This window comes from Rhodococcus sp. JCM 9793, assembly GCF_055380405.1.
This window is the reverse complement of sequence record NZ_AP043721.1, coordinates 2,695,541-2,751,342: the sequence shown is the minus strand read 5'-3', so window position 1 is coordinate 2,751,342 and position 55,802 is coordinate 2,695,541. Positions and strand designations below refer to the sequence as shown.

57 protein-coding genes and 1 riboswitch (2 of these 58 running past the window's edge) are annotated in these 55,802 nt (G+C 66.0%); of the genes, 26 read left to right on the top strand and 31 right to left on the bottom strand.

What is annotated here, in order from left to right; genetic code table 11:
* Positions 1 to 1,672, bottom strand: the 5' portion of a protein-coding gene (gene glpD / locus ACZ46K_RS14755; protein ID WP_464748965.1) for a glycerol-3-phosphate dehydrogenase. The gene continues 59 nt to the left of window position 1, outside the view; only the first 1,672 of its 1,731 coding nucleotides appear in the window; its start codon is at positions 1,670 to 1,672; its stop codon lies beyond the left edge, outside the window.
* A 102-nt stretch (positions 1,673 to 1,774) separates the two neighbouring features.
* Here glpD and glpK point away from each other — a divergent pair, with 102 nt between their 5' ends.
* The gene (gene glpK / locus ACZ46K_RS14750; RefSeq protein ID WP_464748963.1) at positions 1,775 to 3,289 is read left to right on the top strand and encodes a glycerol kinase GlpK; all 1,515 of its coding nucleotides are present in this window, start codon (positions 1,775 to 1,777) and stop codon (positions 3,287 to 3,289) included.
* A gap of 30 nt (positions 3,290 to 3,319) precedes the next feature.
* Here glpK and ACZ46K_RS14745 read toward each other — a convergent pair whose 3' ends face one another.
* The 4 genes from ACZ46K_RS14745 to ACZ46K_RS14730 form a co-directional block, all read right to left on the bottom strand.
* Positions 3,320 to 4,909, bottom strand: a complete 1,590-nt coding sequence (locus ACZ46K_RS14745) for an ABC transporter substrate-binding protein (RefSeq protein WP_464748961.1) — start codon at positions 4,907 to 4,909, stop codon at positions 3,320 to 3,322.
* 71 nt (positions 4,910 to 4,980) lie between these two features.
* A complete protein-coding gene (locus ACZ46K_RS14740; protein WP_054809812.1) occupies positions 4,981 to 5,802 on the bottom strand; it encodes a MerR family transcriptional regulator in 822 nt (273 codons plus the stop codon).
* The gene (locus ACZ46K_RS14735; RefSeq protein WP_464748959.1) at positions 5,799 to 6,218 is read right to left on the bottom strand and encodes a VOC family protein; all 420 of its coding nucleotides are present in this window, start codon (positions 6,216 to 6,218) and stop codon (positions 5,799 to 5,801) included. Before ACZ46K_RS14735 ends, ACZ46K_RS14740 begins: the two co-directional genes overlap by 4 nt.
* A 71-nt stretch (positions 6,219 to 6,289) precedes the next feature.
* Positions 6,290 to 7,687 (bottom strand): NAD(P)H-quinone dehydrogenase, encoded by a 1,398-nt coding sequence (locus ACZ46K_RS14730; protein ID WP_054805337.1) that lies wholly within the window; start codon positions 7,685 to 7,687, stop codon positions 6,290 to 6,292.
* 195 nt (positions 7,688 to 7,882) lie between these two features.
* On the opposite strand from ACZ46K_RS14730, the gene ACZ46K_RS14725 reads away from it, so the two are divergent.
* Positions 7,883 to 8,353, top strand: coding sequence for a gamma-glutamylcyclotransferase (locus ACZ46K_RS14725; protein WP_464748957.1), 471 nt, complete (start codon positions 7,883 to 7,885; stop codon positions 8,351 to 8,353).
* 314 nt (positions 8,354 to 8,667) lie between these two features.
* Here the strand turns inward: ACZ46K_RS14725 and ACZ46K_RS14720 are convergent, their stop codons facing one another.
* Together ACZ46K_RS14720 and ACZ46K_RS14715 are read right to left on the bottom strand one after the other, a co-directional pair.
* Complete coding sequence (locus ACZ46K_RS14720; RefSeq protein WP_054805338.1) at positions 8,668 to 9,606, bottom strand: TauD/TfdA dioxygenase family protein; 939 nt, start codon at positions 9,604 to 9,606, stop codon at positions 8,668 to 8,670.
* Positions 9,607 to 9,713: 107 nt separating this feature from the next.
* Positions 9,714 to 10,574, bottom strand: coding sequence for an IclR family transcriptional regulator (locus ACZ46K_RS14715; RefSeq protein WP_464748954.1), 861 nt, complete (start codon positions 10,572 to 10,574; stop codon positions 9,714 to 9,716).
* Between the two features lie 138 nt (positions 10,575 to 10,712).
* Here ACZ46K_RS14715 and ACZ46K_RS14710 point away from each other — a divergent pair, with 138 nt between their 5' ends.
* From ACZ46K_RS14710 to ACZ46K_RS14680, 7 genes are read left to right on the top strand one after another with little or no spacing between them, the layout of a single operon-like run.
* Positions 10,713 to 12,380 (top strand): ABC transporter substrate-binding protein, encoded by a 1,668-nt coding sequence (locus ACZ46K_RS14710; protein WP_054805339.1) that lies wholly within the window; start codon positions 10,713 to 10,715, stop codon positions 12,378 to 12,380.
* Positions 12,380 to 13,390 (top strand): ABC transporter permease, encoded by a 1,011-nt coding sequence (locus ACZ46K_RS14705; protein ID WP_054805340.1) that lies wholly within the window; start codon positions 12,380 to 12,382, stop codon positions 13,388 to 13,390. Before ACZ46K_RS14710 ends, ACZ46K_RS14705 begins: the two co-directional genes overlap by 1 nt.
* The gene (locus ACZ46K_RS14700; RefSeq protein WP_464748950.1) at positions 13,387 to 15,081 is read left to right on the top strand and encodes a dipeptide/oligopeptide/nickel ABC transporter permease/ATP-binding protein; all 1,695 of its coding nucleotides are present in this window, start codon (positions 13,387 to 13,389) and stop codon (positions 15,079 to 15,081) included. The genes ACZ46K_RS14705 and ACZ46K_RS14700 overlap by 4 nt, the downstream gene beginning before the upstream one ends.
* Complete coding sequence (locus ACZ46K_RS14695; protein ID WP_464748948.1) at positions 15,078 to 15,839, top strand: ABC transporter ATP-binding protein; 762 nt, start codon at positions 15,078 to 15,080, stop codon at positions 15,837 to 15,839. The genes ACZ46K_RS14700 and ACZ46K_RS14695 overlap by 4 nt, the downstream gene beginning before the upstream one ends.
* A gap of 19 nt (positions 15,840 to 15,858) precedes the next feature.
* Positions 15,859 to 16,365, top strand: coding sequence for a hypothetical protein (locus ACZ46K_RS14690; RefSeq protein ID WP_054805341.1), 507 nt, complete (start codon positions 15,859 to 15,861; stop codon positions 16,363 to 16,365).
* Between the two features lie 23 nt (positions 16,366 to 16,388).
* Positions 16,389 to 16,796: a hypothetical protein gene (locus ACZ46K_RS14685; protein WP_054805342.1), complete on the top strand. Its 408-nt coding sequence runs from the start codon at positions 16,389 to 16,391 to the stop codon at positions 16,794 to 16,796.
* Positions 16,797 to 16,854: 58 nt separating this feature from the next.
* On the top strand, positions 16,855 to 17,067 hold the full coding sequence (locus tag ACZ46K_RS14680) for a DUF4287 domain-containing protein (protein ID WP_054805350.1): 213 nt from the start codon (positions 16,855 to 16,857) through the stop codon (positions 17,065 to 17,067).
* Positions 17,068 to 17,128: 61 nt separating this feature from the next.
* On the opposite strand, the gene ACZ46K_RS14675 is transcribed toward ACZ46K_RS14680, so the two are convergent.
* From ACZ46K_RS14675 to ACZ46K_RS14640, 8 genes are all read right to left on the bottom strand, one after another.
* Positions 17,129 to 17,803 carry a hypothetical protein gene (locus ACZ46K_RS14675; RefSeq protein WP_054809815.1) on the bottom strand — a complete coding sequence of 225 codons (675 nt, stop codon included), beginning with the start codon at positions 17,801 to 17,803 and terminating at the stop codon, positions 17,129 to 17,131.
* The gene (locus tag ACZ46K_RS14670; RefSeq protein ID WP_464748946.1) at positions 17,800 to 18,444 is read right to left on the bottom strand and encodes a hypothetical protein; all 645 of its coding nucleotides are present in this window, start codon (positions 18,442 to 18,444) and stop codon (positions 17,800 to 17,802) included. The genes ACZ46K_RS14675 and ACZ46K_RS14670 overlap by 4 nt, the downstream gene beginning before the upstream one ends.
* Before the next feature lie 79 nt (positions 18,445 to 18,523).
* On the bottom strand, positions 18,524 to 19,732 hold the full coding sequence (locus tag ACZ46K_RS14665; protein WP_464748944.1) for a glycosyltransferase 87 family protein: 1,209 nt from the start codon (positions 19,730 to 19,732) through the stop codon (positions 18,524 to 18,526).
* Positions 19,733 to 19,818: 86 nt separating this feature from the next.
* Positions 19,819 to 20,475 (bottom strand): response regulator, encoded by a 657-nt coding sequence (locus tag ACZ46K_RS14660; RefSeq protein ID WP_054805346.1) that lies wholly within the window; start codon positions 20,473 to 20,475, stop codon positions 19,819 to 19,821.
* A complete protein-coding gene (locus ACZ46K_RS14655; protein WP_464748942.1) occupies positions 20,472 to 21,761 on the bottom strand; it encodes a sensor histidine kinase in 1,290 nt (429 codons plus the stop codon). Before ACZ46K_RS14655 ends, ACZ46K_RS14660 begins: the two co-directional genes overlap by 4 nt.
* Positions 21,762 to 21,850: 89 nt before the next feature.
* Positions 21,851 to 23,011 (bottom strand): M20 family metallopeptidase, encoded by a 1,161-nt coding sequence (locus ACZ46K_RS14650; protein ID WP_054805348.1) that lies wholly within the window; start codon positions 23,009 to 23,011, stop codon positions 21,851 to 21,853.
* Complete coding sequence (locus ACZ46K_RS14645; RefSeq protein WP_464748939.1) at positions 23,008 to 24,168, bottom strand: M20 family metallopeptidase; 1,161 nt, start codon at positions 24,166 to 24,168, stop codon at positions 23,008 to 23,010. The genes ACZ46K_RS14650 and ACZ46K_RS14645 overlap by 4 nt, the downstream gene beginning before the upstream one ends.
* Positions 24,169 to 24,230: 62 nt before the next feature.
* Positions 24,231 to 24,929: an enoyl-CoA hydratase/isomerase family protein gene (locus tag ACZ46K_RS14640; protein ID WP_464748937.1), complete on the bottom strand. Its 699-nt coding sequence runs from the start codon at positions 24,927 to 24,929 to the stop codon at positions 24,231 to 24,233.
* A gap of 65 nt (positions 24,930 to 24,994) precedes the next feature.
* On the opposite strand from ACZ46K_RS14640, the gene ACZ46K_RS14635 reads away from it, so the two are divergent.
* Both ACZ46K_RS14635 and ACZ46K_RS14630 read left to right on the top strand, forming a co-directional pair.
* Positions 24,995 to 25,792, top strand: a complete 798-nt coding sequence (locus ACZ46K_RS14635; RefSeq protein ID WP_464748935.1) for a purine-nucleoside phosphorylase — start codon at positions 24,995 to 24,997, stop codon at positions 25,790 to 25,792.
* Entirely contained in the window at positions 25,789 to 27,285 is a 1,497-nt protein-coding gene (locus ACZ46K_RS14630; RefSeq protein WP_464748933.1) for a phospho-sugar mutase, read from the top strand. Before ACZ46K_RS14635 ends, ACZ46K_RS14630 begins: the two co-directional genes overlap by 4 nt.
* 8 nt (positions 27,286 to 27,293) lie before the next feature.
* Here ACZ46K_RS14630 and ACZ46K_RS14625 read toward each other — a convergent pair whose 3' ends face one another.
* On the bottom strand, positions 27,294 to 27,989 hold the full coding sequence (locus ACZ46K_RS14625; RefSeq protein ID WP_054807722.1) for an MspA family porin: 696 nt from the start codon (positions 27,987 to 27,989) through the stop codon (positions 27,294 to 27,296).
* A 178-nt stretch (positions 27,990 to 28,167) separates the two neighbouring features.
* Positions 28,168 to 28,791: a uracil phosphoribosyltransferase gene (gene upp, locus ACZ46K_RS14620; RefSeq protein ID WP_054807721.1), complete on the bottom strand. Its 624-nt coding sequence runs from the start codon at positions 28,789 to 28,791 to the stop codon at positions 28,168 to 28,170.
* Positions 28,792 to 28,881: 90 nt separating this feature from the next.
* On the opposite strand from upp, the gene ACZ46K_RS14615 reads away from it, so the two are divergent.
* The 5 genes from ACZ46K_RS14615 (at position 28,882) to ACZ46K_RS14595 (ending at position 32,321) form a co-directional block, all read left to right on the top strand.
* Positions 28,882 to 29,241 (top strand): type VII secretion target, encoded by a 360-nt coding sequence (locus tag ACZ46K_RS14615; protein ID WP_464748930.1) that lies wholly within the window; start codon positions 28,882 to 28,884, stop codon positions 29,239 to 29,241.
* Positions 29,241 to 30,257 carry a C40 family peptidase gene (locus tag ACZ46K_RS14610; RefSeq protein WP_464748928.1) on the top strand — a complete coding sequence of 339 codons (1,017 nt, stop codon included), beginning with the start codon at positions 29,241 to 29,243 and terminating at the stop codon, positions 30,255 to 30,257. Before ACZ46K_RS14615 ends, ACZ46K_RS14610 begins: the two co-directional genes overlap by 1 nt.
* 78 nt (positions 30,258 to 30,335) lie before the next feature.
* Positions 30,336 to 30,671: a hypothetical protein gene (locus tag ACZ46K_RS14605; RefSeq protein WP_464748926.1), complete on the top strand. Its 336-nt coding sequence runs from the start codon at positions 30,336 to 30,338 to the stop codon at positions 30,669 to 30,671.
* A gap of 66 nt (positions 30,672 to 30,737) precedes the next feature.
* On the top strand, positions 30,738 to 31,037 hold the full coding sequence (locus ACZ46K_RS14600; protein ID WP_464748924.1) for a YbaB/EbfC family nucleoid-associated protein: 300 nt from the start codon (positions 30,738 to 30,740) through the stop codon (positions 31,035 to 31,037).
* Between the two features lie 57 nt (positions 31,038 to 31,094).
* Positions 31,095 to 32,321: a primosomal protein gene (locus ACZ46K_RS14595; RefSeq protein ID WP_464748922.1), complete on the top strand. Its 1,227-nt coding sequence runs from the start codon at positions 31,095 to 31,097 to the stop codon at positions 32,319 to 32,321.
* Between the two features lie 43 nt (positions 32,322 to 32,364).
* Here the strand turns inward: ACZ46K_RS14595 and ACZ46K_RS14590 are convergent, their stop codons facing one another.
* The 3 genes from ACZ46K_RS14590 to ACZ46K_RS14580 are packed head-to-tail and all read right to left on the bottom strand — an operon-like array spanning position 32,365 to position 35,167.
* Positions 32,365 to 33,453 carry an adenosine deaminase gene (locus tag ACZ46K_RS14590; RefSeq protein WP_054806614.1) on the bottom strand — a complete coding sequence of 363 codons (1,089 nt, stop codon included), beginning with the start codon at positions 33,451 to 33,453 and terminating at the stop codon, positions 32,365 to 32,367.
* Between the two features lie 18 nt (positions 33,454 to 33,471).
* Positions 33,472 to 34,755: a thymidine phosphorylase gene (locus tag ACZ46K_RS14585; RefSeq protein ID WP_464748920.1), complete on the bottom strand. Its 1,284-nt coding sequence runs from the start codon at positions 34,753 to 34,755 to the stop codon at positions 33,472 to 33,474.
* Positions 34,748 to 35,167: a cytidine deaminase gene (locus tag ACZ46K_RS14580; RefSeq protein WP_464748918.1), complete on the bottom strand. Its 420-nt coding sequence runs from the start codon at positions 35,165 to 35,167 to the stop codon at positions 34,748 to 34,750. Before ACZ46K_RS14580 ends, ACZ46K_RS14585 begins: the two co-directional genes overlap by 8 nt.
* A 253-nt stretch (positions 35,168 to 35,420) precedes the next feature.
* Between ACZ46K_RS14580 and sdhC the strand changes: the two genes are divergently transcribed.
* Genes sdhC through ACZ46K_RS14560 form a run of 4 tightly spaced genes read left to right on the top strand, consistent with a single transcriptional unit; the run spans position 35,421 to position 38,816 of the window.
* On the top strand, positions 35,421 to 35,828 hold the full coding sequence (gene sdhC / locus ACZ46K_RS14575; RefSeq protein WP_464748916.1) for a succinate dehydrogenase, cytochrome b556 subunit: 408 nt from the start codon (positions 35,421 to 35,423) through the stop codon (positions 35,826 to 35,828).
* 1 nt (position 35,829) lies between these two features.
* Positions 35,830 to 36,270, top strand: a complete 441-nt coding sequence (locus ACZ46K_RS14570) for a succinate dehydrogenase hydrophobic membrane anchor subunit (RefSeq protein ID WP_054806613.1) — start codon at positions 35,830 to 35,832, stop codon at positions 36,268 to 36,270.
* Between the two features lie 15 nt (positions 36,271 to 36,285).
* The gene (sdhA, locus tag ACZ46K_RS14565) at positions 36,286 to 38,037 is read left to right on the top strand and encodes a succinate dehydrogenase flavoprotein subunit (protein WP_464748914.1); all 1,752 of its coding nucleotides are present in this window, start codon (positions 36,286 to 36,288) and stop codon (positions 38,035 to 38,037) included.
* On the top strand, positions 38,037 to 38,816 hold the full coding sequence (locus ACZ46K_RS14560; protein ID WP_054810517.1) for a succinate dehydrogenase iron-sulfur subunit: 780 nt from the start codon (positions 38,037 to 38,039) through the stop codon (positions 38,814 to 38,816). Before sdhA ends, ACZ46K_RS14560 begins: the two co-directional genes overlap by 1 nt.
* Before the next feature lie 78 nt (positions 38,817 to 38,894).
* Here ACZ46K_RS14560 and yhjD read toward each other — a convergent pair whose 3' ends face one another.
* From yhjD to ACZ46K_RS14540, 4 genes are all read right to left on the bottom strand, one after another.
* Positions 38,895 to 39,929, bottom strand: a complete 1,035-nt coding sequence (gene yhjD / locus ACZ46K_RS14555; RefSeq protein ID WP_464748912.1) for an inner membrane protein YhjD — start codon at positions 39,927 to 39,929, stop codon at positions 38,895 to 38,897.
* Positions 39,930 to 39,947: 18 nt separating this feature from the next.
* On the bottom strand, positions 39,948 to 40,997 hold the full coding sequence (trpS, locus tag ACZ46K_RS14550; protein WP_054806615.1) for a tryptophan--tRNA ligase: 1,050 nt from the start codon (positions 40,995 to 40,997) through the stop codon (positions 39,948 to 39,950).
* An 84-nt stretch (positions 40,998 to 41,081) separates the two neighbouring features.
* The gene (locus tag ACZ46K_RS14545) at positions 41,082 to 41,882 is read right to left on the bottom strand and encodes an exodeoxyribonuclease III (RefSeq protein ID WP_464748910.1); all 801 of its coding nucleotides are present in this window, start codon (positions 41,880 to 41,882) and stop codon (positions 41,082 to 41,084) included.
* A 109-nt stretch (positions 41,883 to 41,991) separates the two neighbouring features.
* On the bottom strand, positions 41,992 to 43,215 hold the full coding sequence (locus ACZ46K_RS14540; RefSeq protein ID WP_054807611.1) for an NADP-dependent isocitrate dehydrogenase: 1,224 nt from the start codon (positions 43,213 to 43,215) through the stop codon (positions 41,992 to 41,994).
* Positions 43,216 to 43,491: 276 nt separating this feature from the next.
* A riboswitch (SAM riboswitch) is annotated at positions 43,492 to 43,606 on the top strand.
* A 110-nt stretch (positions 43,607 to 43,716) separates the two neighbouring features.
* On the opposite strand from ACZ46K_RS14540, the gene metX reads away from it, so the two are divergent.
* On the top strand, positions 43,717 to 44,844 hold the full coding sequence (gene metX, locus ACZ46K_RS14535) for a homoserine O-acetyltransferase MetX (RefSeq protein ID WP_464748908.1): 1,128 nt from the start codon (positions 43,717 to 43,719) through the stop codon (positions 44,842 to 44,844).
* 52 nt (positions 44,845 to 44,896) lie between these two features.
* On the opposite strand, the gene ACZ46K_RS14530 is transcribed toward metX, so the two are convergent.
* Complete coding sequence (locus ACZ46K_RS14530; protein WP_464748906.1) at positions 44,897 to 45,364, bottom strand: MarR family winged helix-turn-helix transcriptional regulator; 468 nt, start codon at positions 45,362 to 45,364, stop codon at positions 44,897 to 44,899.
* Between the two features lie 164 nt (positions 45,365 to 45,528).
* Here ACZ46K_RS14530 and ACZ46K_RS14525 point away from each other — a divergent pair, with 164 nt between their 5' ends.
* Positions 45,529 to 47,001: an MFS transporter gene (locus ACZ46K_RS14525; RefSeq protein ID WP_464748904.1), complete on the top strand. Its 1,473-nt coding sequence runs from the start codon at positions 45,529 to 45,531 to the stop codon at positions 46,999 to 47,001.
* 61 nt (positions 47,002 to 47,062) lie between these two features.
* Here ACZ46K_RS14525 and ACZ46K_RS14520 read toward each other — a convergent pair whose 3' ends face one another.
* On the bottom strand, positions 47,063 to 47,347 hold the full coding sequence (locus tag ACZ46K_RS14520; RefSeq protein ID WP_054807912.1) for a DUF3017 domain-containing protein: 285 nt from the start codon (positions 47,345 to 47,347) through the stop codon (positions 47,063 to 47,065).
* Positions 47,348 to 47,358: 11 nt separating this feature from the next.
* On the bottom strand, positions 47,359 to 48,213 hold the full coding sequence (locus ACZ46K_RS14515; RefSeq protein ID WP_464748902.1) for a bifunctional methylenetetrahydrofolate dehydrogenase/methenyltetrahydrofolate cyclohydrolase: 855 nt from the start codon (positions 48,211 to 48,213) through the stop codon (positions 47,359 to 47,361).
* 86 nt (positions 48,214 to 48,299) lie between these two features.
* Between ACZ46K_RS14515 and ACZ46K_RS14510 the strand changes: the two genes are divergently transcribed.
* Positions 48,300 to 48,764 (top strand): TrmH family RNA methyltransferase, encoded by a 465-nt coding sequence (locus ACZ46K_RS14510; RefSeq protein ID WP_054805785.1) that lies wholly within the window; start codon positions 48,300 to 48,302, stop codon positions 48,762 to 48,764.
* 17 nt (positions 48,765 to 48,781) lie between these two features.
* Here the strand turns inward: ACZ46K_RS14510 and ACZ46K_RS14505 are convergent, their stop codons facing one another.
* From ACZ46K_RS14505 to ACZ46K_RS14490, 4 genes are all read right to left on the bottom strand, one after another.
* The gene (locus ACZ46K_RS14505; protein ID WP_054805784.1) at positions 48,782 to 49,573 is read right to left on the bottom strand and encodes a DUF3298 domain-containing protein; all 792 of its coding nucleotides are present in this window, start codon (positions 49,571 to 49,573) and stop codon (positions 48,782 to 48,784) included.
* Positions 49,574 to 49,708: 135 nt separating this feature from the next.
* Positions 49,709 to 50,017, bottom strand: a complete 309-nt coding sequence (locus ACZ46K_RS14500; protein WP_054805781.1) for a rhodanese-like domain-containing protein — start codon at positions 50,015 to 50,017, stop codon at positions 49,709 to 49,711.
* Positions 50,010 to 50,888: a DUF4349 domain-containing protein gene (locus ACZ46K_RS14495; protein WP_464748900.1), complete on the bottom strand. Its 879-nt coding sequence runs from the start codon at positions 50,886 to 50,888 to the stop codon at positions 50,010 to 50,012. The genes ACZ46K_RS14500 and ACZ46K_RS14495 overlap by 8 nt, the downstream gene beginning before the upstream one ends.
* A gap of 11 nt (positions 50,889 to 50,899) precedes the next feature.
* A complete protein-coding gene (locus ACZ46K_RS14490) occupies positions 50,900 to 54,151 on the bottom strand; it encodes an error-prone DNA polymerase (protein ID WP_464748898.1) in 3,252 nt (1,083 codons plus the stop codon).
* 118 nt (positions 54,152 to 54,269) lie between these two features.
* Here ACZ46K_RS14490 and ACZ46K_RS14485 point away from each other — a divergent pair, with 118 nt between their 5' ends.
* The 3 genes from ACZ46K_RS14485 to ACZ46K_RS14475 form a co-directional block, all read left to right on the top strand.
* Entirely contained in the window at positions 54,270 to 54,782 is a 513-nt protein-coding gene (locus tag ACZ46K_RS14485) for an Arc family DNA-binding protein (RefSeq protein WP_054805780.1), read from the top strand.
* Between the two features lie 73 nt (positions 54,783 to 54,855).
* Positions 54,856 to 55,701 carry a DUF4097 family beta strand repeat-containing protein gene (locus ACZ46K_RS14480; RefSeq protein WP_054805779.1) on the top strand — a complete coding sequence of 282 codons (846 nt, stop codon included), beginning with the start codon at positions 54,856 to 54,858 and terminating at the stop codon, positions 55,699 to 55,701.
* 29 nt (positions 55,702 to 55,730) lie between these two features.
* On the top strand, positions 55,731 to 55,802 hold the 5' end (the start) of the coding sequence (locus ACZ46K_RS14475; RefSeq protein ID WP_054805778.1) for an ATP-binding cassette domain-containing protein. It continues 885 nt past the right edge of the window; 72 of the gene's 957 nt are visible here — the first part of the coding sequence; its start codon is at positions 55,731 to 55,733; its stop codon lies beyond the right edge, outside the window.

The following is a 55,802-nucleotide window of genomic DNA, read 5'->3' as shown; positions in this document are numbered from 1 at the left end:
GGGCATCCGCGGATTCGTCGTCCAGCCGGCTCTGCGAATCGATCTCGGCCTCGACCCTGGCCCGATAGGTCTCGACCTCCCTGTCGATCGCCGCAGCGTCCCAGCCGAGTACCGGTGCCACCAGGTGCGCGACCTGCTCGGCGCAGTGCATTCCCCGGTGCGGATACTCGATCGAGATCCGGGTACGGCGGGCGAGGATGTCCTCGAGATGCAGCGCACCCTCGGCGGCCGCCGCGTACACGGCCTCCACCTGGAGATACAGCGGAGCATCGGTGATCGGCTCGAGAAGTTCGGGCCGGCCCTCCGCACACGCGAGTACGTCGTCGATGAGTGAGCCGTACCGGTCGAGGAGGTGCTTGACGCGGTACGGGTGGAGGCCGTACTGCTCTGCGAGGTGCATCGTCTGATTGACCAGGGCGAAGTACCCGTCGGCGCCGAGGAGCGGCACCTTCTCGGTGATCGACGGCGCGATGCGCGACGGAATGTCCTCCGCCGCCAGATCCACCGCGTCCTCGGCCATCACACGGTAGGTCGTGTACTTGCCGCCGGCGATCGCCACCAGCCCTGGCGACACCCGCGCGACCGCATGTTCGCGCGACAGCTTCGACGTCTCGTCGCTCTCCCCCGCCAGCAACGGGCGCAGGCCTGCGTAGACCCCGTCGATGTCGTCGTGGGTGATCGGGACGACGAGAACGCTGTTGACGTGGTCGAGGATGTAGTCGATGTCGGCCTTCGTCGCAGCGGGATGTGCCAGATCGAGGTTCCAGTCGGTGTCGGTGGTGCCGATGATCCAGTGGTTTCCCCACGGGATGACGAACAACACCGACTTCTCGGTCCGCAGGATGATCGCCGAGTCGCTCACGATCCGGTCGCGCGGGACCACGATGTGCACGCCCTTCGACGCGCGCACCCGGAACCGGCCGCGTTGGCGCGACAGCGCCTGGATTTCGTCGGTCCACACGCCGGTCGCGTTGATGACCACGTGGGCGCGTACTTCGGTGACGGAACCGTCCTCGCTGTCACGCACCCGGACACCCGACACCCGGTCGGCTTCGCGCAGGAACCCGACGACCTGGGTCGAGGTTCGCACGACCGCGCCGTACTGGGCCGCCGTCCGCGCGACCGTCATGGTGTGGCGCGCGTCGTCGACGACCGTGTCGTAATAGCGGATCCCGCCGACGAGGGAATTGCGCTTGAGTCCCGGCGCCATCCGCAGTGCACCCGAGCGCGTCAGGTGTTTCTGCGCGGGAACCGATTTCGCTCCGCCCATCCGGTCGTAGAGGAAGATACCGGCCGCCATGTACGGCCGCTCCCATCCGCGATGGGTGAGCGGGAACAGGAACTTCAGCGGCTTGACCAGATGCGGTGCGAGTGTCGACAGCGACAGTTCGCGTTCGCGCAGAGCCTCCCGGACCAGGCCGAACTCCAGTTGCTCGAGGTATCGCAGACCCCCGTGGAACATCTTCGACGACCGGCTCGACGTGCCCGACGCGAAGTCCCGGGCCTCGACGAGTGCCACGCGCAGGCCGCGGGTCGCGGCGTCGAGTGCTGCCCCCGCCCCGACAACACCACCACCGATCACCACGACGTCGAACTGCTCGTCGCCGAGTCGTCGCCATGCTTCCTCGCGCTGCTGCGGACCGAGAATCTGTACACCTGATTGGTTGGTCACCGCACCGCTCCCTCAGTCGCCGACATGTCCTGCACAACGCTAGTAGGTTCGACCGCACAGTGCTGTGCCAGTGAACGCCGTTTCGACACCTCGAGGATCCCCGTGAATCAGTACATCGCCGCGATCGACCAGGGCACCACGTCCAGCCGATGCATCATCTTCGACCACGACGGGCGTGTCGTGTCGGTTGCCCAGAAGGAACACCGGCAGATCTTCCCGCAGGCGGGCTGGGTCGAGCACGATCCCGAGGAACTGTGGCTCAACACTCGCGAGGTCGGTGCTGCAGCACTCGCGAAGGCGGATCTGCGCAGGAAGGACATCGCGGCGATCGGGATCACCAACCAACGTGAGACCACGATCGTGTGGGATCGCACCACCGGAGAGCCGGTGTACAACGCGATCGTGTGGCAGGACACCCGGACCGATCGGCTGGTGGAGCGACTGGCAGGAGACGACGGACCCGAGCGGTATCGGGCCACCACGGGGCTGCCACTGTCCACCTACTTCTCCGGGCCGAAGGTCCGGTGGATCCTCGACAATGTCGACGGGGCGCGGGAGAAGGCCGAGGCGGGCCGCCTCGCATTCGGCACGGTCGACACCTGGATCCTGTGGCACCTCACCGGCGGCCGCGGACAGGACGGCAACCCGCCGGGTGTCCACATCACGGACGTGACCAACGCGTCGCGCACGATGCTGATGGATCTCGAGACCCTGCAGTGGGATCCGCAGATCTGTGAGGACTTCGGTATTCCGATGTCGATGCTGCCGGAGATCCGTAGTTCGTCGGAGGTGTACGGGCACGCACGCGAGCGTGGCCCACTCGCGGGGGTTCCCGTGGCCGGCATCCTCGGTGACCAGCAGGCCGCCACCTTCGGTCAAGCGTGTCTGTCTCCCGGGGAAGCGAAGAACACCTACGGCACAGGAAATTTCCTCCTCCTGAACACCGGGACGACGCCGGTGCACAGCAAGCACGGTCTGCTCACCACCGTGTGCTACCGCATCGGCGACGCCGATGCCGTCTATGCCCTCGAAGGGTCGATCGCGGTGACCGGATCGCTGGTGCAGTGGCTACGCGACAATCTCGGCATCATCGACTCTGCTGCGGAGATCGAGACGCTCGCGGCGTCTGTTCCCGACAACGGTGGCGCCTACATCGTGCCGGCGTTCTCGGGTCTGTTCGCGCCACGATGGCGGCCGGACGCACGCGGCGTGATCGCCGGTCTCACTCGGTTCGTCGACAAGAGACACCTGGCGCGGGCCGCTCTCGAGTCGACAGCCTTTCAGACCCGGGAGGTACTCGAAGCAATGCGGGCCGACTCCCAAGTGGACCTGAGCATCCTCAAGGTCGACGGCGGGATGGTCGCGAACGAGCTGCTCATGCAGTTCCAATCCGACATGCTCGCGGTTCCGGTGGTGCGTCCGATCGTGCCGGAGACCACCGCGCTCGGCGCGGCCTATGCCGCCGGACTCGCCGTCGGCTACTGGAACGGCGAAGACGATATCCGGCGGAACTGGGCGGCCGACAAGACGTGGGAACCCACCATGGCCGCGGGCGAGCGTGAGAGTCTCTACGCCGCCTGGAACAAGGCGGTCGAGCGCACGTACGACTGGGCCTGAACCGGCTCGGCCTGTTCGTGCTGCACCGATCTATCCTGTGAGCCACATGCCGTCGGGAATCGGCGCACCGAGGCCCGACAGCCGGACCCCGTGCACGTCGTCGCCGATGAGTACAGCCGGCGCGGGCCGGACGTACCACGCACCCGGAGTCAGCTCGGCCAGACGTTCCTGCACGATGTCATACGCTGCCTTGCGCTCGTCCACGGTCGTTCCGACACGACCGGCGTCGAGGGCCGCGTCGAGATCTGGATCGTCGATGCCCACGATGTTCCCCTTCGACGTCGAGTGGAAGCTCGACCAGAGGGAGTGATCCGGGTCCTGAATGGTGACACCGTGGACCATCATGTCGAAGTCGCGCGTGCCGAACCGCGCGAATGCGGCCGGGAAATCGAGGACCTCGACGTCGACGTCCACGTTGTCGAACGCTCTCAGTTGTGCCTGTGTCGTCTCCGCGACCGCTTTGTTCTCCACGGTCGGGAATGTCGTGAAGGTGAACGACACCGGCTTCCCCTCGGCCGCCAGCTCATCGAACAGTTGCTGCGCAGTTTCTGCGTCGTGGTCGCCCAGCGGGATGTCGGTGTACCACGGCGAATCCTCCAGGAAGAGGGTGTCGGGGACGACACCTTCGCCGTTGTAGACGGTCGTGTTCATCGCATCCAGATCCACCGCGAGCGACACCGCCCGCCGGGCGCGCGGATCATCGAAGGGAGCACGACGGTGGTTCATGCCGAGGTATTGCCCGCCGCCCATCGGTACGATCTGAACCGCCGTTCCTGCCTCTTCCGCTGTAGCGAGGGTGCTCCAGTTGCTGTCCGAGGCCACGTCGGCGCCGCCGGTGGTGATCGAGTTGAGCCGTTGTGTGGTGTCGGCCGACGTGCGGATCGTGAGTCCCTCCAGATACGGCCGGGGCGCATCCCAATAGGTCGGGTTCTTCTCGAGCTCGATGACGTCCTGCCTGGACCAGTTCGCCAGCGTGAAAGGACCTGCACCGATCGGGTTCTCGTCGAACGCCGCCGCGCCCTGCTGCAACGCGTTCGGCGATGCGATCCAGTTCATGGAACTGACGATCACGCTGTGCGCGTAGTTCGGGTTCGGTGCGGCCAACTCGACTTGGAGCGTCGTCGGGTCGAGCACCTCGGTCGACGCGATCTGTGATGCCTCACCGACCGATCCTGACGCGGTGGCGGGGTCTCGCAACCGATCCCAGTTGAACTTGACTGCCTCGGCGTCGAGCGGTGTGCCGTCGGAGAACGTCACGTCGGGTCGGAGTGACAGCACCATCGTGGCGCCACCGTCGTCGCTCGAGAAGTCGGTGGCCAATCCGTATTCGATCTCGAGGGTGTCGACGTCGGTGGTCATCAGCGTGCCGTACAGCGCATTTCCCAGCAGGGCCGAACCCGCGTAGGTATTGCTCATGGCCGCGGGGTCGAGCGTGCGCGGCTCACCCATCTGGATGACGGTCGCGACACCGCCCGCCACCGGTTCCCCGACCTCCGCCGGATCCGTTTCTGCGCTACCGGAATCCGACCCGCCGCACGCGCTCAGCAGCAGGACCGAACACACGGCGACGGCTGCAGCATCGATGCTGCGTTTCCTCCGTGACAGTCTTCCTCGAAACATTGGCACCTTCCCGGCATCCGCTTCTGGACGAAACCGAGACTACGTCATTACTGTAAGGCACACCATAAGATTTACTGCGGGGATGTCGACGGCTCCCCCTCAGGGACGGGCACGAGATGCACGACCCTCGTGAGCATGTTCTCGACGCCGACCTCGGCCGGATCGGTGAGGTAGTACTCGCGCACCGGACCCACGGCCTCGACTCCGCGAGCCGCGAGGTCTGCGAACAGGGCGTGATAGGCAACCGGCAAGAGTGACGCGGGTCCAGTGAAGTCCACGGCAGCGAAGAGTCCGCCCGGCATGAGAACAGCGTCACCGCCGACATCGGCTGCGACCTCGATCCCCACCCCGAAGTCGACAGCCCCCTCGAGGACCACCGGGTACCGTCCGACCACCGGCGCATCCGTGTCGACGCCGAGCACAGCAGCGTCCACCAGGAGGTCCCCGATCGAGGCGGCAACAGCGCGGTCGAGGTCGTCCGCGTCGGCGCTGCCTTCGCGCCACAGCACGACCTGATCGTCGATGTGGCGCAGCCGAACGGGAAGTTCCGTCGCGACAAGCTCTTCGAGTGACCCGACGAGGGCGACCGAGCGCAACGCCTGCTCGGCCTCGTGCTCGATCCGGGCACGCTCGACGGCCAGCACATCCGCGCTGCGGGCCGGATCGTCGAGGATGCGCCGGATCGAGGCGATCGAGACTCCGGCTCGGCGGAGCAGACCTATCCGCAGCGCCGGCGCGAGTTGGCCCGGCGCGTAGTACCGGTATCCGGTGTGCGGATCGACCCGCCCGGGGGTCAGCAGTTCCTCGCGGTCGTAGTGACGCAGGGCCTTCACGGTGAGTCGGCACGCCCGCGCGAACTCACCGATAGTCATCCACCGTGTGGGATCGGTCATGTCGTGGCAGTGCCGACCGTGAAGGGAATCACCGTGATCACATCGACGAGCAGGCCGTCGGGGTCGACGGTCATGAAATGCCGCTGCCCGAAGTCCTCGCTGCGCAGACCCAGAACGATGGGCAGTCCTGCGGATACCGCACACGCGTGTACCGCGTCGACGTCGTCGACCTCCACCGAGACGAGTACGCCTGCAGGCGATCCGCGGAAGCCCTCCGGGATCGTCTCGTGGTCTTGTACGACGAGCCCGAGTTGCACCGATTCGGTGTCCGCGGATTGCAACTGCACATACCAGTCGCTGTCGAACACGACAGCCAAGCCCATCAGGCCGGCGTAGAAGTCACGGCTGCGGCGGAGGTCGGCAACCGGGACGACAGGAAAGATGCTCTGCGTTGTGAATATGCTCTGCGTTGTCATGCTTACACCGTCGACCCTCCCCCGAGGGGAGAGTCAACTCCCGGTGCCGCCATTGCCTTCGGCCCTTCGGCTCAGTCCAGGTCGTCGTGTCGCATCAGCTGACGCGCAGCCTCGGTCACCGACCCGCTCAGCGACGGGTACACCGAGAAGGTTTGCGCGAGGTCGGTCACGTTGAGGTTGTTCTGCACCGCCAGCGCGATCGGCAGGATGAGCTCGGATGCGTTGGGCGCGACGATCACACCACCGATCACCACACCGGTCGCGGGGCGGCAGAAGATCTTGACGAAGCCGCGTCGCAGCCCCGACATCTTCGCTCGCGGGTTGGTGTTGAGCGGCAGCATCACTGTGCGGGCGGGGATTTCGCCCTTGTCGATGGTGGCCTGGCTGACGCCGACGGCCGCGATCTCGGGACGGGTGAACACTGCTGCCGCCACCGTCTTGAGCTTGATGGGGCTCACGCCCTCGCCGAGCGCGTGATACATCGCGATGCGTCCCTGCATCGCGGCGACCGAGGCGAGCGGAAGGAGACCGGTGCAGTCACCGCCTGCGTAGATGCCGGGGACTGCCGTGCGCGACACCCGGTCGACGGGCAGGTAACCACCTCGGTCGAGCTCGAGTCCGACCTTGTCGAGGCCCAGACGCTGGGTGTTCGGGACCGACCCGACGGTCATGAGCACATGACTGCCTTCGACGACACGGCCGTCCGACAGAAGCACCCGGACACCGTTCTCGGTGCGTTCGACCGAGTCGGCGCGCGCATGCTTGACCAGTGTGACTCCGCGTTCGGTGAGCACGTCCTCGAGTACGAGTGCGGCGTCCTCGTCCTCGTGCGGCAGGATGCGGTCGCGGCTCGACACCACGGTGACCTGCACCCCGACCTCGGTGTACGCCGAGACGAACTCCGCGCCGGTGACACCGGAGCCGACCACGACGAGATGCTCGGGCAGCTTGTCGAGGTCGTAGAGCTGACGCCACGTCAGAATGCGTTCGCCGTCGGGCTCGGCATTCGGAAGAATTCGGGGGCTCGCACCCGTGGCGATGAGCACCACGTCGGCGTCGAGGACCTTCTCCTCACCGGTGAACAAGGTCGCCTTGACCTTGTGTGCAGCCATGCCGACCTCGGGGTCGATCAGTTCTCCGTGCCCGGACAACAGTGTGATGCCCGCAGCTTCGAGCTTGGTACGGATATCCGCGGATTGGGCACGCGCCAGGCTCAGCACACGGGCATGTACCTGCGGCAGCGACACGGTCGTGCGTTCGAGTTCGACACCCAGGTCGGCGGCGCGTCGCATATCGGTGCGCACCCCGGTCGATGCGATGAAGGTCTTGGACGGGACACAGTCGAAGAGCACGCATGCGCCACCGATTCCATCCGAATCGACCAGAGACACCGACGCGCCGTACTGCGCTGCCACCAGTGCTGCCTCGTATCCGGCAGGCCCGCCGCCGATGATGACAATCCGAGTCATTGTTCTCCTCTGTATCGATTCCGAATAAGGGTATCGGGTTGAACTCGGGCGTCTGCGGGGGTGTGCGAACGCCCGCGACAACGCTATGCCACGGCGGGGCACTGCGCAGACGGACCGTGCAACAGCGCAGACGACGCTGTCGCCGACAGGCGCCCGGCACGGTGCAATCGAGACCGAACCGTTAGCCTTGTGGATGTGCCGATCTACGCCGCCTACGGGTCCAACATGCATCCGGAGCAGATGCTGACGCGCTGCCCGCACTCGCCGATGTCCGGCACCGGTTGGTTGCACGGGTGGCGGCTGACGTTCGCCGGCGCCGACATCGGCTGGGAAGGCGCACTGGCGACGGTCGTGGAAGATGCCGACGCCAAGGTGTTCGTGGTGCTGTACGACGTTCCCGAGGACGACGAACGCAGCCTCGACCGCTGGGAGGGTGCCGAACTCGGCTTCCACCGCAAGATCCGTGTCCGTGTCGACACGGCCGACGGCCCCACCCTGGCCTGGCTGTACGTCGTCGACGGATACGAAGGTGGGCTCCCGTCGGCCCGCTATCTGGGCGTCATGGCCGACGCCGCCGAGATCGCCGGCGCTCCGTCCGACTATGTGAGGGATCTGCGTACCCGCAACAGCCGCAATGTCGGTCCGGGGCGCCCTGACGTTTTGTGATCGGCCGCCTGCCGATCAACGGAGACACCGACATGCGTATGTCCCGGGACGCCGAAGCGTCCCGGGACATACGGCCGGATTCCCACTATCCGGCGGCCGGCACATCCCCGTCGGGTCCCGCATCAGGAGGGAACGTCCCGTTCACGTACGGGTTGTACTCGTGGGTGAACAGGTTCTCGGGGTCGACTGCGCCGTCGTCCAGAATGCCGAGACGAAGCGATCGATCACCTCGTCACGCGGCCGAGTCTGCGTCCGTCGGACCGGCGACGGGTTCGACCTCGAAGGTCGTTGTGGGTTCGGCGAAAGTGGTCATCTCATTCCTCCCCGCGGAATGCTGCGCCGGAGATCGACACGGCCTCTCGGCCGTCCGGACCGACCGGGACATCCCCCTCGATGGTGGTGCGATACAGCACGCGGGTGACGTCGAGATGGTCGAGGTCGGTGGGTGCCAGGTGCGCGGTCGCGCGGTTGTCCCACACCGCGACGCTACCGGGGAACCAACGGAACCGGACGGTGTAGGCGGGAGCCGTGACCTCCTCGAACAACAGATCGAGAAGGTGATTGCTCTGTGCCGGCGACAACCCGACGAGGCGGGAGGTGAATCCCGGTTGCACGAACAATGCCTTCTCCCCCGTCACCGGATGCACCCGCACCACGGGATGTTCGGTGACGAAGGGGTTGGACTGGACGCGGCGGCCGTAGTCGCTGTCTGCTGACCATTGCGGTTGACGCCCACCGAATCGATGCTCGGCACGCAGGCCGTCGACGAGGTTGCGGAGGGATTCGGGCAGGCCTTCGTACGCAGCGACCAGATTCGTCCAGGTGGTGTCACCACCGCGCTCGGGAACCTCATGTGCGCGCAGCAGCGTTACGGCCGGCGGATTCACCACCGCCGTGACATCGGTGTGCCACTTGTTGTCGTAGCTGTACTTCTTGCGACCGAAGCGTCGTTCGTACTTGCGGCTGTCGACCGCCAGGATCTCCGGGAATCCCTCCGGCGCCTCATCGTCGTACGGGTGCGACGGTGTGACTGTGCCGAAGTGCCGGGAGAACGCGATCTGCTGCGTGTGGTCGATGTGCTGATCGCGGAAGAACAGCACCTTGTACTTGTGCAGCTTCCGGCGCAGCTTCTCGGCATCGTTGTCTGCGAGTGGCTCTCGCAGATCGATTCCGGTGACCTCGGCGCCGATGTGGCCGGCGACCGGTCGTACGGCCAGTTCGGTCGATACAGGCGTTTCCTGTACAAGCGTCATGACATCCCCTCGGGCTGTGTGCTACTCGGCCACCGATCGGGCCGTTGCGATCACTCTTCCTCGCCGGAGGTTCCACGGGTAGTCCGTTTCCACGATGCGAAAAATACTCAGCCTGAACTTATTTCGCGCGCGATCGCGACACGGTCGGACCCACGACCGATACGATCGGCCGCACGGTGCATCGGAGGGACGATCTGCCGCACCACGGCGTCCGTCAGCCTCCGCCTTGGCGCCTGCACGCCGATAGCACCCCACGGCCGCCGCATGTCGTCGAACACCGGCACTGCTACAACAAGCAGAGAGGAGTCGGACTCATCCGGAGCGACTGCAAACCCGCGCCGACGAATCTGTTCGAGTTCTGCACGGCGGGGCGCCGCCACTCGGGAACTCGGTGAGAACGCAAGCATCACCCGGCCCATCACGCTACTCGCGACCGGTTGCCGGGCGCGTGGAATCTGGGCTTCGCAGAACTTCTCGGGCGGCCGGGCAGAAAAGAGCGTGAGCACTTCATCCGACCTCACGACACCCAAACTCGTCGTGATCTCGATGCCTGCCGCAAGCGCATAGAGCTGCGGTGCACAGAAGTCGACACCCGCCCTCACCAGTGGCGGTACCGCAAGGGTGATCAGGCCCGGGCCGATGCGATAGCCATCGCCGCCGGGGACCCTCTCGAGCAAACCACCACGAAGGAGTGCCTGGGCGATTCGATATGCACTACTCACCGGAAGACCGGTGCGCGCTGCAAGCGAGGAGACCGACAGGTCGGTCGCGCCGTCGTCGAAACACGCAAGCACCGCCACAGCGCGCTCGACAGCACGTGATCCCGACCGAGCCCCGCTCGACGGACTGCTCATCATCACCTCACGACGCTCATGCCCCAACGCTGCTCGTACTCGCGACGCGGTCGGGTAATCGTGACCGGAACTCTCGTCGCCGCAGGTCCCGCAGGCAACGGTTCGACGCGGCACGATCCGAATCGGACCGGACGAACAGACACCCTGCACGATCCCCCCGGCGATGTTATAAGGTCACGCTTACCAAAGTAAGGTAAGCCAATCTTGGCTACAGGAAGAATTGGACTCCTCGTGATTCGTATCAGTCGGCGCATGCGCGCCGTCCCCCGATCGAGTACGGCCCCGTCTCGTACGGCACGATCTGCCGCACCTGCGCTGATCCTCATTCCCGCGTTGCTTGCCGCCGCGTGTGGCTCGTCCGACACGGCCACGACCGCCGACGGCCCGGAGACGGCCGAGTCCCTGACGATCGCCCTCTCGAAGGACAGCGGTCCGATGAACATCTTCGCCGGCCAGACAGATCAGATGACCGAACTCGTCTACGACAAGCTCCTGTCGCCGTCTCCCTACGTCGCCGACCCGCAGCCGTGGTTGGCCACCGACGTGCGACAGGTCGACGCGACGACATGGGACGTCGACCTGCGCGACGATGTCACCTGGCACGACGGTGAGGCATTCACCGCCGACGACGTGGTCTTCAGCTTCCACTTCATGCACGCTGCCCCGACCGGCCGCTTCACCCACCACGTCAACGACACTCCCTCGATCTCGACGGTGGACGCGACGAGCCCGACCTCGGTGCGGTTCGTCTGCGACTACGCGTGCCCCGAGCTCGGTACTGTCACACTCGCAGACCTCCCCGTGCTGCCCGAGCACTTCTGGTCGACGATCGACCCGGCGAAGGCGAAAGAGGTGACCGACTACCCGATCGGCACCGGTCCGTACAAGCTCGTCGATTACAGCCCCACCACCGGATACCGCTTCGAAGCCAACGCCGACTACTTCGCAGGCGCACCGACAGTCGACGAACTGGTCATGCCGGTGATCGCCGATTCGTCCGCCGCATTCACCGCACTCAGCTCCGGCCAGGTCGACGCCGTCGACCGGGCGCTGACCCCTGAGTTGGTCGATCAGTTCACCGCATCGAACGACATCGGCACCATCACCGTGGCACCGTTGCAGTACCCCGAGCTCAAGCTCAATTTCACCCGTGAACCCTTCGCGCAGGCAGACTTCCGTGCCGCGCTGAACCTCGCGGTCGACCGCGACCAGATGCTCGAGATCGTCGGACTCGGTCAGGGGCGCCCCGCCACCCAGGGCTACGTGCACCCGGATGCACCGTTCGCCGACCCTGACGCCTCCACCCCGTACGATCCGACGCAGGCCACCACATTGCTCGACTCTCTCGGGTGGAAAGACGCCGACGGCGACGGCACGCGTGAGAACCCGGAAGGTGAGGACGCACCGTTCACGTTGATCGTCAACGGCGGTGACGCACCGATGGTCCGTGCCGCCGAACTGATCGCCGAGGACTTCGCCGAGGTCGGCATCGACGTCACCGTGAGTCCACTCGACGCGGGCTCGCTCTCGGATGCATCTGCGAACAAGAGCTATGACCTCTACGTCACCACCAACAGCCCGCACGCGGTGGCCGACTCGACGCAGTTCATCATGTCGCACCGATCGGGCAACCTGTGGAAGCACCCTGATCTCGCGTACCCCGAATTCGATGCGCTGTACGAGAAGTGGCGCGTCACGGAGACGAACGAGTCTCGCATCGAGGCGATGCAGGAGATGCAGAAGCTGTTCAACCGTCAGCCCACCGCGATCGCTCTGTACTACCCGGACGAGACCTGGGCGTACCGCGCCGACAGCTTCGCCGGCTGGGTCGAGACTCCCGGATACGGCATCGTCCAGAAGTGGTCCTTCCTGCCCTCCGACGTCGTCGACGCTGCCAACGCGGAAGCGCCGCAGGACTGATGACCGCCCTACGCCGAGCGGGACAATACGCTCTGGTGCTGTGGGCAGCGGTGACGCTGAATTTCGCGCTTCCGCACCTGGCACCGGGTGATCCCGTCAACTATCTGTACGGCGGCGACCAGCAGTCGCTCGACCCGAAATACATCGCACAGATGCGCGCAGACTACGGGCTCGACCGGCCGATTCTCGAGCAGTACCTCTCGTTCTGGTCCGGCCTGCTGCACGGAGATCTCGGGATGTCCGTGCAGCACAACCGGCCTGTTCTCGATGTGCTCTGGGAGAAACTCCCGTGGACCATCGCGCTCGTCGGGATCGGGACGCTACTCGCGTTCGTCATCGGCTCCCTGCTCGGCACGTGGGCGGCCTGGCGCCGTGGCACCGCGAAAGAAACCGGAACCGTCGTCACGGTTCTCGCGTTCGACTCGATGCCCGGTTTCTGGATCGGCATGATCCTCATCGCGGTGTTCTCGGTGACGCTCGGCTGGTTCCCGTCGTACGGTGCGGCGTCGTTCGATGCGACGGGAATCGAATGGCTCGCCGAGGTCGCATCCCGCATGGTGCTCCCCGTCACGACGCTCACCATCGCCGGAATCGGCGGGTTCTTCCTCATGACCCGCGCGTCGATGGTGGGAGTGCTGGACGAGCCGTTCATCCGGCTCGCTCGCGCGAAGGGGCTCGGCGAGTTCCGTGTCGCAGTCGGGCACGCACTGCGCAACGCCTTGCTGCCCGTCTACACCACGCTCACCCTCACCGTGGGAGTGCTGCTGTCGGGAGCGGTCGTCGTCGAGTCCGTCTTCGCCTATCCAGGGCTGGGCAAACTCACCTTCGACGCCGTCACCTCGCGTGACTATCCGCTGCTGCAGGGTGCGTTCCTGCTCGCCACCGTCGGCATCGTCGCAGCGAATCTGTTCGCGGACCTCACCTACCCGCTCCTGGACCCTCGGGTGCGCAAGGACCGAACCGCAGCGAACAAGCGCGACGCACGATCACCGGAAGGGATGCCGGCATGAGGCTTCTCGGAACGAAGACCCGCTCGCAGCGCCTCGCCCTCGTGGGCACCGTGATTCTGGGGATTCTTCTGCTGTGTGCGGTCGCGGCACCGTGGCTGGCCCCGTACGACCCCGCCGATCGCGTCACGCGGCCGTTCGCCAGACCGTCCGCGGAACACCTGCTCGGCGCCGACGATGTGGGCCACGATCTGCTGTCGATGCTCATCCACGGCGCTCAGATCTCACTGTTCGTCGGTATCGTTGCCGCCCTCGTCGCGACCACAGTCGGCACCCTGTTCGGGATTGCCGCCGGATACCTGCGCGGCGCTGCCGATGCCATCCTGATGCGCATCGTCGACGTGGTGCTGTCGTTGCCGGTCCTGCCGCTGACGATCGTCATCGGTGTCTTCGCGGGACCAGGCCTGAAGACCCAGATCATGGTGATCTCGGGCGTGTTGTGGGCCGGCTTGGCGCGAGAACTGCGCGCACAGGTCCTGACTCTGCGCGAACGCGACTACATTCAAGCGGAACGTGCCATGGGTGCCGGCCCGGTGTATGTGTTGCGTCGGCATATCATCCCCGCGATCATGCCGCTCGTGATCCCGCAGTTCGTGCTCACCGTCAAGACCGCGATCCTGCTCGAAGCATCACTGGCGTTCCTCGGGCTCGGCGACATCTCTTCTGCAAGTTGGGGTTCGATGCTGTCGATGGCCCACGCGCGCAATGCCTTCCTCACCGACGCCTGGGTGTGGTGGGTTCTGCCGCCCGGTATCGCCATCGCGGTCACGGTGCTCGGCTTCGCACTTCTCGGCAATGCGATCGAGGAGCGGTCGCGGCCCGTTCTCACCGCCCGTAAACGGGCTCGCCTTCGCCGTAGAGCTCGACCGGCAGAGACCCTCCCGGTCGAGGTAGCACCGGCCGCACCCCTCGTCGTCGACGATCTGACGGTCGTGTACGGCGAGAACGGTCGTGGCGCGACCAACGTCTCCTTCACCATCGCAGCCGGCGAACTCGTCGGCCTCGTCGGTGAATCGGGCAGCGGAAAATCCACCGTTGCCGCCGCGACACTCGGACTTCTTCCTTCCGCTGCCCGGATCGCATCGGGACGCGTCCTCGTCTCCGGCCGCGATGTCGCCACCCTGTCGAACGACGAACTGCGGTCGCTCCGCGGCAACCGGATCTCCCTGATCCCGCAGGAAGCACTGAGCGCACTGAACCCCGTTCGCAGCATCGGGGCTCAGGTCGACGAAGCGATTCTCGCCCACCGCTCATGCAGTCGGCGCGAGGCACGCAACCGCACCCTCGACCTGCTCACACAGGTCGGACTCGGCGCCGACCGCGCCGACGCGTATCCGCACCAGCTGTCCGGCGGAATGCGCCAGCGAGTCGTCATCGCCATGGCCCTGGCCAACGAACCGGACGTGGTGATCGCCGACGAACCCACCAGTGGCCTCGACGTGCTCCGCGAGGCCGAAGTACTCGCATTGCTCGACGACCTGCGCACACGCCATTCGCTCGCACTGCTCATCGTCACGCACAACCTCCCGGTCATCGAACGGATCGCCGATCGCATTGCCGTGATGAAGGACGGCGATCTCGTCGAGATCGGTACCGCCGCGCAGATCGCCACCGAACCGCAGCATCCGTACACTCGCCGACTCGTCGACGCCGCGCCGCGGCTCGAACCCCTCAAGGAGAAGGTCGCCCGATGAACACCCTGCTCGAGGTCGAATCATTGTCGGTGCTGTTCGACGGCGTGCCGGCGGTCAGCGACGTGAACCTGCTGGTGTCGACCGGCGAATCCATTGCGCTCGTGGGAGGTTCCGGGGCCGGGAAATCCACGGTCGCGCGCGCGATCGCCGGCCTCGTGTCCCCGACGTCCGGGAGAATCGTCTTCGACGGTGTCGATCTCGCGACCGGCTCGAAGCGTACGCGCCGGGCGCTGCGGCGCGGGATGCACATGGTCTTCCAGGACCCGTATGCGTCGCTCCCACCCGGTATGCGGGTGGGTGACATCGTCGCCGAGCCGATGGTGATCCACCGCATCGGCGACAGGGCGATACAGCGGGACGCGACGATGGACGCGCTGGAATCGGTACGGCTGACGCCTGCAGCGGATTTCGTCGATCGCTACCCGCACGAGTTGTCGGGTGGGCAGCGACAGCGCGTCGCGTTCGCGCGGGCACTCGTGACCCGACCACGGCTTCTCCTTGCCGACGAACCCACCAGCGGACTCGACGCGTCACTACGCGTGGGGATCGTCGATCTGATGTCCGATCTGGCGCGCACCCAGGATCTCGCCGTCCTCCACATCACGCACGACTTGGCGCTCGCGGCCCGGAGCTGCGATGCCGTCATAGTCATGCAGGACGGAAGGGTAGTCGAAACGGGAAGTTCCACTGAAGTATTCACCAACCCCTCGCACCAGTACACGGCGGCATTGGTGGCCGCCACGACCGGCGCACAGTGAAGTATCCACAGGAGAAGACATGTCTGCACAGCTGAATCTGATCGACAACGGGATGCCCATCGACTTCACCGTCGACGACGTCATGAAGTACCACGGCCCCGGATTCCCTGGGGGTGTCGCCCACGCTGTCAAGGTACTCGAGCGCGCCCTGCCGGCCCTGAGTCCCGACTCCCCGGCCGAGCGGCGCGAGATCACCATTTCCACCGCGCATCGCGGTCAGGGTGTACGCGACACATTCGAGGCGGTCGCACGCGCCGTCACGGAGGAACGCTTCACCGTCGATTCGACGCTCGAGCGCTCCGACCGAGGTTCGACCCTCGAACGCTACGTCTTCGTGCTCACCTACCGCGGCACCACCGTGCGCCTCGAGATCCGGGAAGGGTTCGTCACCGACGAGTTCATCACCCTCGGCCGCAAGGCGGATCGCACCGAAGCGGAGGACGCTCGGTTGACGGTACTCAAGCAGGAGATGGCCGATCGTCTGCTCGCCGCGCCCGCGGACGAGGTCTACGACTTCGTGGGGTAACCGCGGGTCCGTACCGTACGACCATGCCCTCCCCACGCACGACACTGATCCTGCTCACCGTCGCCGTCGCGTCGATGGCGACCTGGTTCGCGTGGCTCGGATGGGAGTCCGGCTACCGCACGCTGCCGGACGGCAGTGTGGAGGGGCCCTATTCGACGATGCAGGTGGTCGCGTCCGGCGCGACGATCACCTGCATCGTCGTCGCGGGATGCCTGGCGCTGCGCTGTTCGGTCAGGGGCAGCATCGCGGTGGTCGCATGCGTCACCGCAGGTTTTGCGCTTGCGTGGGGGCGCAACGCGGCAGCGAGTGACGAAACCGGATTGTGGGTCGTGGGCCTGCTCTTGCTCGTAGTGGGCACTGCTGCCGGCGGATCCGCAGTCGCGGCGCTCACCCGGCTCGTATCTCGCCGCGTAGGACAACGTCGGCGCTGATCGAGGTGGGCAGGGACGTTCGCCGAACGTGTCGGGCACCGCGGTTACCCTGACGGGCATGACCGACACACCCAAGGGCCCCGAATCGTATTTCCCGTCCATCGAGAAGAAGTACGGCCGTCCGATCGAGCAGTGGAAGGCGTTGATCCGCTCGTCGGACCTCACCAAGCACATGGAACTCGTGAACTGGCTGAAGGCCGATCACGAAATGGGGCATGGTCACGCGAATGCTCTTGTCGCCCATACTCTGAGGGAATCCGAGGCAGAGTAGGCCGGCGCCCGGTCACCGACATTCGGTGACCGGGCGCCCTCGTCTCACGTATCCGAGGTACTCATGTGTTGTCGACCCAGCGCAGAAGCGCGTACAGGAATCGGGTCGCACCGGGCATGAAGTTGCTGCCGTGGTGGTACGTCGGATCGAGGGTCGTGACGATCAGGCGCCCCGGGGTCGAGACGGTGTCCTCATACAGCATCATGCCCGCGTCGTGCGCGTCACCCGCGGCATCGGGCTCCTCGGAGACGATCAGCGGCACCACGTCTGCGTCCGTGCTCAGTAGTCCGTGGTGATGCCAGATCGCCGACTTGGTGGTCAGGTACTGCCATGATTCGTGGTCGTGACTACGGGTGCGGATCAACGGGTCCTCCCCGTGGAGCCACCACCAGAAGTTCGTCGGCCGCGGTTCCCAGGCGACGCCGGGAAGCCAGGTGTGGGCCTGGTTCTCGCCGAGTACGACGAGCGTGCCGCCGCGCTCGGCGACAGCGCGGAATTGCGCGGCGTGGCGAGCGACGAGGTCGGGGTGCAGTCGGTCTGCGACGATCACCGTCGAGTAGCCGTCGAGGTCGCCGTCGGCGAGGTCTGCGAGGTAGTGGAAGTCCGGCTGGTGGGCGAGCACCGCCGGGTCCTTCATCGTCTGCAGGTGCGGGTAGGAGCCGCCGTGGACGAGCGCGAGTCGCGTACCCCGTTGGGGCGCAAGGTCGGTAGGGGAGAAGGGTTCGACGGTCGTCACCGCTGCACCAGCCAATCGATCAGTTGCGTGGTCAGCTTCGAAGAGCTGTTGGGATCGTTCGCCCAGCCGGTGAGGTCGTTGCCGCCATGCGCAAGTACCTGCCCCTCCCCCGACGGGTAGACGTAGTCGAGGGGAAGCGTGTGCCGCCCGATCCGGGTGGTGACGAGGGCGTCCTCCGGAATCTTGTCGATGTAGCCACGAGCGTAGAACCCGGTGACGCCCTTGCGGGTACTCAGATCGACAGGGTCGACGCCGTGCCATACCGGGTGCGGGTCGCCGAGAGTGATCGCCAGGTCTTTCGGCCCGGTGTACGCGAGCTTGCGCCACACACCCAGCCCCGGGAGAAAGTCGGTGAGCACGTGCCCCATGACCGCGATTCGGCCACCAGAGGTGACGAACTCGGTGAGCAGGTCCTTTTTTCGCTCGAGGAAGATCTGATCGGACCCTCCGCCGATGATGAGGCCGCGCACCGACGTGAGGTCGATGCTCGGCAGGCGGTAGATGTCGACCTCGCCGAGGCGGGGATCGCCGTGGACACCCCCTGAAAGCTGGTCGGTGCCCATGGTGATCCGTAGGACCGGAGCAAGTGCGGCGGAGGCAGATTCGCCTGGGCCGGGAGCGATGCGTTCAGGTGCTGACACAGGATTCTTCCGTTAGGTCGAGCAGGACGCTCGTGAGGTAACGTAACGGATCCTAAGGTAAGCCTTTCTTAACCAGTGGTCAACTTTCGCGTACCTCCGCAACGGGGTTACGGACTGCTCGACCTTCCGTGAACAAAACGGACACGGCTGCGGTTCCACCGAGCACCAGGGGATAGACGAAGTACCCGAACCGCGAAGTGGGTGCGAGCAGGAAGAGAACCGTGAGGCCGGCCGCGGCGAACGAGGCTGCCCGAACGAAGGAGTCCGGCGGATTCCGCACCAGCACCACGGCAGCACAGACTCCTGCAACGGCCAGAACGGCCGAGGTGAGCGTCGCACCGTACGGCCCCAGACGCGTCAGTGCCCCACCGACGAGCGACTCGCCGGCCGGGGTCACGATATCCGTGCGTCCCAGAGGAAAGAGAAGTGTGTGCTCGACGAAGGCCCCCGGGTCAGCGAAGGCCGGAATGTGGAACACGACCGTCAACGCCGCGCACGTTGCCCCGGCCCGCAGGGCGATGCGGCCGTCGTATCGTGCACTCATCAGAACGAGCGCGACCACGAGGACCGGGACCGCGAGCGGTTTGAGAGCACACGCGAATGCGAACGACACCACGGTCGTCACCACCCGGCCTCGGGTCGCCGCCGCAAGGCCGAGAAGTGCAGCGCCCACAACCGGAAGATCGACTCCTCCGACCGCCATGGGCAGTGCAACCACCGGCGACGCGATCAGAACCGTGAGCTGCATCCGGGACCGTCGCGGAAGCGGCCCGGCCAGGACCAGCTTCGACGCCAGCAGGACACACGCAACGAAGAACAGTGCGAACCAGATCCGCGGATCACCGATCCTGTTCTCCGGAAAAAGCTGCGAGGGAAAACCGAAGAGTGTCATCGCCGGGCCGTACGGGTTGTACTCGGCCAGCACCGACGGACCCGGACCGTAGGGACTTCCCGTGGTGATCAGAGAAGCGGCCGACTCTGCGACCACCGACACTTCCAGCTGGGCGGTGTGTGTAGCGATCAGCGCCGTTCCCGGCGCCACTACGGCGCCGATCACCGCAGACACTGCGGCCGGCGTGAGGCGCCCCCTCGCTGCAAGCGCCGCGGCCACCGCATATCCGGCGCCTGCCCACAGGGCCCAGACGCGATGCGGATGCAGCTGCGTCACTACCCCGTAGGCGAGAACGACCACGGAAAAGGCCACGTAGGTCAGCATCCATCGATGGGCGAACAGACCGGCCGAGACGAAACGTGCCCGGTCGTGAATGTGGGTGCGCTCGAATAGCATGTGGAAAACGCTACGGACGCACGATAATCCGAACATCCCCTGCAGCAGTGATTTTCGGGGTAGCTCGGGCGAGCTGCCCCGAGCGCTCAGGCCCGGCCCTGGACGTGCTCGAAGTAGAAGACGACCGCCTGAGTGCGGTCGCGCAGGCCCAGCTTCCCGAGGATTCGCCCGATGTGGGTTTTCACCGTTTCCTCCGCTACCGACAGCTCCGACGCGATTTCCGGATTCGACATGCCGCGCGCCATCACCTGCAGGACTTCCCGTTCCCTCGGCGTCAACACCGACGCCCGACCGGATTCCACGACCGCAGTACCCTTGCGCCTGGCGAATTCGGCGATCAGTCGGGTGGTGACCGACGGTGCGAGCATCGACTCCCCCGCTGCGACGGTGCGCACACCCGTGATGAAATCCGACGCGGGCGACTGCTTCAGCAAGAACCCGCTGGCACCGAGACTCAGCGCGTCGTAGACGTAGTCGTCGAGGTCGAAGGTGGTCAGCATCATCACTCTGGTGCGATTGTCCGGCCTGGTGAGTACCGCCTCCGCAGCGCCGATTCCGTCGAGTCTGGGCATCCGGATGTCGAGGACCACGACGTCGGGATCCAATGCTGTGACGAGCTCGACCGCCTCCGCGCCGTCCCCCGCAGATCCCACCACGTCGATGTCGCTCTGAGTGTTCAGCACCGCGGCAATTCCGTCGCGGACGAGTGCCTGGTCGTCGGCCACCACCACGCGAATCATCATCGCTCCTCCCTGAGACCGGCGTGTGCCACAGCACGATGGTCGAGCTCGACATCGACGACGAACCGTCCATACTCGTCGGGGCCCGTCTCCACGGTCCCGCCGTACGCGGCGACCCGTTCGCGAATTCCGATGAGCCCGTGCCCTCCGCCGTCGGACGCCGTGTGGCCGGGAACGATGGTGTTACCGACCGTGAGGCGCGAATGTCCCGCTCCGATCCGGATCTCGACGGCCACGCCGTTTCCTGCCCCGTGCCGATGCGCATTGGTCAGCGCTTCCTGGAGGATGCGGTACATCGCACACGAGATCTCCGTCGGTACCGTGTCCGGATTCCCGAGTACTCGCAGGTCCACCTCCTGCCCCGACGAACCGCACCATCGCGCGACCAGGTCGTCGAGTCCGTCGAGTGTGGGGGCTTCCGATCCGCCCTCCGTTTCGGGGCCTCGGAGAACATCGACGACCCTGCGCATCTCGGTCAACGCGGTCGCTGCCGCCGCGTGGATGTCGTCGAATGTGGAGTGGACACCGACCGGTAGTTCCGGATGTGTGAATGTCGCGGCCTGTGTCTGAACCGCGATCATCGACATATGGTGGGCAACCACGTCGTGCAGCTCCCGTGCGATACGGGTGCGCTCGCGGGCGATGGCTTCGCGGTGTTCCTGTTCACGGCGCAGCCCTCGTTCCACGACCAGATGTGTCTCGGCCGCGCGCAGTCGCCGAAAGACCGCGCCGGCAGCCACGATCCCCGTGGCGGCAACAGCGATCATCGCAACCGCATGCAGCGGCAGGCCGACCGTCCACATTGCAGGAAGGACGACCAGGATCAGCGACGTCGACGCCGCAGCCGACACCACCCGAAGCGGCCGGTCCGAGGCGAGTGCGATCAGTGCCATACCGGCCGAGATGCAACTTGCGACCGGCCATGGCACGACTTCGTCCTGGACCAGCCCCGAGACCGTGCCCGCGGCAAACCCGAAGGTCATCAGTTGCCAGGTCACCAGCGGGCTCGCGAACACGAACACCAGCGGAAGCACTTGCACCGCCCCGAGCAGGTAGGCGGCCACGACCCACGGCACCATGTCGGTCAGCTGTCCGACCGACGTGCCGAACAGCAGGGTCAGCAACAGCACTGCACCGGCGAGACCTGGTGTTCCGCTGCGTCCGCGCGGGCGCAGCGGGGCGTACGACGTCTCCGGTGTCCACGCTTCGACAACGGCTCGGACCTGACCGGAGGCGACATCCCGGACACGTGATGGTGGGGCGGTCGCCCTCGATCTCGTATGGAGCACACCCGACACTAGGTCGATGGTTCGTCATCGGGCATCCCCCCGGAGAGCTATTTATCTTGCGGGGGAATCCGCACCGCCCCACGAAGGAGCTATCCGACCGCGCCGAGCGCAAGGTTGGTCAGCACCCGCACACCCACCGGCAGTGCCCGTTCGTCGAGATCGAACGTCGGCTGGTGGATGTCGAGCTCAGGGCCGGAACCCGACCACACACCCAGGCGCCCCATCGCACCGTGGACCTGTTCGAGATACCACGAGAAGTCCTCGCCTCCACCTGATTGCGGGGTGTCGGACAGCGTGTCGGGTCCGGCTGACCGGATCGCATCCTCGAACATCCGGGACGAGATCTCGTCGTTGACGACGGGCGGCACACCGCGGCGGTAGTGCAGTTCGTAGCTCACCCCGGTGGGAGCAAGGAGGCCGTGCACGATCTCGCGGACCATCGGTTCGAGTAGTTCCCAGGTCTCGTGGTCGCCGGTGCGGACCGTGCCGGCCAGCATTCCCGTGCGCGGGATGGCATTCGGCGCTTTGCCCGCGCTGACGGCACCCCAGACCATGACGGTGCCCGTGCGTGGATCGATCCGCCGGCTGAGCATGCCCGGGAGTCCGGTGATCACGGTGCCCAGTCCGTAGACGAGGTCGCCGGTGAGGTGCGGCCGCGATGTATGTCCGCCGGGTGAATCGAGGACGAGTTCGATGGTGTCGGCGGCCGAGGTGATCGCGCCGACGCGCATGCCCACTTTGCCGACCTCGAGCCGCGGGTCACAGTGCAGCGCGAAGATGCGCGAGACCCCGTCGAGCCCTCCGGCCGCAACGACATCGAGAGCACCGCCGGGCATGACTTCCTCGGCGGGCTGGAACACCAACCGGACGCCGACGGGCAGTTCGGGAATCGACGCGAGCGCGAGACCCGCCCCGAGCAGCACGGTGGTGTGTGCGTCGTGGCCGCACGCATGCGAGACACCCGGAACGGTCGACGAGAAGTCGAGGCCCGTCATCTCCTGCAGCGGAAGGGCATCCATGTCGGCGCGCAGAGCGATCCGTGGCCCGCCTGTCGGCCCGACGTCGCAGATCAGACCGGTCCCCCGCGGCAGCACCTTGGGTGCGAGTCCGGCGGCAGTCAGCTTCATTGCAACGAATTCGGTGGTGGCGTACTCCTGCCGAGCCAGCTCGGGGTTGGCATGGATGTGGCGGCGCCAGGCGATCAGGTCGTCACCGTGCTCGGCGAGCCACTTCTCGACATACGGGTTCATCGGCGGCTTACCTCTTCGAGGAGGCGAGCACGCTGAGCGGGATCGATGGCAGCGCGGGTGGCGGTCGCGGCGAGTGCGCGGGCTCCGTCGAGGAGGGCGAGATCGGCGGACTCGGTGATACACGCGGCCGCGAATGCTTCCTGGTGTGTGACGGCGCCACCCGAGTCGAGACCGATGACGGGGTGTATTCCTGGCAGAACGTTCGTCACGTTTCCCATGTCGGTGCTGCCCAGCGGGCGGAACCCTTCCTCTTCGACGGGCAGCGGTGCGCGCCCTAGACCGATGATCTCTTCACGATATGCCTGCACCAGCCACGGGTCCGGAGTGAGTTCGGTGTAGGTGGGCGACACGGTCCGGATGCTGTGGGTGCATCCGGCAGCGAGTGCGCCGGCCGCGAAGCAGTGCCCTGCACGTTCTCGGAGATCATCGAGCAGGTCTGCGGTGGTCGCGCGCAGGTAGTAGAGCATCTCGGAGTGCCCGGGCACGATGTTGGGCGCGGCTCCGCCGTCGCTGACGATGCCGTGGATCTGCTGACCGGGAATCAGGTGTTGTCGCATGAGTCCGACCGCGACCTGCGCGACGGTTGCCGCGTCGGCCGCATTGCGCCCGTATTCGGGCGCCGCGGACGCATGTGCTTCCCGTCCGGCGTAGGACACGGCGATATCCGCGAGCGCGAGCGATGTTGCCCCGGTGATGTCGAACGGTCCGGGATGAACCATCAGGGCTGCGCCGACGTCGTCGAACTCTCCCCGCTCGAGCATGAGGACCTTGCCACCACCGGTTTCCTCGGCGGGAGTGCCGATGACGCGGACGGTGACGCCGAGTTCGTCTGCGAGCGCAGCCAACCCTATCCCGGCACCGACGGCCGCGGCGGCGATGATGTTGTGCCCGCATGCGTGCCCGATTCCGGGAAGCGCATCGTATTCGGCGCAGAACGCGAGGACGAGTTCACCGCTGCCGTATCGGGCGTCGAATGCGGTGGGAAGGTCGGCGACGCCGGTGCGGACCTCGAACCCGGCGTCACGTAGGACCTCGACGATCTTGGCGGCGCTGCGGTGTTCGTCGAACGCCAGTTCCGGCTCGGCGTGGATCGAATGCGACAGTGCGATCAAGGTGTCTGAGGCAGCCTCGATCGCACTGTCGGATTCGGTCGTCACGATGCCCAGTCTGTCATGCCGGACGGGCGCATCCGACGATGCCACGCAACCCCGGGCGATGATCAGCCGAGCCGGAAGTTGGACTCGTCCGTCTTCGTCTGCAGCGCCTCGATCAGCGGCGCATGCAGGCCGCGCTTGATTCCGCCCAGGTTCTTGCCGCGGGTCGAGGTCAACGCCGCAGCCTTCTCGACGGCCGCTGCGAGGACTCGGTCACCGTCCACGTGCTGCTCGGCGATGCCGGCGGCAACTGCGTCGACGCCTCCGAATCGGCGACCGGTGGTCATCGCTTCGACCGCGGTCCGGATGGGAAGCCGCTCCCGCATCAACGTGGACATTCCGACGGTGAACGGCATGTTCAGGTTCACCTCCGGAAGGCACCAGAAACCACGATCAGCGCGCATCACCCGAAAATCGTGGGTGAGGGCGAGCATCGCGCCTGCTCCGAAGGCGTGCCCCTGCACGGCGGCGATCGTCGGCATCTGGAAGGTCAGGATCCGCACGAAGAGTTCGTGCACCGAGTCCAGGTATCCGGGCAGGTCTGCCAAGTTGCCGAAGATCCAGTCGGTGTCGAGCCCGTTGCTCCAGAACTTCCCGGTTGCGGCAGTGACGAGGGCTGCGGGGCCCTCGTGCGCCTCGACGTCGTCGAGCCGACGGTGCAGTTCGATGAGCATGTCGGGGTGGAAGCGGTTCTCGTTGACCTCTTCGCCCTGGTTACCGAGATACAGGACGAAGACGTCGCCGTCACGTTCGAGGTAAGGCATGACCGCGAGAATACCCCTATTCCTACTCGTGAGTAACTTTCGAGTTGCCGCTAGGGTCTGACCTCATGGGAACACCCGAGATCCTCGATCCCGCCGCCGCGGCCGACCTCGTCGCCGAACGCACAGGCATCACCGAACACACCATTGCCGTCGTCCTCGGTTCGGGCTGGCGCGCCGCAGTCGACCGCTTCGGCGAACCCACCGCAAGCATTCCGATGGGTGACCTCCCCGGCTTCGCGCCACCCACCGCGGCCGGACACCCCGGCACCGTGTACTCGTTCACCGTCGGCGACAATGCGGTGCTCGTGCTCGCGGGACGCACCCACGCCTACGAGGGCCACGACCTGAGCCGGGTCGTCCACCCGGTACGCACCGCAGTCGCCGCGGGAGCGCACACCGTGATCCTCACCAACGCCGCGGGGGGTGTCGATCCCGATCTCGGAGTGGGACAGCCCGTTCTCATCTCCGACCACCTCAATCTCACCGGCCGCTCGCCTCTCGTCGGCGCCCAGTTCGTCGACCTCGTCGACGCGTACTCCCCCGAGCTGCGGGCACTCGCCCGCGAGATCGACCCCACGTTGCGCGAGGGCGTCTACGCCGGACTGCCCGGGCCTCATTACGAGACGCCCGCCGAGATCCGGATGCTGCGCATCCTCGGCGCGGATCTCGTGGGCATGTCGACGGTGCACGAGACCATCGCGGCCCGGGCGGCCGGTGCGCGTGTCCTCGGCCTCTCGCTGGTCACCAATGCCGCCGCGGGCATCACCGGTGAGCACCTCGACCACGCGGAGGTCCTCGCCGCGGGGCGAGAGGCCGCGACCCGCATGGGTGATCTCCTGCGCGATCTGGCGGCTGGGCTGTGACCCTCCGGTTCGGGACCGCGGGGCTGCGCGGTCCCGTCGGCGACGGACCGGACTGCATGAACGTTCCCAACGTCGTGCGCACCACCGCGGGCCTCGCGGCATGGCTCGTCGGACAGGGACATCGAGGCGGCACAGTCGTGGTGGGACGCGACGCACGCACCGGCTCCGCCGAGTTCTTCACCGCGACCACCGAGGTGCTCACCGCCGCGGGATTCGACGTCGTCGCTCTACCCCGACCACTCCCGACGCCGGTCACGGCATACGCGGTGCGCGAGCTGAATGCGGTTGCAGGAGTTCAGATCACCGCATCGCACAATCCCGCCTCCGACAACGGATACAAGGTGTATCTCTCGGGTGGTGCCCAGATCGTCGAACCCGCCGACAGGCAGATCGAGGCGGCGATCGACGACGCACCGGACGCCGACTCGGTTCCTCGCACGGCGGTGGTGACCTCGCGGGGCGACCTCGTCGACCGCTACCTCGCGCGGGTGGCGTCGTTGCCACGCTCGCCGCATCGGGACCTGACGATCGCGTTGACACCGCTGCACGGCGTCGGAGGCGAGACGGCGGTCGCCGCACTGCACGCGGCCGGGTTCACCGATGTGCACGTCGTCGCGACGCAGTTCGAGCCCGATCCCGCGTTCCCGACGGTCGCGTTCCCGAACCCGGAGGAACCGGGCGCCGTCGACGCCGTGCTCGAACTCGCTGCCGACGTCCACGCCGACATCGCGATCGCGTTGGATCCGGACGCCGATCGCTGCGCGGTCGCGATTCCCGGCCCGACGGGATGGCGGTTGCTTCGCGGTGACGAAACCGGCGTGCTGCTCGGCGACCGGATCCTCGAGAACGCACCGGCCGGGTCCCTGGTGGCGACGACTATCGTCTCCTCGACCCTGCTCGGCACACTGGCCGCCGCGCGCGGAGCCCGATTCGCGCAGACCCTCACCGGCTTCAAGTGGCTCGCCCGAGCCGGCGAGGGTCTCGTCTACGCGTACGAGGAGGCAATCGGGCACTGTGTCGACCCCGATGCCGTACGTGACAAGGACGGAATCGGTACGGCAGTCGTGGTCGCTGATTACGCAGCCGAACTGAAAGCGTCTGGCCGCTCCCTCGCCGACGCACTCGACGCCCTGCACCGCGAGTTCGGGTTGCACGTGGGCGACCAGGTGTCGATCCGCGCCACCGATCCCGCACAGATCGACTCGATCATGGCCGGACTGCGAGCCGACCCCCCGTCCGAACTGGCTTCAGAACCCGTGACCGCCACCGACCTTGCGACCGATCCTGGACCGTTGAACACCGACGCGCTCGTCTTCGAAGGTGCAACAGTCCGCGTGGTGGTCAGGCCCTCGGGCACAGAGCCGAAACTCAAGTGCTACCTCGAATCAGTGGCTCGGGGCGGCGAGCGCGGGGCGGCGAGCGCCTCGCTCGAGGCACTGCGCCACTGGGCCGGGAATCTGCGCAACCGGGCATTCGGGCCCGCCCCCGAATAGACCGTGGGTCAGAATCGGTGCGGCGCACCGTACGTGATGACCACATCATTGGACGACGTGACCGCTTTCGCGTAGGGCCGCAGCGTGACCGGACCGAGCGCACCGGACACCGAACCGTGGATACCCGCGAACCGCACTGTTGCGGTGTCACCGTCGAATACTTGCTCCTCGACGATCGGCACATCGGTGATGCCGCCGGGCTGGAGTTCGACCTCGAGCTCCTGCTCCGGAACGATCGAGGCACCCCAGTCGTTTCCGGTACCGAGGTCGACTCCCACTGCCAGGTCCGGGATGATCTCCACCCCCAGGTTCGCGCTGTTGTTTCCTCCGACGTCCAGCCCCGGGGTGATGATGTGAGCGATTGCACCGGGTAGCGCGGCCGGGTAGCCGATCTGGTATCCAACGGTCAGTTTCGTGCCCGTCGCCTGTGCCGCTTCGTAACCCGTGATGCGGACGGATGTCGTTCCGTCTGCAAAGAATTCGACACTGAGCGGCGAGCTGTCGAGTGGTGGGTACCACTGGATCGAAGTGTCGGCCTGCGTCACTTCGATCGCGCGGCCACCTTCGAGTGGGAGGATCCTGGAGTTGTCGACGGCTGCGCCCGCGGCGGCCGGGTTGGCGAACACGCCGAGTGTCGCGGCCGCACCGAGTACAGCGAGTCGGAGAGCCGGCTTCTTACATGCGTAGGAGAGTTTGTTGCGCATCGCATTTCCCTGTTCCGCAGAGGTAAATCGTCGCAACGGACGTTGCGAACAGCCAGCAGCGTAATGGCGCGATGTTGCCCCACGCAGCGAAGCCGATCACCGTTCAATCACGAATCAGAAACGCTCTTGCGTCACACCAGGACCATTGGTCACATACGTAACATACCCCTAGCGGGTATCAACGCGGTCCGAACTGGCGATCGCCGGCGTCGCCCAGACCCGGAACGATGTACTTCGCCTCGTTGAGTCCCTCATCGATCGACGCGGTCACCAGACGAACCGGATGCCCCGACGCAGCGAGCGTCTCGACTCCCTGCGGCGCCGCCACCACGCACACCGCGGTGATGTCGGTCGCGCCTCGCGACGCCAGCATGTCGAGCGTCTGCACCATCGAGCCCCCGGTCGCGAGCATCGGGTCGAGCACGAACACCGGCAGCCCCGACAGGTCCTCGGGCAACGACTCCAGGTACGGCACCGGTTCGAAGGTCTTCTCGTCGCGTGCCAGACCCACGAAACCGACCTGAGCCTGCGGGATGAGAGCGTGCGCCTGCTCGACCATGCCGAGCCCGGCACGCAGAACCGGGACGAGCAACGGCGGTTGCTTCAACCGAACGCCGGTCGTGACGGTCACGGGTGTCCGAACCTCGAACGTCTCGACCGGCGCCTCGCGCACCGCCTCGTAGATCAGCATCTGGGTGAGCCGGCGCAAAGCGTGCCGGAAGGCAGCGTTGTCGCTGCGTTCGTCCCGCAGGATCGTGAGCAGGGAAGAAGCGAGCGGATGGTCGACCACGAGCGAATCCATGAATCGAAGGATAGAACGAGGGAACCGCGGGGCCGTCCGGTGCGTCGAAACAATGTGACACACGTCCAACGGTGAACGAGGAGACACGCGGTGCCCCACCCAGAGACCGACACCGGAACACTTCATGCCGATACCGAGGTGATCGCGGGATTCGGCCGCGTCGCCGCCGGCCTCGCCGAACAGATCGACCAGGCTGCACTCCAGACCAGGACGACCGACCCCGCCGGGCTCACATCCCTGCTCGGCCCGGTCGGCGCCGGCTTCCTCGCGGCGTTCATCGCCGCACACGACGGCCACTCCCGCGAACTGGACCGGATCCGCGAGGTCCTCGCGGGGATGGGCGCGACAGCGACGCTGACCGCGGCTGCGTACGACCGCACGGAGAACGAGACGGTCACCGCACTGCGTAACACTGCCGACAGGTTCGACATCTCCGAGACCGTCCAGTGATGGCCGGGGTGGGGGCAGACGCCCTCGTCGCACCGCTGCACGATCTGCTCGGAGTCTTCGGCTCCGATGTGCCACCGGGTTCGGACCCGGGCAGCGGCGTGCGCGCCGGATGCGCGATCGCGGAGGAAGCGCAGGCAACGTGCCGAAGTGCGCTCGCAGAACTCTCGTGGGGGTGGACCGGTACCGCCGCCGAAGCCGCGCTCGGCAGCGGCGAGAGAATCCTCGCCGACACCATCGGTGCCGTCGACCAGGGGATCGAGCTCGCCACCAGCGTCCTCGACGCCACGGTCGTCGTGGTCACCGGCGCGGTCGAGTTGAAGCGCATCATCGACTCGTTCGTCGCGCTTGCCCAGCAAGCAGCACCCGCGCTGGCCGTCCCGCAGGGGCAATTGATGCTGATCACCGCCGCGATCGAGCACATCTCCCAGGGCCTGGGCGTGCTCACGCGGGTGGTTGCCGCGCTCGGCGAGCTCACCGCGACGGTGACCGCGTTGATCCCCGAGCCACCCGCGGGGGCAGCGATACCGGGCGAGGGCGACACGGTGTCTGCCTCGTCCGGGACTCTGTCGACGGGATCCGGTGAGATATCCACGATGGGCGGCTCGGCACCCGGGGCAGGTGGCGGCGTCGCGGTGACTCTGCCCGATGGCACCGTCGCCCATGCTCCGAACCCGACCGCCGCCGAAGCCGTCCGTCGCGCACTCGACCAACAGGGAACTCCGTACGTCTGGGGTGGCACCACTCCGGGTCGCGGACTCGACTGCAGCGGCCTGACACAGTGGGCATACGGGGAGGCCGGTCTCGAGATTCCGCGACTCGCGCAGGAACAGGACATCGGAACGCCTGTCGACTCCGGGTCCGTGCTGCCGGGCGACCTCGCAGTCTGGGACGGGCACGTCGCGATGGTCGTCGGGGGCGGGATGATGGTCGAAGCAGGCGACCCCGTCGCCGTGACCCCCATCCGGACCACGAACGGTGAGATGGGGTTCCAGGGCTTCTACCGGCCTACGGAGTAACGGTGAAGCCCGAAGGTGTGACCCGAACCTCCCCGCGCCCGAGGGAACCGATACGCCGCCCGATGCGTCCAACCGTGTATGGACACCGACAAGACGATCCCCGTGACGGCCACTGCGCAGAACGCTGCCGGCACGATCCGGGTCCGCGCCACCGACGAAGGCCTGCCGATCGACCTGCGCATCGACCCGCGAGAACTGCGGTTCGGGGCGGCACAACTCGCCGAGGGCATCGTGGCGCTGAACCGGCGGGCCGCGCTCGAAGCGGCGATTCTGCGGCGCGAGCAATTGTCCGCTCAGGGCGTCCACAACGATGTCCTCGACCGGATGGGCATGCCCACCCGCGACGACCTCCCCGATCTCGAACACGACGACGGTCGTGGCATGCACCCGACCTGGATGCACCGGCCCCTGTAGTTCCTGCAACCGAGCAGTTCCTGCGACCGCGAACCCGACACCACATCAACGGAAGGACGACAGGTCATGAGCGAACACCAGGTCGAAGAAATCGTCGACCGCGTACGCACCCGACTCGGCGCGCTCGAGCACACGCTCGACGGACTCGGCACGGTACGCGGATCCGCGAAGAACGAGGACGGCAGCATCGTCGCGCACGTCGACGGTCGAGGCGCCCTGGCGGGTCTGGAACTGGCAGATTCGGTGACTCGGCGCGACGCAGCAGAACTCGGGGCCGAGATCCTCGCGACCGTTCACGAGGCCGCGCGCCGAGCAGGCGCGGAACGCACCCGACTGCTCCAAGACCTGCGGAGCGCGCTCGGGTGACGCTTTTCTCCCCTCCCGCGCTATATCTTCGGCGCCGACATGGTTAGGCTTCGCGCCATGGCTGGAGACATCGTCCCGATCGAACTCGGTCTCACCGACGGCGACCTCGTCACCTTGTGGGCGCCGAAGTGGCGCGAAGGTGACGACGAGTGGGAGGCCTTCCTCGGCCACGGCGACGACCTGTACGGGTTCCCATCGGTCGCGCACCTCGTCGCGTTCGTGCGCGCGAACAACGACAACGATCTCGTCGAGCATCCGGCGTGGCCGGTCGTGTCGAAGCTCGCCGCCATCGAGTTCGAGCCCGACGAGGCTCACGCGTTCGATCTGATCGGAGTCCCGGAGCTCGTGGCCGGCGATCTCGACCCGGTCTTCGTCTCGGAACTCCAGGACACCTTCGACATCGTCAGCATCCTCGGCGACGTGTGTGAGCTCGATGTGGTCACCAAATTCTTCGAACGCCCCGAAGTGGACACAGTCCTCAGGTACGGCGTCGCGGCGTTCGACGACCGCACCGGCGCGGACCTGTGGAACAAACTCGGTGCCGCGGTCGTCGAGGACTGGGATGCTGTGATCGACGCGCTCGACGCGGTCGTCACGACCCCGGACACCGATGAGGCTGCCCTATCGGAGATCGAGTCGGAACTGGTCGCGGTCGACGAGAACGACGTCGAGGCGGACGACGCGGTCGACGATGCCGAGGACGACGAATACGAGTACGTCGACGACGAGGCGGGCGATGATTTCTGGGCGTCCGTCGGCATCGACCCCATCAAGATCATCACCACCGAGGGCACGTGGTTCACGTTGCGTTGCTACCTCGACGACGACGCCGTGTTCCTCGGATCCGAGGGCTCGATCCTCGTGTTCGGGTCCGAACGCGCGCTCGGCCGGTACCTCGCCGACAATCACGACCACGATCTGGCACCGCTGGAGACGTACGAGGCCATCCGCCACGCCGCCACGGACGGCTCGCTCGAGGTCGCGGTCACCGAGGACAACGTCTACGTACTCACCGGCATCGCCGACGACATCGCCGAGGGCGTCACCGCGGTCGATCCCGAGCAGATGGAACTCGCCGTCGAGCTGTTCACCGATGCCGCGAACTACGTCGGCGAGGACGCGACCGACGCGGCACTCGCCGCCTCGACAGAGCTGGGCTGGTTCGTCAACTATGTGATCGAGCCGGATTCGAGCAGGCTCGCGCCGAGCGCACCGTTCGATGCGGAGGCCGTCGCGTGGCGCGACCTCGAGCGCGAGTTCGAGGCCCACCTTCGCAAGCTGTGAAACGGTCAGCGCGTTCCGCGCGGTCGAGTACCGAGCCGGGTACTCAGCCGACGAGCACTGCGTAGCCGGGTTTGATCACGTCGTCGATCAGTTCGAGGCGTTGATCGAACGGGAGGAACGCCGACTTCATCGCGTTGATGGTGAAGCGCTCGAGATCCGACCACCCGTAACCGAACGCCTCGACCAGTCGGGTCATCTCCCGCGTCATCGTGGTGTCGCTCATCAGTCGGTTGTCGGTGTTGACTGTCACTCGGAAGCGCAGTCGAGCGAGCAGGTCGAAGGGGTGCTCCTCGATGGTCCGCACGGCACCGGTCTGCACATTGGAGCTGGGACACAGTTCCAGCGGGATCCTCTTGTCCCGCACATAGTTCGCGAGTAGCCCCAGGGTTGCCGTGCCGTCCGCGTGGACGGTGATGTCGTCGACGATGCGCACTCCGTGCCCGAGACGGTCGGTGCCGCAGAACGCGACCGCCTCATGGATCGACGGCAAGCCGAACGCCTCACCGGCGTGAATGGTGAAGTGTGCGTTCGCGGCGCGCGTGTACTCGAAGGCGTCGAGGTGCCTGCTCGGAGGATTTCCGGCCTCGGCGCCCGCGATGTCGAATCCGACGACCCCACGATCGCGGAACCGCACGGCCAGTTCGGCGATCTCCCGAGACCGTGCGGCATGCCGCATTGCGGTGAGCAGGCACCCGACCCGAATGCGTCGCCCACTTGCCGCTGCCACCTCCGACTCCCCCGCACGGAACCCTTCGAGGACATGCTCGACCACACGGTCCAGACTCAGACCGCGCTCGAGGTGTTGCTCGGGTGCGAACCGGATCTCGGCGTGGACGACGCCGTCCTCGGCGAGGTCGATGACACATTCGCGCGCGACCCGCTCGAGCCCCTCGGGGGTCTGCATCACCGCGACGGTGTGCTCGAAGGTCTCCAGGTAGCGCTCGAGCGACCCGCTGTCGGCGGAGTCACGGAACCACGAGGCGAGCCCGCCTGCCGTATCGGCCGGCAGGTGATGACCGCAGTCATCGGCGAGTTCGAGGATCGTGTCGGGCCGTAGCCCGCCGTCCAGGTGGTCGTGCAGGACCACTTTCGGCGCGAGCCGAAGCCGCGCCCCTCCCGGCTTCTCGTTCATGCTCCGGACGGTAGTCGCCTACCCGGTGATCCGCTCGATGACGAGGGGGCGCTTCGCGGCCTGCTCGGCCCCGATCAGCACCCCGCCGTGCAGGGCGGCGAGTGCCGCCGGGAACGCACCCGGGGTATCGGTGTGCAGCGTGGCGATCGGCTGTCCGGCACGGACCGAATCCCCCACCGTGGTGTGCAGTTCGACGCCTGCTCCCGCCTGCACCCGACTCCCCTGTTGTGTCCGCCCGGCCCCGAGCCTCCACGCCGAGAGCCCGACTGCCAGGGCATCGAGACCGACGAGGACGCCGTCCGACTCGGCGTACACGGTCTCGGTGTGGAGCGCGGTCGGCAGCGGCGCGTCGGGGTTACCGTCTTGCGCCGCGATCATCGAGCGCCAGCGGTCCATCGCGGATCCGTCGCGTAACCGGTCGGCAGGGTCGATGTCTTCGACGCCCGCCGCGGCCAGCATGTCGCTCGCGAGCGCGAGGGTGAGCTCGACGATGTCGGCGGGCCCACCACCCTCGAGCACCTCGATCGCCTCCCGCACTTCGAGCGCATTGCCCGCGGTGCGCCCGAGCGGCGTGTCCATCCGGGTGAGCAGCGCGGTGGTGATCAGTCCCGCATCGGTACCCAGCTCCACCATCGTCCGGGCGAGTTCGCGCGCCTCACCGAGTTCCTTCATGAATGCCCCACTACCGACCTTCACGTCGAGGACCAGCGCGCCCGTGCCCTCGGCGATCTTCTTGCTCATGATCGAACTGGCGATGAGGGGGATCGATTCGACGGTTCCGGTCACGTCGCGCAGCGCGTAGAGCTTGCGGTCGGCTGGGGCCAGGTCGGCGCCGGCGGCACAGACGACGGCACCGCCGGCGGGGTCGGTCAGGATCTTCGCCATCTCGGCAGTGCTCAGGTCGGCGCGCCAGCCGGGAATCGATTCGAGTTTGTCGAGCGTGCCTCCGGTGTGTCCGAGCCCGCGGCCCGACAGTTGCGGTACCGCAACTCCGCACGCGGCAACCAACGGCGCGAGGGGAAGGGTGATCTTGTCCCCGACCCCTCCGGTGGAGTGCTTGTCGACGGTGCGCAGGCCCAGACCGGTGAAGTCGAGTCGCCGGCCCGAGTCGATCATCGCCGTCGTCCAGCGCGAGGTCTCGGTGCGGCTCATTCCCCGGAAGTAGATGGCCATGGCGAGCGCGGACATCTGCTCATCGGCAATGATCCCGTGGGTGAACGCTTCTATCACCCAGTCGATTTCGGATCCGGTCAGCTCGAAGCCGTCACGCTTGCTTCGGATGATCGAGGTGATTTCAGGCATGGTCAGCACCGTCGGGCCTGGTCGCGGCAAGATCCTCGGGACCGAAGGCATCGGGAAGGAGTTCCGACATCGGGCGGGCACCGGCGGTGGTGTCGACGAGCAGGCCGGGGCCGCCGTGTTCCAGGAGGACCTGCCGGCATCGGCCGCACGGCATCAGTAACGCCCCGCGCGCGTCGCACACGGCGACCGCTCGAAGGCGACCCCCACCACCGGAGATCAAGTTACCGACGAGTACGCATTCGGCACAAAGACCCAACCCGTGTGAGACATTTTCCACATTGCAGCCGCTCACCGTCCTGCCGTCCAAGGTGAGAGCAGCGGCCCCCACCGGAAACTTCGAGTAGGGCGCATAGGAATGCCTCATAGCTTCATGTGCATTGGCGCGCAAGGACTTCCAATCAATTTCCGGCACAATTCCACATCCTTCCATGGTGGCCTACGCAACGATTCGACGCCCCCACCTCCCGCGATCACAGTTGGAAAGGCAAACCTAACTTACGATTTCACTCCGGTACGAATCAGCCCGGAGATTAGTTCCCGGCTTTGCGATGGGTTTAGAGTCATGCCAAGTCGGTTCAGGTTTCACGTCGGGCCCGGTACTGCGGTTTTCCACAGGCGAGAGCGGCTCGACGCGTCCACCATTGACGTTGGAGGCACAGCACTCGATGAGCAGCACGACTGAAGCCGCCCCCGCACCCGCGGGGCGCACACGGTCGCTATACCGGGGGGACCCCGGCATGTGGTCCTGGGTTCTACACCGGATCACCGGCGTGGCGACCTTCTTCTTCCTATTCGTTCACGTCCTCGATACCGCGCTCGTCCGGGTCAACCCCGAGACCTACGACGCGGTCATCGAAACCTACAAGAACCCGATCGTCGGCCTGATGGAGCTCGGCCTGGTGGCCATGGTGCTCTACCACGCCCTGAACGGCTTGCGCGTCATGCTCGTCGACTTCTGGTCCAAGGGCCCGAAGTACCAGCGCGTGATGCTCTGGACGATCCTGGCGATCTGGTTCGTGGTGATGATCCCCTCGACCATTCGCATCTTCTACAACATGTTTGCGGGGCACTGACATGACCGAAGCGAAGTCACTCGGCACCACATACGACCGTCCGGCCAGCCTGGACAACCCCCGCTCGCCTCGCAAGACCGCGAAGAACAACTTCGAGCTCTACGCGTGGATGTTCATGCGCCTGTCCGGCGTCGCGCTGATCATCCTGGTGCTCGGCCACCTCCTGATCATGCTGATGCTCGACGACGGCGTTCACCGCATCAATTTCGCCTTCGTCGCGGGTCGCTGGTCCAGCCCGTTCTGGCAGGTCTGGGACCTGTCGATGCTGTGGCTCGCACAGCTGCACGGCGGCAACGGCCTGCGCACGGTCATCGCGGACTACGCACGCAAGGACTCCACCCGGTTCTGGCTCAACACGATCCTGGTCGTGTCGATGATCCTGATCATGGGCCTGGGCACCTACGTGATCTTCACCTTCGATCCCAACATCGTTGCGAGCTAGGGGAGTCAAGACTTCATGCAGGAACATCGTTATGACGTGGTCATCGTCGGTGCGGGTGGCGCAGGAATGCGCGCCGCGATCGAAGCCGGCCCCCGGGCCCGCACCGCGGTTCTGACCAAGCTCTACCCCACTCGCAGCCACACCGGCGCCGCACAGGGTGGCATGTGCGCCGCCCTGGCGAACGTCGAGGAAGACAACTGGGAGTGGCACACCTTCGACACCGTCAAGGGCGGCGACTACCTCGCCGACCAGGACGCCGTCGAGATCATGGCGAAGGAAGCCATCGACGCGGTCCTCGACCTCGAGAAGATGGGTCTTCCGTTCAACCGCACGCCCGAGGGCAAGATCGACCAGCGTCGATTCGGTGGCCACACCCGCGACCACGGCAAGGCTCCGGTCCGGCGCGCATGCTACGCAGCAGACCGCACGGGTCACATGATCCTGCAGACGCTGTACCAGAACTGCGTCAAGCACGACGTCGAGTTCTTCAACGAGTTCTACGCGCTCGACATCGCGCTGACCGAGACCGAGAACGGTCCGGTCGCGACGGGTGTCATCGCCTACGAGCTCGCCACCGGTGAGATCCACGTCTTCCACGCGAAGTCGATCGTGTTCGCCACCGGCGGCTCGGGTCGCATGTACAAGACGACGTCCAACGCCCACACCCTCACCGGTGACGGCCTGGGCATCATCTTCCGCAAGGGCCTGCCGCTCGAGGACATGGAATTCCACCAGTTCCATCCGACAGGACTCGCCGGACTCGGCATTCTCATCTCGGAAGCGGTCCGCGGCGAGGGCGGCATCCTGCGCAACGCCGACGGCGAGCGCTTCATGGAGCGGTACGCCCCCACCATCAAGGACCTCGCCCCCCGCGACATCGTCGCGCGCTCGATGGTTCTCGAGGTGCTCGAAGGCCGCGGCGCCGGACCGAACAAGGACTACGTCTACATCGACGTGACCCACCTCGGCGAGGACGTCCTCGAGGAGAAGCTCCCCGACATCACCGAGTTCGCGCGCACCTACCTCGGCGTCGACCCGGTCACCGAGCTCGTTCCGGTGTACCCGACCTGCCATTACGTCATGGGCGGTATTCCGACCAACGTGCAGGGCGAGGTCCTCCGCGACAACGACACCGTCGTCCCCGGCCTGTACGCCGCCGGTGAGTGTGCGTGCGTGTCGGTGCACGGCGCCAACCGTCTCGGCACCAACTCCCTGCTCGACATCAACGTGTTCGGCCGCCGCGCCGGCATCGCTGCCGCCGAGTACGCGAACAGCCACGAGCATGTGGACATGCCGGAGACCCCCACCGCGTACGTCGACGAGTGGCTCGACCGCATCCTGCATGCCGGTGGCAAGGAGCGCGTCGCGGACATCCGTCGCGATCTGCAGCAGTCGATGGACAACAACGCTTCGGTGTTCCGCACCGAAGAGACGCTGACGCAGGCGCTCAACGATGTCCACGAGCTGAAGAAGCGCTACAAGGAGATCACGGTCCACGACAAGGGCAAGCGCTACAACAGCGACCTGCTCGAGGCCGTCGAGCTCGGCTTCCTGCTCGAAATGGCCGAGGTGACTGTCGTCGGTGCCCTCAACCGCAAGGAATCACGCGGCGGTCACGCACGCGAGGACTACCCGAACCGGGACGACGCGACCTACATGAAGCACACCATGGCATACAAGGTGGGCGAGGACCTGATCTCCGACATCCGCCTGGACTACAAGCCGGTGGTCCAGACCCGGTACGAGCCCATGGAGCGTAAGTACTGATGACAACTCTCGAGAAGAACGACAACGCCACCGTGTCCGAGCTGCCTCCCGTGCCCGAGGGCGCGACCATGGTCACGCTCAAGATCGCCCGGTTCAACCCGGAGGACGACAAGGGCCAGCACTGGGATTCGTTCCAGGTCCCCGCGCTTCCCACCGACCGGATGCTCAATCTGCTGCTGTACGTGAAGGGCTACCTCGACGGCACCCTCACCTTCCGCCGCAGCTGCGCACACGGTGTCTGTGGCTCCGACGCGATGCGGATCAACGGCGTCAACCGCCTGGCCTGCAAGATCCTGATGAAGGACATGCTGCCCAAGGACGGCAAGCCGGTCACCATCACGATCGAGCCCATCCGCGGCCTTCCCGTCGAGAAGGACCTCATCGTCGACATGGAGCCGTTCTTCGACGCGTTCCGCGCCGTCAAGCCGTTCCTGATCGCGACCGGCAACGAGCCGACCCGCGAGCGCATCCAGTCGCAGCACGACCGCGCGCGTTTCGATGACACCACCAAGTGCATCCTGTGCGCGTGCTGTACCACCTCGTGCCCGGTGTACTGGAGCGACGGCAGCTACTTCGGTCCCGCTGCCATCGTCAACGCTCACCGCTTCATCTTCGATTCGCGTGACGAAGGTGCCGCCGAGCGTCTGGACATCCTCAACGACAAGGAAGGTGTGTGGCGCTGCCGCACCACCTTCAACTGCACCGACGCGTGCCCTCGCGGCATCCAGGTGACGAAGGCGATCCAGGAAGTCAAGCGCGCGCTGATGTTCGCTCGCTGATCTCCAATACAGAATGCGGGCCGGCTCCTCATGAGCCGGCCCGCATTCTGTTTTCATCGGGATTGATCCCGGGCGCCGTCACTTACGACGCAGCCTGGCCCCCGCAAGCGCCCCACCCACGACACCGGCGCCGAGCAGAGCCAGTCCCCCGCGCACCCCCGGCCCTTCCCGGACCTCGACGCGTGGGGTGATCACCGCGGGATCCGGTGCGGGAACGTGCGCAAGTGCGAGGCTCTCCTTCGTCGACGCGGCGAACGCCGTGCAGAACAACACGAGCTGCGCGGTGATGTTTCCGAACACGAGGATGCCGAGAATCGGGCCGAACGCAACACCCGCAGGACCCTGGAGGACCCTCTCCAAGTAGATCGAACCGACCTGTTTGAGGATCTCGAATCCGATGCCCGCGATCACGCCGGCCAGGATCGCACTGCGAAACGGGACCGGTTCACGCGGCAGTCGGGCGATGACCCACGTGAACACCGCACTCGTGGCGACGACCGCAATGAGGAGCGCGGCGATACGCAGCAGCACACCCACACCGACAATGTTCTCGACGTTCAGGAACTCCACGATCCACCGCATCACCGGCCCGCTGCTGACCGCCGACAACGCCAACGACACGACCATCGCGAGACCCAAACTGATCAGTGCACCGCCGTCCTTGAGCTTGACGACGAGGAAGTTGCCCTTCTCGCGCGGGTTGTCCCACATGGCAGTGAGCGCGTCACGCAGGTTCGCCATCCAGCCGAGGCCGGCATACGACGCGGTGATCAAACCGATGACACCCACTGCACCGCGGGAATCGATCGCAGAATCGATGATTCCCTGGACCGTGCCACCGAGTTCACCGGGGATGTTCTCGGTGATTGCATCGCTGATCTGCTCGAGCATCTCCGGCCGACCGGCGAGGACGAAACCGGCGATCGAGAACGCGACCATGATGACCGGGACGATCGCGAGGACCGTGAAGTATGTGAGACCCGCGGCGTAGTAGCTGCCCTTGTTCTCCTGATATCGCATACCGGAACGCACCAGATGGTCGAGCCGCGGCCGGGCCGCACGTTGGCGTTCGAGGAATCCGGGCTTGTTGTCGACGTCGGGGCCACCGACCATCTGGGTCTCCTTACGCAATCACTTTCGCGGTAGGAATCCCACCTTGTCATAGACCTGGGCCAGTGTCCGGGAAGCCACCTCACGTGCCCGGTCCGCACCGTTCGACAGAATCCGGAGCAGTTCTGCCTCGTCAGCGAGGTACTCGTCCACTTTCGCCCGCAGCGGTGTGACGAACTCGGTGAGCACCTCTGCGGTGTCGCCCTTGAGGTCGCCGTAGCCCTTGCCCTCGTACCCGGCGACGAGTTCGTCGATCGAGCGGCCCGACAGCGCCGACTGGATGGTGAGCAAATTGCTCACGCCCGGCTTGTTCTCCGGATCGAACCGGATCTCGCGGTCGTTGTCGGTCACCGCCGACTTGATCTTCTTCGCCGAGACCTTGGGATCGTCGAGCAGATTGATCAGGCCGGCGTCGGTAGCAGCCGACTTGCTCATCTTCGACGTCGGATCCTGCAGATCGTAGATCTTGGCGGTGCCCTTGACGATGAGCGCTTCAGGGACGACGAAGGTCTTCCCGAAACGCTTGTTGAAGCGCTGCGCGAGGTCGCGGGTGAGCTCGAGGTGCTGCCGCTGATCCTCACCGACCGGGACCTGGTGGGCTCGGTAGAGCAGGATGTCTGCGGCCATGAGCACCGGGTAGGTGAACAGGCCGACGCTTGCGTGCTCGGAGCCCTGCTTGGCGGACTTGTCCTTGAACTGCGTCATACGACTCGCCTCGCCGAAACCGGTGAGGCAGTTGAGCACCCAGGACAGCTCGGCGTGCTCAGGGACCTGGCTCTGCACGAACAGTACGGAGCGCTCCGGATCGATCCCGACGGCCAGCAGTTGCGCGGCGGCGACGAGGACCCGCTTGCGCAATTCCTTCGGCTTCTGCGGCACGGTGATGGCGTGCAGGTCGGGGATGAAATAGAACGCGTCGTTCTCGTCCTGCGCAGGAACCCACTGCTGCAACGCACCGAGGAAGTTCCCGAGGTGGAACGAATCCGACGTGGGCTGGATACCCGAGAGCACCCGGGGCCGCGCGACGGGGCGGGCATCCTGCGCTGTGGCGTTCTGATCTGCAGTCGACATGACCTCGATAATTTCACGCACCGGTTTCCGGGGCCGAACGAGGTCGATGTGTACCGCAGTGAACGCTGTCGTGATCGATGGCGCCTACCCGAACGTGACGGTGACCGGGGCGTGGTCCGACCAGCGCTCGGCGTAGGTCGCGGCGCGCTCGACCCGCGCGTCGGTCGTCCGGGCGGCCAGGGCCGGCGTGACGAGGTGATAGTCGATCCGCCAGCCGGCGTCGGTATCGAAGGCCTTGCCGCGGTAGGACCACCAGGAATAAGGGCCCGCGACATCACCGTGCAGGTCGCGCACGACGTCGCGCCACCGGCCGGTGGCGAGCAGATCGTCGACCCAGGCCCGCTCGCCGGGGAGGAAGCCTGACTTGCGGACGTTGCCCTTCCAGTTCTTGATGTCGCGCTCGGTGTGGGCGATGTTCCAGTCGCCGCACACCACCATGTCCCGGCCCGCCTCGATGACATCGGCCGCGCGCTCACCCAGGTGCACGGCGAAGGTCTTCATGAAGCGTTCCTTGTCGTCCTGCTTCGGGGTCTCCGCTTCGCCGGTGGGCAGGTAGAGGCTACCGACCGTCACATCCGCGTAGTCCGCCTCGATGTAACGGCCGGATTCGGCAAAGTCGTCGTCGAAACCCACTCGCACGGCATCTGCCGGCGTTCTCGACAGGATCGCGACCCCCGCCCGGCCCTTGACGGACGACTCGGATCCCACGACATGCCAGCCCGCGTCGAGGGCCGGAGCAATCGCAGTGTGGAACTGCTTCTCACTCGCGCGCACTTCCTGAAGACAGACGATGTCGGCGGCCGATGTCCCGAGCCAGGCCAGCAGGCCCTTGCCGGCCGCTGCGCGTACGCCGTTGACATTCACTGTGGTGATGGTGAGGGGCACGCCGACACCGTATCCGACACGATGACCGGAGCCGAAAACCGCGATGACCGGAGCCGAGAACACGGGACGCCCCTGGTAGGACATCCCGTGTCGTCGCTAGGGCCGCATCTCAGTGCGAGGCGCGGGCCTTCTGCAGGTTTTCGTCGAGCGCACCGAGGAACTCCTCGGTGGTCAGCCACGACTGTTCGGGGCCGACGAGCAGCGCGAGGTCCTTGGTCATGATGCCCGCCTCGACAGTCTTGATGACAACGTCTTCGAGCGCCTGGGCGAACTCGATGACCTCGGGGGTGCTGTCGAGCTTGCCACGATGTTCGAGACCACGGGTCCAGGCGAAGATCGACGCGATCGGGTTGGTCGACGTCGGCTTGCCCTGCTGGTGCTGCCGGTAGTGCCGGGTGACGGTGCCGTGTGCGGCCTCTGCCTCGACGGTCCTGCCGTCCGGGGTCATCAGTACGGAGGTCATGAGGCCGAGCGAGCCGTAGCCCTGCGCGACGGTGTCGGACTGGACATCACCGTCGTAGTTCTTGCAGGCCCAGACGTAGCCGCCTTCCCATTTGAGGGACGACGCCACCATGTCGTCGATGAGGCGGTGCTCGTAGGTGAGCCCCGCTGCGTCGAACTCCGCCTTGAACTCGTCCTCGTAGATCCGCTGGAACTCGTCCTTGAACATGCCGTCGTAGGCCTTGAGGATCGTGTTCTTGGTCGACAGGTAGACCGGGTAATTGCGCTGCAGACCGTAGGACAGCGAGGCGCGCGCGAAGTCCTGGATGGACTTCTTGTAGTTGTACATCCCCATGACGACGCCGCCGTCCTCGGGGATCCTGCAGACCTCGTGCTCGATCGGCTCGGAACCGTCGTCCGGAGTGTAGGTGATGGTGACGGTGCCGGCCCCGGGGACCTTGAAGTCGGTGGCGCGGTACTGGTCGCCGAATGCGTGACGGCCGACGATGACCGGCTTGGTCCAGCCCGGAACCAACCGAGGCACGTTGGAGATGATGATGGGGGCCCGGAAGATGGTGCCGCCGAGGATGTTACGGATTGTGCCGTTGGGCGACCGCCACATCTTCTTCAGGCCGAATTCCTCGACGCGCGCTTCGTCCGGGGTGATGGTCGCGCACTTGACGCCGACACCGTGCTTCTTGATGGCGTTCGCGGAGTCGATGGTGACCTGGTCGTCGGTCGCATCGCGATTCTCGATGCCGAGGTCGTAGTATTCGAGATCGACATCCAGATAGGGATGGATGAGCTTGTCTTTGATGAACTGCCAGATGATGCGAGTCATCTCGTCGCCGTCGAGTTCGACGACCTTACCCTCAACCTTGATCTTGGACATACGCGGTTCGTGTCCTCCTTGGACGGCAGTCGAGTCCCCGATCGGCCGCACTTCAGGAATACGGCCGCCTTCAGCTCAGGTATCCGAGCGTGGCTCTGCACGCGTCCGGTGCGGAGCCAAACAGAACAAGCGTACTGCTATTCGATCCGCACACAACCCTGGTCACGCCCTCTCGAACGCTACTGAGCAGTAACTTTCGCCATGTCCGACACCGGCCGAGGAGAGGTCGAGAGCCGCCTATCGAGCCGCCCGACCCAGCCGTTAGACTTCCGACGAGGTCATGAGTGCCAGCGCGAAGCCCCGGCTTGCTGGTCGGCAACCCTCCGGCCAGGGTGGGGTGCTCCGGGTGAGGACACGGTCGTCGGCGCACCGCCGACGACAAGCCGGCTCCTGGGAGGTTCGAAATGCTGATGAACTGTCGACACCGGCGCCCCCTCCAGCCCTCCGACATGGCAAGTAGGACGCGATGACCATCACCACCGGCCTCGAGGCGGTCGCATCTTGACAGCAGGTACCAACCGTCGGCGGATCGAACTCCCCGCGGAAGACGGACAGCTCGACACAGTCGACATCGGCAACATCACCCTCGAGAGCGGCGACATCCTTCCCGACGTCACCATCGCTCTGCAGCGGTGGGGCGCGCTGTCGCCCACCCGCGACAACGTCGTACTCGTCGAGCACGCCCTGACCGGCGACTCACACATCACCGGGCCCGCCGGACCGGATCACCCGTCCCCCGGCTGGTGGTCCGGCATGGTCGGCCCCGGCGCCCCGATCGACACCGACCGATGGTGCGTGGTTGCCACCAACGTCCTCGGCGGATGCCAAGGCACCACCGGACCGGGCAGCACCGCGCCCGACGGAAAACCGTGGGGTTCGCGATTCCCCCGGATCACCATCCGCGATCAGATCACCGCGGAATCCGCCCTTCTCGATGCTCTCGGCATCGACTCGTTGGCCGCGGTGACGGGTGGATCGATGGGTGGCATGAGGTCGCTCGAATGGATCGTCACCCACCCGAACCGGGTGCGGGCAGCGCTGGTCCTCGCAGTCGGTGCCCGTGCCACCGCCGATCAGATCGGCATCCAGAGCACCCAGATCGCTGCCATCATGGCAGATCCGGACTGGCAGGGCGGCGACTACTACGAGAGTGGCCGCCGACCGGAGGCCGGGCTGGGAATTGCCCGCCGCATGGCCCACCTGTCATACCGCAGCGAGGAAGAACTCGACTCACGGTTCGCGAATCTTGCTCAAGACGACGAGGATCCGTGGAGTGACGGGCGCTACGCGGTGCAGAGCTATCTCGACCACCAGGCGTCGAAGCTCGTCAACCGATTCGATCCCGGGACCTATGTGGTGCTCAGCGACGCAATGAACCGGCACGACGTGGGCCGCGGTCGCGGTGGCATCGAGGCCGCATTGGGGAGCACGCGTGTGCCGACGATCGTCGCGGGTGTCGATTCCGATCGGCTCTACCCGATCCGATTGCAGCAGGAGATCGCAGATGGTCTGCCCAATTGCGACGGTCTGCGCGTCCTCGAGTCACGCGACGGACACGACGGCTTCCTCACCGAGGCCGATGCGGTCGCGAAACTGCTCGTCGAACTGATGGGGTTGGCGAGGGCCTGATCGGGCCGATCGATCCGGCCCGATCTCGACGGTCTATCTACGTAATCCCGAGCTATCTACGTAACCCCGAGTCGGCCTCTGCCGAGTGAACGGACAGCTGCGCGTATTCCTCGATGTCCACATTGAATCGATGCAGGGCATCAGCGAAGGCTGCGACCTCCTCGTCGGTCCAATCGACGAGGATGCGCTCGAGTGCGGCGACCGACCGATCACGGGCCTGAACGAGACTTTCCAGGCCGAAATCGGTGAGCGCGAACTTGCGGGCGATGCCGCCGGCAGGGTCGTCGACGCGCTCGAGCAGTCCGTCGCGCACAGCCGCCGCGGTCTGCCGCTGCAGCGTCGACGCGTCGAGGCGCAGCGCCTCACTCAGCTCGCCGATCGAGCGGGGCCCATCGGACCGGATGCGGCTCAACAGAAGATATGAACTGCGCTCGAGCATGCGTCCGCGCCGATGCCCCGCGATCGTATGACGACTCAGCAGCATCTGCTCGTACTCGATATCGCCGATGCGACGGTCCATGGCGATCCTCCTCGTCTCATGAGAAGCCTGAATGTCCTGTGAGAAGCCTAACAGAGGGCATGCATCATACATATGCACTATGCATATGCTAGATACATATGTATAGTGCATATGCATGAAGCATGCAGGTTAGCTGCACGGCTCATCGGAAGGACTCCCCTACTATGGCCAAACCCGTTGCCCGCCCAGGGCTGGTGATCGCCGCACTCGCGTCCGCCGGCATCTCATCCGCGTTCACGCAGACGATGGTCACACCGCTCGTCGCACTGCTGCCCGGGATCTTCGACACCACCTCCGACAACACCACCTGGATCTTCACGGCAACGTTGCTCGCCGCGGCAGTCGCCGTGCCGATTTCCGGGCGCCTCGGTGACCTTTTCGGCAAGCGCCGGATGATGCTCCTGCTTGCACTGCCACTCACCATCGGCGCCATCATCTGCGCCCTCGCCCCATCCCTGCAGGTCATGATCCTCGGTCGCGCACTGCAAGGCCTCGGCTCCGGCATGGTTCCGCTCGGAATAGCGCTGCTGCGTGACGTGGTGCCGAAGGAGAGGCTTTCTTCGGCCATCGCGACGGTGAGCTCCACGCTCGGCGCCGGTGCCGCGATCGGACTGCCGATCTCTGCTGCCCTCATCGAGTTCTCCTCCTGGCGCGTGCTCTTCTGGGCCGCAGCCATCGTGAGCGGTCTCATCGCACTCACGATCTGGAGGGTTGTCCCCGACGTTCCCGCCGGCGCCGGAGGGCAGCGCTTCGACGGAATCGGCGCCGCGGGACTCGCGGTCGGCCTCGTCTCCTTGATCCTCGGAATCTCGAAGGGATCCTCGTGGGGATGGTCCTCCCCGCTCACGCTCGGACTGCTGGTCTCAGCCGTCATCGTCCTCGTCTTGTGGGGCACGTGGGAGCTGCGCACCTCCGATCCACTGATCGACCTGCGCACGACCGCACGACCTCGCGTGCTACTGACCAACATCGCGTCGATCTTCGTCGGGTTCGGGATGTACGCGAGCTCGCTCGTCTTCCCGCAGGTGCTGCAACTGTCGACGGCGACCGGGTACGGTCTCGGCCAGTCGATCCTTGCGGCCGGGCTCTGGCTGGCTCCGGCCGGCCTCATGATGCTCGTACTCTCGCCGGTGGGCGGCCGGATGAGCGATGCACGCGGGCCGAAGTTCACCTTCCTGCTGGGTGTCGTCATCCTCGCCGCAGGCTACGGCGTCGCGCTGCTCGCGATGAGTCACGCATGGGGCATTCTCCTTGCCGGCCTCGTCGTCAACAGCGGTGTCGCGTTCGCCTACGGGGCCATGCCCGCAATCATCATGAGCTCCGTGCCACACAGCGAAACTGCCGCCGCGAACGGCTTCAACACGCTCATGCGCTCACTCGGCACGTCGATCGGATCCGTGATCGTGGGCATCGTGCTCGCGCAAATGACGATCCAGCTGGACGGCATCGCAGTGCCCAGTGAAGCCGGTTTCCACATGGTGCTCGCGATCGGTATCGGCATCGCCCTGATCGCGGCTGTCATCGTGGCGTTCATCCCCGCCATCAAGACACCCTCTGCCCCAGTGCTCGTCGATGCCGTGTCGGCAGACGACGAACCCGGCCAGCACGAACTCGTCGGGGTGGGCACGCGCAACTGAGCCGCGCTCGCCCGCCAGCGGATGGCCGTCACACGTTGATTGTGGCGGCCGTCCGCTGTTGTCAGCCCGTTCCCAGCGGGTCGATCGAGACGGCCAGCGTCACGATCGCTCCGCCCATGGCGAGCATCGCGGCCACGTCGAAGCGTTTGCTTCGCACCGCGAGCACTCCCACTTGATCCGAGTCGAGAGCCCACCTGAGGATCCCCGCCAGGATCATCGCACCGCCGAACACGAAAGCGCCGCGGCGCCAGCGATCTGCCAGCACGAGGACCACCGCTGCGACGATCACCAAGGTGACCGCCAGCAGCGGCAGGTTCAGTCGTGTGAGTCGCGCCGAACTGTCCATCTGCGGTTTGCTCAGAGACCGGCGTCGTGCTCGGCGCGTTCGACGACGTTGGTCAGCAGGAATGCGCGGGTGAGCGGTCCGACACCCCCGGGATTCGGGGAGATGAACCCTGCGACGTCGCGGACGTCCGCGGCGACGTCGCCGCGGAGGCCGTCGGCGGTGCGTGAGACACCCACGTCGAGGACGGCCGCACCGGGCTTGACCATGTCGGCGGTGATGAGACCGGGCACGCCCGCGGCGGCGACGATGATGTCGGCGCGCTTCACCTCTGCGGCGAGGTCCTTGGTGCCGGTGTGGCACAGCGTCACGGTCGCGTTCTCGCTGCGGCGGGTCAACAACAGCCCGATCGGGCGGCCCACGGTCACGCCGCGGCCGATGACCACCACATGGGCACCGTTGATCGGCACCTCGTAGCGACGCAGCAGGTGGACGATGCCGCGCGGGGTGCACGGCAACGCCGCTTCCTTGCCGAGCACCAGGCGTCCGAGGTTGACGGGATGCAGGCCGTCGGCGTCCTTGGCGGGGTCGATGCGCTCGAGGGCGGCGTTCTCATCGAGGTGCTCGGGAAGCGGCAATTGCACGATGTAACCCGTGCATGCGGGGTCGGCGTTGAGTTCGTCGATCGCCGCCTCGAGCTGCTCCTGGGTGATGTCGGCGGGCAGATCCTTACGGATCGAGGTGATGCCGACCTTGGCGCAGTCGTTGTGCTTGCCGCGCACATACGCTGCCGACCCTGGATCGTCGCCCACCAGGATCGTGCCGAGGCCGGGCGTGATGCCCTTGTCCTTCAGCACGGCCACACGGACCAACAGGTCCTCGAAGATTTCGTCGCGGGTTGCTTTGCCGTCCAGGATGGTCGCAGTCACGGTCACCATTGTTCCAGGCGTCTGCCGAACCGCGTGGAGCGACCGGCAGGATGGGCCTGCTCGACCCTTCTGGCAAGCTGACCCGAGTGTTCCGAGTGATGTTCCATGAACCTCGTATTCCCCCGAATACCGGCAACGCGATCAGGATGGTCGCCGCGACCGGTGCCGAGCTACACCTCGTGGAACCACTCGGATTCGACCTGTCCGAACCGAAACTGCGCCGGGCCGGCCTCGACTATCACGACCTGGCATCGGTGACAGTGCACGCCGACCTTCCGACGGCCTGGGAGGTCCTACGACCGGAGCGTGTCTTCGCGTTCACAGCGCACGGCACCACCAGCTACGCGGACATCGAGTACCTGCCCGGCGACGTACTGCTGTTCGGCCCGGAACCGACCGGCCTGTCGGACGAGGTGCTCGCCGATCCCCACATCACGACGCAGGTGCGCATTCCGATGCTGCCCGGGCGACGATCGTTGAACCTGTCGAACGCCGCAGCGGTGGTGGCCTACGAGGCGTGGCGCCAGCACGGGTTCGACGGCGCGGTCTGACCGTCCGCCGGATCCGCTCAGCTGCTGACCACCGGAACGATCGCCGGGTCCATGACATCGTCCAGGTCGTCCCACGGGACGGTGACGGTGACGAGTCCGATGGCGTGCGGGCCCACTTGGTAATCGCCGAAATGGATCTCCATGCCCTCGGGTGTCGGAAGCCAGTTGGCAAAGTTGATCTCCTCGGGTGCGATGCCCTCGGCGACATAGTCCGGACCCGCCGCGGTCTCCGGTAGGAGCAGCGCCGACTGCTCCGACAACCGGTCCAGTCCTGCCTGCAGGTCGGGGAACAGGTCCTGCAGTGTGATGGGAGTGGCGTCGTCGGTGTTCACCGCGACGGTCGACACGATCGCCGTGGGATGCGCGCCGGGCGGGTTCATGTTGTAGGACGTGACGAGCAGACCGGCGACGACGTGCTCACCGATCCGGGTGACCTCGTGTGTGCCGGTCGAGAGCGTGTAGCGCTCGGTTCCGGGTCCGTCGATCAGGTCCTGCAGCGCGGCCCGCGTCGACTCGTTGAACTCGTCGACGACCGCGGGGTCCCCACCGCTGATCTGAGGTATCTCGACGTCGTAGTCGACGCGGTCGGTCGATCCGGACACCAGGAGCGTCTCCGCCCGGTACGGCTCGGACCCGGTTTCGGTTTCGGTAACCGCCGTAGTGGTGGCGGTCGTGGTGCGCTCGGTGGTCGATGGGGCTGTGGTCGAGGATTCGGTCACGGCAGTACCGCTCTCGGCGCTACACCCCGTGAGCGCCACGACAGCCACACCGCAGGCACCGACAAGGGCAAGGAGACGACGAACGTTCATCTGTCCGGTGTAGCACTCGGGAGCCAGGCGTTCGCGCATAGGTCTTCAGACGCGCGAGCCCGCTGGGAGCCGCCCGATTCACCGTCTCGATCGACCGGTTGAGCCGACGCGGCAGCGCACCGCGCCGGCAACGGGTTACGCGCCGCTCTCGACGGGGCGGCCCGACTGCTGCCATCCGTCGGTTCCACCGGCGACAGAAACGGCATTGATGCCACGACCGGACAGATAGTCGGCGGCCTGCAGGCTGCGTCCGCCCACCGCACAGATGACGTACACGGTCTCGGCCGCGGGGATCTCCTCGACACGCGCGACGAATTCGCTGAGTGGAATGTGCGTCACGCCGGGAACCCGCACCTGGACGTATTCGTCGAGTTCGCGCACATCGATGACGGGCGCTCCGTCGGCGAGCGCGGTTTCCAATGCAGCCAGATCGACTTCACGCATCGTTGTCGGTCCTCTCGTCGGGGGCTTCGCCGGAATTTCCGGCGGAAGACCGTCCCGATCGGGCGATCAACCGGATCACCAGGTAGATGATGCCGGCGCACACGATCAGGAACGCCAACCACGGTAGCGCGACACCCGCTGCGACCACCGCGGCCCCCAGAGTCGTCCACAGGCCGTTCCAGCCCTCGACGATGCCGTCCCAGAAACTGTCGCTGTCCGACGGTCGCTGTTGTGTGCTGATGTCGACGGTGAGCGTCGACAGGTCCACCATGTCGGCCAGTTGGCGACGCTGCGCTTCGAGGCTGTCGAGATCGGCCTGCCGCTGGGCCAGAGCATTCTCCGCTTCGATGACGTCGGCGGTGTTGTCGGCAGTCTCGATGAGCGTTCGTAACCGGTCGACCGAGGCGCGGAGCGCGCCGACGCGGGCCTCGAGATCGGTGTACTGCAGGGTGACGTCGTCGCGGCTGGTGGTCAGGCTCGTGACACGGCCGAGTTGCCGCACATCGTCTATCACGGCGTCGAGCCGGTCAGCGGGGACACGGACGGTGAGCACACTGCTCGATTCGGGCCGTTCGGTGATCGAGTCGACGCGGCCGTCGGCATCTTCCACGATGGTGACCACATCTCGACCGGTCGCGATGGGATCGTCTGCGGTGAGCATGATGCGCCCGGTCACGACTTCCTTCCGGTCCGGTTCTACCTCACCGGCCGGCGACGAGGAGCGGGCGCCGTCGGTGAGCGCCGGCGCGGACTCGGACATCGCCGGCGCCGAATCCGTCATGGGCCCCGAGCCGCTGCCACCTCCCTCACCGCACGCAGCGGCAACGAACGCGATCAGCGCGAGGAGCGCAACCATCAGCAGGCGTCTCATGGGGCGCGATGCTATCGAAAGTCGCGAGATTTCACCGATGTTCGCAGATCCATCCGCTGGAGCCGGTCGGCCAGTATCGTCACGACGCCGTCTGCATTCTGGACTCGTCCGCGCACCAGCAGCGCAGGTGCGGTGTGCGCGAGGGTCCGGTAACGCGCCCACAGCCCCACCGAACACACCACATTCACCATGCCGGTCTCGTCCTCGAGGTTGAGAAAGGTGACGCCGGCCGCGGTTGCGGGACGCTGCCGGTGGGTGACAGCGCCACCGACGAGCACCCGCGTCCCATCCGGAATCTGCAGCAGGCGCGACGCGGGGATGACTCCCAGCGCGTCGAGCTGGTCGCGCAGGAACTGCGTCGGATAGCTGTCCGGTGAGACGCCGGTGGCCCATACGTCGGCGGCGGCGAGTTCGACATCGCTCATGCCGGGCAGGGCGGGAGCCGAAGCGGACGCTCCGATGCCCGGTAGTCGGCCTGCGCGTTGCGTCGACGCCGGTCCGGCCTCCCACAGTGCCTCTCGCCTGGTGGTACCGAAACCCGCCAGGGCACCGGCTGTCGCGAGGGCTTCGGCCGCAGGCGCGGAAAGTTCTATGCGGGCAGTCAGGTCGAGCAGTGAGAGATACGGACCGTGTGCCTGCCGTTCCTCGATGATGCGTTCGGCGAGGTCGTCGCCGATGTGTCGCACCTCCCCCAGCCCGAGACGCACCTCCTGACCTCGTTTCTCGACGGTGGCATGGGCAAGGCTCGCGTTGACGTCCGGTCCGTGCACCACGACACCGTGTCGCCGGGCGTCGGCCACCAGCGACTGCGGCGAGTAGAAACCCATCGGCTGTGCACGCAACAGACCCGCGCAGAACGCCGCGGGATGATGCAACTTGAACCAGGACGAGTAGAACACCAACGACGCGAAACTCTGCGAATGACTTTCGGGAAAGCCGAAATTCGCGAAGGCGTACAGCTTCTCGTAGATACGGTCGGCGACGTCCCCGGTGAGGCCGTGCAGTTCGCGCATGCCCCGATAGAACCGGTCGCGCAAACGCTCCATCTTCTCCGGCGATCTCTTGGAGCCCATCGCCCGGCGCAACTGATCGGCCTCCGCCGCGGTGAATCCGGCGACGTCGACGGCCATCTGCATCAGCTGCTCCTGGAACAACGGGATCCCGAGGGTGCGTTCGAGAGATTTCTCGAGGCACGGATGGTCGTAGACGACGGGTTCGAGGCCGTTGCGCCGACGGATGTACGGATGCACGGATCCGCCCTGGATGGGCCCCGGGCGGATCAACGCCACCTCGATGACGAGATCGTAGAAATGCCTCGGTTTCAACCGAGGCAGTGTCGCCATCTGCGCGCGCGACTCCACCTGGAACACGCCGATCGAATCCGCGCGGCGCAGCATCTCGTATACGGCTTCCTCCGACAGGTCGAGTTGCGCGAGATCGACGTGGATGCCCTCGTGTTCGGCGACGAGGTCGATCATGTAGTGCAGCGCAGAGAGCATGCCGAGGCCGAGCAGATCGAATTTGACGAGCCCGACGGCGGCGCAGTCGTCCTTGTCCCATTGCAGGACGGTGCGACCGGCCATGCGTGCCCATTCGACGGGGACGACATCGGCGACGGGACGGTCGCAGATCACCATCCCGCCCGAGTGGATTCCGAGGTGTCGCGGAAGACCCTCGATCTGGGCTGCGAGCCGGAGCACGGGCTCGGGGATATCGGTAGTGGCCGCAGTTTCGGATTCGGAGTTCACCCCACCCCAGCGGCTGACCTGCTTGCTCCATGCGTCCTGCTGTCCTTGCGCATAGCCGAGCGCGCGCGCCATGTCGCGCACCGCGGACTTGCCACGGTAGGTGATGACGTTCGCCACCTGCGCGGCGTGTGTTCGCCCGTATTTCTCGTATACGTGCTGGATGGCTTCTTCACGGCGGTCGGATTCGATGTCGAGGTCGATGTCGGGCGGTCCGTCTCGTTCCGGCGACAGGAACCTCTCGAACAACAGACCGTTGCCGACAGGATCGACGTTGGTGATGCCGATCGCGTAGCACACGGCAGAATTGGCCGCGGATCCCCTTCCCTGACAAAGTATGTCGTTGCTCGTGCAGAACTGCACGATGTCGTGGACGACAAGGAAGTATCCCGGGAAGCCCAACTGCCCGATGATGGCGAGTTCGTGTTCGATCTGCCGATAGGCCTCCCGGTAGTGCTCGCGAGGTCCGTATCGGCGCAGCGCCCCGCCGTAGGTGAGTTCACGGAGCCACGTCTGCTCGGTGTGCCCGTCGGGTACGTCGAACAGTGGCAGTTTCGGTGCGATGAGGCGCAGATCGAAGGCGCATTCGCGACCGAGGTCCGCGGCGGCCTGTACGACACCGGGAAACGCCTCGGACAGGCTCGCCATCTCCGCACCCGACCGCAGATGACCACCGCCGACCGGAGGGAGCCTGCTCGCGGCGGCGTCGAGGCTCTGCCGGTCGGAGATCGCAGCCATGGCCATCGCCAGCCGGCGCCGGTTCGGGGCGGCGAAGTGCGCAGCCGTGCTCGCCACACACGAAAGGCCGTATCGCCCGGCGAGTTCCGCGAGGACGATGTTGCGTTCGTGGTCGTCGGGAAGGCCGTGCCAGGTGAGTTCGACGGTGACGCGCTCGGTTCCGAATCGGTCGACGAGTTCACGCAGAGCGCGGTCGGCGCCGTCGGGGCCGACCGTGTCCAGGGTCTGCCGCACGTGCCCTCGACGGCATCCGGTGAGGATCTGCCAATGCCCCCCGGCGGCCTCCGTGAGAGCGTCGTAGTCGTAGCGGGGTTTGTTCTTCTCCCCTCCGGCCAGATGCGCGGCGGCGATCTGTCGCGAGAGGCGCCGATATCCTTCCCCACCGCGGGCAAGGACGAGCAAGTGCGCGTCGTCGAGGCTCAGTTCGGCTCCGAAGACGGTACGCATGTCGAGTTCACGCGCGGCCTCAGCGAACCGCACCACGCCGTAGAGACCATCATGGTCGGTGAGTGCAAGTGCGTCGAGCCCGAGCCGGACCGCCTCCTCGACGAGTTCTTCGGGAGTGGAGGCACCGTCGAGGAAGCTGTAGGCCGAGTGGGAGTGCAGTTCGGCGTACGGCACGACAGGGCCGTACGGAAGCTGCACTTTCCCCTCGTATTCGGGGCGGGTGCGCGACCACGCGGGGGCGTCACTGCCATCGCCGAGATGCTCCGGGGCCGGCCGGCCGGACAGGACGCGTTCCATCTCCGACCAGGTCGGTGGGCCGTTGCTCCATCCCATTTCCACCTCCGACGTCGCACGCTACTCATATCGTACATACGTTCGAACAAACACGGAGTCGCGCACCTTTGAGCCAAAAACTATTGCGATGGTGCCACTGAGGTGCCATAGTGATGCCATGGACTTGGACTCGTACGTGACCCACCTCGGACGTGAATTCGCCACACTCGCCGAAGCCGGCGGTGACGAATCCCGAGAACTGGTCGAGCGCCTGACCGGATCGCTCGAGTCGGCCATCCGGATGACCCTGCTCGAGGCACTCTCCGCCGCGGCGGACGAGATCACCCGCGATCTGGCTCCCGGCTCGGTCGAGTTGCGTCTGCGCGGCCGCGATCCGGACTTCGTCGTCACCACACCTCCCACCGAGCCGGTAGCCACGACCGCGGACGCCCCGGCCCCCGCGGACAACGCCGCACCGATCTCCGAAGACGGCCCGACCGCGCGGATCAACGTGCGTCTCCCGGAACAACTCAAAGCAGCAGTGGAAGATGCCGCTGCCGATGAAGGACGCTCCGTCAACGCCTGGCTGGTCCGCGCTGCGTCGTCCGCATTACAGCAACCGAACCGCGAGCAGCGCGCCGAGCCGCGAAGCACACAGACCAGGCAGCGCTTCACCGGATGGGTGCGCTAGCCGCACCGCTTCGCAGCACCACGCGCCCCCGACCTGCGGGGACGCGCCTCCTACCCGAGACAAGGGGACAGCTGTGCCCAATTTCGAGACACCCGAATCGATTTCCGTCACGATCGAACTCAGCGTCGGCAATGTGCGGATCACCGCGAGCGATCGCACCGACACCACAGTCGATGTACGTCCGAGCGACGAATCCGACGAGTCGGACGTGCACGCAGCTCGACAGGTCCGCGTCGACTACGCGAACGGCCTGCTGCAGATCACGGGGCCGAAGGCACGCGTCTTCGACTTCTCCCGCAAGACCAGGTCGGTGGAGGTGTCCATCGACCTGCCCAGCGGCTCGACAGTGTCCGGCAAAGTGCAGGTGGGAAGCCTCAACGGCACGGGCCGACTCGACGAGTGCCGGTTCAAGACCTCCACCGGGAACGTCCGACTCGAGCAGACCGGCTCGCTACGTGCCGACACCTCGGCAGGCCACATCACAGTGGACGGCGTCGCGGGCAACGCCGAGATCCATACCGGCTCGGGGAAAGTCCTCGTCGGCGAGATCGAGGGCTCCGGTGTCGTCAAGAACACCAACGGTGACACCGTGATCTCCGCGGTCACCGGCTACCTGCAGGTGCGCTCGGCAAACGGCGACATCGCAGTCGACCGAGCCGGCGCGAGCGTCGAAGCGAAAACGTCCAACGGCAGCATTCGCCTCGGCGAAGTGGCGCGCGGCTCGGTCGAGCTCGGCACATCGATGGGCGACCTGGAGATAGGAATCGCCCACGGCACCGCCGCCTGGCTGGAGCTGAACACCGGGTTCGGACAGGTCCGCAACCAATTGGACAACGCTGCCGCGCCTGAGGAATCCGACGACACCGTCGAGGTGCGCGCACACACCTCGTTCGGCGGCATCACGATCCGCCGTTCCTGAACCTCTACCAGCTCGAGAAAGAAAAATACATGACCACCACACACTCTCAACCGGCAATCGAAGTGAATGGGTTGCGCAAGTCGTTCGGCAACCATGTCGTG

Bases quoted from the DNA above. Each gene is read 5' to 3' on its own strand.
- ACZ46K_RS14530 (WP_464748906.1), bottom strand. From the start codon at position 45,364: ATGGACCGTCGCATCGGCGATATCGAGTACGAGCAGATGCTGCTGAGT.
- ACZ46K_RS14505 (WP_054805784.1), bottom strand. From the start codon at position 49,573: ATGAACGTTCGTCGTCTCCTTGCCCTTGTCGGTGCCTGCGGTGTGGCT.
- ACZ46K_RS14525 (WP_464748904.1), top strand. From the start codon at position 45,529: ATGGCCAAACCCGTTGCCCGCCCAGGGCTGGTGATCGCCGCACTCGCG.
- ACZ46K_RS14700 (WP_464748950.1), top strand. From the start codon at position 13,387: ATGAGGCTTCTCGGAACGAAGACCCGCTCGCAGCGCCTCGCCCTCGTG.
- ACZ46K_RS14605 (WP_464748926.1), top strand. From the start codon at position 30,336: ATGGACACCGACAAGACGATCCCCGTGACGGCCACTGCGCAGAACGCT.
- sdhC (WP_464748916.1), top strand. From the start codon at position 35,421: ATGAGCAGCACGACTGAAGCCGCCCCCGCACCCGCGGGGCGCACACGG.
- ACZ46K_RS14690 (WP_054805341.1), top strand. From the start codon at position 15,859: ATGTCTGCACAGCTGAATCTGATCGACAACGGGATGCCCATCGACTTC.
- yhjD (WP_464748912.1), bottom strand. From the start codon at position 39,929: ATGGTCGGTGGCCCCGACGTCGACAACAAGCCCGGATTCCTCGAACGC.
- ACZ46K_RS14735 (WP_464748959.1), bottom strand. From the start codon at position 6,218: ATGACAACGCAGAGCATATTCACAACGCAGAGCATCTTTCCTGTCGTC.
- ACZ46K_RS14540 (WP_054807611.1), bottom strand. From the start codon at position 43,215: ATGTCCAAGATCAAGGTTGAGGGTAAGGTCGTCGAACTCGACGGCGAC.
- ACZ46K_RS14660 (WP_054805346.1), bottom strand. From the start codon at position 20,475: ATGATGATTCGCGTGGTGGTGGCCGACGACCAGGCACTCGTCCGCGAC.
- ACZ46K_RS14495 (WP_464748900.1), bottom strand. From the start codon at position 50,888: ATGAGACGCCTGCTGATGGTTGCGCTCCTCGCGCTGATCGCGTTCGTT.
- ACZ46K_RS14685 (WP_054805342.1), top strand. From the start codon at position 16,389: ATGCCCTCCCCACGCACGACACTGATCCTGCTCACCGTCGCCGTCGCG.
- ACZ46K_RS14625 (WP_054807722.1), bottom strand. From the start codon at position 27,989: ATGCGCAACAAACTCTCCTACGCATGTAAGAAGCCGGCTCTCCGACTC.
- trpS (WP_054806615.1), bottom strand. From the start codon at position 40,997: ATGTCGACTGCAGATCAGAACGCCACAGCGCAGGATGCCCGCCCCGTC.
- ACZ46K_RS14585 (WP_464748920.1), bottom strand. From the start codon at position 34,755: ATGCCTGAAATCACCTCGATCATCCGAAGCAAGCGTGACGGCTTCGAG.
- ACZ46K_RS14665 (WP_464748944.1), bottom strand. From the start codon at position 19,732: ATGCTATTCGAGCGCACCCACATTCACGACCGGGCACGTTTCGTCTCG.
- ACZ46K_RS14695 (WP_464748948.1), top strand. From the start codon at position 15,078: ATGAACACCCTGCTCGAGGTCGAATCATTGTCGGTGCTGTTCGACGGC.
- ACZ46K_RS14595 (WP_464748922.1), top strand. From the start codon at position 31,095: ATGGCTGGAGACATCGTCCCGATCGAACTCGGTCTCACCGACGGCGAC.
- ACZ46K_RS14710 (WP_054805339.1), top strand. From the start codon at position 10,713: ATGCGCGCCGTCCCCCGATCGAGTACGGCCCCGTCTCGTACGGCACGA.
- ACZ46K_RS14740 (WP_054809812.1), bottom strand. From the start codon at position 5,802: ATGACCGATCCCACACGGTGGATGACTATCGGTGAGTTCGCGCGGGCG.
- ACZ46K_RS14600 (WP_464748924.1), top strand. From the start codon at position 30,738: ATGAGCGAACACCAGGTCGAAGAAATCGTCGACCGCGTACGCACCCGA.
- ACZ46K_RS14720 (WP_054805338.1), bottom strand. From the start codon at position 9,606: ATGACGCTTGTACAGGAAACGCCTGTATCGACCGAACTGGCCGTACGA.
- ACZ46K_RS14640 (WP_464748937.1), bottom strand. From the start codon at position 24,929: ATGCCTTACCTCGAACGTGACGGCGACGTCTTCGTCCTGTATCTCGGT.
- ACZ46K_RS14500 (WP_054805781.1), bottom strand. From the start codon at position 50,017: ATGCGTGAAGTCGATCTGGCTGCATTGGAAACCGCGCTCGCCGACGGA.
- ACZ46K_RS14730 (WP_054805337.1), bottom strand. From the start codon at position 7,687: ATGACTCGGATTGTCATCATCGGCGGCGGGCCTGCCGGATACGAGGCA.
- ACZ46K_RS14680 (WP_054805350.1), top strand. From the start codon at position 16,855: ATGACCGACACACCCAAGGGCCCCGAATCGTATTTCCCGTCCATCGAG.
- ACZ46K_RS14705 (WP_054805340.1), top strand. From the start codon at position 12,380: ATGACCGCCCTACGCCGAGCGGGACAATACGCTCTGGTGCTGTGGGCA.
- ACZ46K_RS14650 (WP_054805348.1), bottom strand. From the start codon at position 23,011: ATGAACCCGTATGTCGAGAAGTGGCTCGCCGAGCACGGTGACGACCTG.
- ACZ46K_RS14610 (WP_464748928.1), top strand. From the start codon at position 29,241: ATGGCCGGGGTGGGGGCAGACGCCCTCGTCGCACCGCTGCACGATCTG.
- upp (WP_054807721.1), bottom strand. From the start codon at position 28,791: ATGGATTCGCTCGTGGTCGACCATCCGCTCGCTTCTTCCCTGCTCACG.
- ACZ46K_RS14590 (WP_054806614.1), bottom strand. From the start codon at position 33,453: ATGAACGAGAAGCCGGGAGGGGCGCGGCTTCGGCTCGCGCCGAAAGTG.
- ACZ46K_RS14745 (WP_464748961.1), bottom strand. From the start codon at position 4,909: ATGTTTCGAGGAAGACTGTCACGGAGGAAACGCAGCATCGATGCTGCA.
- sdhA (WP_464748914.1), top strand. From the start codon at position 36,286: ATGCAGGAACATCGTTATGACGTGGTCATCGTCGGTGCGGGTGGCGCA.
- ACZ46K_RS14520 (WP_054807912.1), bottom strand. From the start codon at position 47,347: ATGGACAGTTCGGCGCGACTCACACGACTGAACCTGCCGCTGCTGGCG.
- ACZ46K_RS14635 (WP_464748935.1), top strand. From the start codon at position 24,995: ATGGGAACACCCGAGATCCTCGATCCCGCCGCCGCGGCCGACCTCGTC.
- ACZ46K_RS14485 (WP_054805780.1), top strand. From the start codon at position 54,270: ATGGACTTGGACTCGTACGTGACCCACCTCGGACGTGAATTCGCCACA.
- ACZ46K_RS14560 (WP_054810517.1), top strand. From the start codon at position 38,037: ATGACAACTCTCGAGAAGAACGACAACGCCACCGTGTCCGAGCTGCCT.
- ACZ46K_RS14570 (WP_054806613.1), top strand. From the start codon at position 35,830: ATGACCGAAGCGAAGTCACTCGGCACCACATACGACCGTCCGGCCAGC.
- ACZ46K_RS14490 (WP_464748898.1), bottom strand. From the start codon at position 54,151: ATGGGATGGAGCAACGGCCCACCGACCTGGTCGGAGATGGAACGCGTC.